The sequence below is a fragment of the Marinobacter lacisalsi genome, from assembly GCF_042651045.1.
Taxonomy (GTDB): domain Bacteria; phylum Pseudomonadota; class Gammaproteobacteria; order Pseudomonadales; family Oleiphilaceae; genus Marinobacter; species Marinobacter lacisalsi.
In genome coordinates this window covers 169,163-225,005 of record NZ_JBHSDI010000001.1, presented here as the reverse complement: position 1 = coordinate 225,005, position 55,843 = coordinate 169,163, and the positions used below count along the sequence as shown (strand labels likewise).

The 55,843-nt window shown below is 60.6% G+C and carries 56 protein-coding genes and 1 tRNA gene (2 of these 57 cut by a window edge); 30 read left to right on the top strand and 27 right to left on the bottom strand.

Going from position 1 to position 55,843, the window contains the following annotated elements; genetic code table 11:
* A protein-coding gene (locus tag ACFOZ5_RS01075) for an ABC transporter transmembrane domain-containing protein (protein ID WP_379885416.1) crosses the window boundary here: on the bottom strand, positions 1–806 show its start. Its footprint begins 934 nt before the window's first position; 806 of the gene's 1,740 nt are visible here — the first part of the coding sequence; its start codon is at positions 804–806; the stop codon falls past the left edge of the window.
* A gap of 202 nt (positions 807–1,008) precedes the next feature.
* Between ACFOZ5_RS01075 and ACFOZ5_RS01070 the strand changes: the two genes are divergently transcribed.
* Entirely contained in the window at positions 1,009–2,826 is a 1,818-nt protein-coding gene (locus ACFOZ5_RS01070) for an ABCB family ABC transporter ATP-binding protein/permease (RefSeq protein ID WP_379884848.1), read from the top strand.
* 7 nt (positions 2,827–2,833) lie between these two features.
* Here ACFOZ5_RS01070 and ACFOZ5_RS01065 read toward each other — a convergent pair whose 3' ends face one another.
* Together ACFOZ5_RS01065 and ACFOZ5_RS01060 are read right to left on the bottom strand one after the other, a co-directional pair.
* On the bottom strand, positions 2,834–4,264 hold the full coding sequence (locus ACFOZ5_RS01065; protein ID WP_379884847.1) for an NAD-dependent succinate-semialdehyde dehydrogenase: 1,431 nt from the start codon (positions 4,262–4,264) through the stop codon (positions 2,834–2,836).
* A 102-nt stretch (positions 4,265–4,366) separates the two neighbouring features.
* Positions 4,367–5,653 carry a sensor domain-containing diguanylate cyclase gene (locus ACFOZ5_RS01060; protein WP_379884846.1) on the bottom strand — a complete coding sequence of 429 codons (1,287 nt, stop codon included), beginning with the start codon at positions 5,651–5,653 and terminating at the stop codon, positions 4,367–4,369.
* A 653-nt stretch (positions 5,654–6,306) separates the two neighbouring features.
* On the opposite strand from ACFOZ5_RS01060, the gene ACFOZ5_RS01055 reads away from it, so the two are divergent.
* Together ACFOZ5_RS01055 and ACFOZ5_RS01050 are read left to right on the top strand one after the other, a co-directional pair.
* Positions 6,307–7,203 (top strand): alpha/beta hydrolase, encoded by an 897-nt coding sequence (locus ACFOZ5_RS01055; RefSeq protein ID WP_379884845.1) that lies wholly within the window; start codon positions 6,307–6,309, stop codon positions 7,201–7,203.
* Positions 7,204–7,323: 120 nt separating this feature from the next.
* Positions 7,324–9,294, top strand: coding sequence for a carboxylesterase/lipase family protein (locus ACFOZ5_RS01050; RefSeq protein ID WP_379884844.1), 1,971 nt, complete (start codon positions 7,324–7,326; stop codon positions 9,292–9,294).
* A gap of 147 nt (positions 9,295–9,441) precedes the next feature.
* On the opposite strand, the gene vapC is transcribed toward ACFOZ5_RS01050, so the two are convergent.
* Positions 9,442–9,840, bottom strand: a complete 399-nt coding sequence (vapC, locus tag ACFOZ5_RS01045) for a type II toxin-antitoxin system VapC family toxin (RefSeq protein WP_379884843.1) — start codon at positions 9,838–9,840, stop codon at positions 9,442–9,444.
* On the bottom strand, positions 9,837–10,031 hold the full coding sequence (locus ACFOZ5_RS01040) for a type II toxin-antitoxin system VapB family antitoxin (RefSeq protein WP_379884842.1): 195 nt from the start codon (positions 10,029–10,031) through the stop codon (positions 9,837–9,839). Before ACFOZ5_RS01040 ends, vapC begins: the two co-directional genes overlap by 4 nt.
* 476 nt (positions 10,032–10,507) lie before the next feature.
* Between ACFOZ5_RS01040 and ACFOZ5_RS01035 the strand changes: the two genes are divergently transcribed.
* From ACFOZ5_RS01035 to ACFOZ5_RS01020, 4 genes are all read left to right on the top strand, one after another.
* Complete coding sequence (locus ACFOZ5_RS01035) at positions 10,508–11,044, top strand: DinB family protein (protein ID WP_379884841.1); 537 nt, start codon at positions 10,508–10,510, stop codon at positions 11,042–11,044.
* A 30-nt stretch (positions 11,045–11,074) separates the two neighbouring features.
* A complete protein-coding gene (locus tag ACFOZ5_RS01030) occupies positions 11,075–11,533 on the top strand; it encodes a GNAT family N-acetyltransferase (protein WP_379884839.1) in 459 nt (152 codons plus the stop codon).
* Between the two features lie 30 nt (positions 11,534–11,563).
* A complete protein-coding gene (locus tag ACFOZ5_RS01025) occupies positions 11,564–12,055 on the top strand; it encodes a pyridoxamine 5'-phosphate oxidase family protein (protein WP_379884838.1) in 492 nt (163 codons plus the stop codon).
* Between the two features lie 64 nt (positions 12,056–12,119).
* Positions 12,120–12,719, top strand: a complete 600-nt coding sequence (locus ACFOZ5_RS01020) for a GNAT family N-acetyltransferase (RefSeq protein ID WP_379884837.1) — start codon at positions 12,120–12,122, stop codon at positions 12,717–12,719.
* Between the two features lie 38 nt (positions 12,720–12,757).
* On the opposite strand, the gene ACFOZ5_RS01015 is transcribed toward ACFOZ5_RS01020, so the two are convergent.
* Both ACFOZ5_RS01015 and ACFOZ5_RS01010 read right to left on the bottom strand, forming a co-directional pair.
* Positions 12,758–13,753 carry a hypothetical protein gene (locus ACFOZ5_RS01015; protein WP_379884836.1) on the bottom strand — a complete coding sequence of 332 codons (996 nt, stop codon included), beginning with the start codon at positions 13,751–13,753 and terminating at the stop codon, positions 12,758–12,760.
* A gap of 268 nt (positions 13,754–14,021) precedes the next feature.
* Positions 14,022–14,098: transfer RNA gene (locus ACFOZ5_RS01010), tRNA-Pro, on the bottom strand.
* A 143-nt stretch (positions 14,099–14,241) separates the two neighbouring features.
* Here ACFOZ5_RS01010 and corA point away from each other — a divergent pair.
* A complete protein-coding gene (corA, locus tag ACFOZ5_RS01005; RefSeq protein WP_379884835.1) occupies positions 14,242–15,195 on the top strand; it encodes a magnesium/cobalt transporter CorA in 954 nt (317 codons plus the stop codon).
* A 68-nt stretch (positions 15,196–15,263) separates the two neighbouring features.
* Here the strand turns inward: corA and glyS are convergent, their stop codons facing one another.
* Together glyS and glyQ are read right to left on the bottom strand one after the other, a co-directional pair.
* The gene (glyS, locus tag ACFOZ5_RS01000; protein WP_379884834.1) at positions 15,264–17,342 is read right to left on the bottom strand and encodes a glycine--tRNA ligase subunit beta; all 2,079 of its coding nucleotides are present in this window, start codon (positions 17,340–17,342) and stop codon (positions 15,264–15,266) included.
* Positions 17,342–18,334: a glycine--tRNA ligase subunit alpha gene (gene glyQ, locus ACFOZ5_RS00995; RefSeq protein WP_379885415.1), complete on the bottom strand. Its 993-nt coding sequence runs from the start codon at positions 18,332–18,334 to the stop codon at positions 17,342–17,344. Before glyQ ends, glyS begins: the two co-directional genes overlap by 1 nt.
* A gap of 228 nt (positions 18,335–18,562) precedes the next feature.
* Here glyQ and ACFOZ5_RS00990 point away from each other — a divergent pair, with 228 nt between their 5' ends.
* Positions 18,563–18,982, top strand: a complete 420-nt coding sequence (locus ACFOZ5_RS00990; RefSeq protein ID WP_379884833.1) for a hypothetical protein — start codon at positions 18,563–18,565, stop codon at positions 18,980–18,982.
* A 241-nt stretch (positions 18,983–19,223) separates the two neighbouring features.
* Here ACFOZ5_RS00990 and ACFOZ5_RS00985 read toward each other — a convergent pair whose 3' ends face one another.
* The 7 genes from ACFOZ5_RS00985 to def form a co-directional block, all read right to left on the bottom strand.
* A complete protein-coding gene (locus ACFOZ5_RS00985) occupies positions 19,224–19,886 on the bottom strand; it encodes an ankyrin repeat domain-containing protein (RefSeq protein ID WP_379884832.1) in 663 nt (220 codons plus the stop codon).
* Complete coding sequence (locus ACFOZ5_RS00980) at positions 19,883–20,293, bottom strand: hypothetical protein (protein WP_379884831.1); 411 nt, start codon at positions 20,291–20,293, stop codon at positions 19,883–19,885. The genes ACFOZ5_RS00985 and ACFOZ5_RS00980 overlap by 4 nt, the downstream gene beginning before the upstream one ends.
* 211 nt (positions 20,294–20,504) lie before the next feature.
* Entirely contained in the window at positions 20,505–21,953 is a 1,449-nt protein-coding gene (locus ACFOZ5_RS00975) for a TrkH family potassium uptake protein (protein ID WP_379884830.1), read from the bottom strand.
* Positions 21,954–21,986: 33 nt separating this feature from the next.
* Positions 21,987–23,360 carry a Trk system potassium transporter TrkA gene (trkA, locus tag ACFOZ5_RS00970; protein ID WP_379884829.1) on the bottom strand — a complete coding sequence of 458 codons (1,374 nt, stop codon included), beginning with the start codon at positions 23,358–23,360 and terminating at the stop codon, positions 21,987–21,989.
* Positions 23,357–24,670: a 16S rRNA (cytosine(967)-C(5))-methyltransferase RsmB gene (gene rsmB, locus ACFOZ5_RS00965; RefSeq protein ID WP_379884828.1), complete on the bottom strand. Its 1,314-nt coding sequence runs from the start codon at positions 24,668–24,670 to the stop codon at positions 23,357–23,359. Before rsmB ends, trkA begins: the two co-directional genes overlap by 4 nt.
* Complete coding sequence (gene fmt / locus ACFOZ5_RS00960) at positions 24,667–25,602, bottom strand: methionyl-tRNA formyltransferase (RefSeq protein WP_379884826.1); 936 nt, start codon at positions 25,600–25,602, stop codon at positions 24,667–24,669. Before fmt ends, rsmB begins: the two co-directional genes overlap by 4 nt.
* Before the next feature lie 97 nt (positions 25,603–25,699).
* Positions 25,700–26,206: a peptide deformylase gene (gene def, locus ACFOZ5_RS00955; RefSeq protein WP_379885414.1), complete on the bottom strand. Its 507-nt coding sequence runs from the start codon at positions 26,204–26,206 to the stop codon at positions 25,700–25,702.
* 301 nt (positions 26,207–26,507) lie between these two features.
* On the opposite strand from def, the gene ACFOZ5_RS00950 reads away from it, so the two are divergent.
* From ACFOZ5_RS00950 to ACFOZ5_RS00915, 8 genes are all read left to right on the top strand, one after another.
* A complete protein-coding gene (locus ACFOZ5_RS00950) occupies positions 26,508–27,524 on the top strand; it encodes a LysM peptidoglycan-binding domain-containing protein (protein WP_379884825.1) in 1,017 nt (338 codons plus the stop codon).
* A gap of 76 nt (positions 27,525–27,600) precedes the next feature.
* Complete coding sequence (gene dprA, locus ACFOZ5_RS00945) at positions 27,601–28,815, top strand: DNA-processing protein DprA (RefSeq protein WP_379884824.1); 1,215 nt, start codon at positions 27,601–27,603, stop codon at positions 28,813–28,815.
* A gap of 51 nt (positions 28,816–28,866) precedes the next feature.
* Positions 28,867–29,442, top strand: coding sequence for an L-threonylcarbamoyladenylate synthase (locus ACFOZ5_RS00940; protein WP_379884823.1), 576 nt, complete (start codon positions 28,867–28,869; stop codon positions 29,440–29,442).
* A gap of 8 nt (positions 29,443–29,450) precedes the next feature.
* A complete protein-coding gene (gene hemF, locus ACFOZ5_RS00935) occupies positions 29,451–30,386 on the top strand; it encodes an oxygen-dependent coproporphyrinogen oxidase (protein ID WP_379884822.1) in 936 nt (311 codons plus the stop codon).
* Complete coding sequence (gene aroE, locus ACFOZ5_RS00930) at positions 30,376–31,203, top strand: shikimate dehydrogenase (protein WP_379884821.1); 828 nt, start codon at positions 30,376–30,378, stop codon at positions 31,201–31,203. The genes hemF and aroE overlap by 11 nt, the downstream gene beginning before the upstream one ends.
* A 272-nt stretch (positions 31,204–31,475) precedes the next feature.
* Entirely contained in the window at positions 31,476–32,249 is a 774-nt protein-coding gene (locus ACFOZ5_RS00925) for a MotA/TolQ/ExbB proton channel family protein (protein WP_379884820.1), read from the top strand.
* Between the two features lie 3 nt (positions 32,250–32,252).
* Positions 32,253–33,092, top strand: a complete 840-nt coding sequence (locus tag ACFOZ5_RS00920) for a flagellar motor protein MotB (RefSeq protein ID WP_379884818.1) — start codon at positions 32,253–32,255, stop codon at positions 33,090–33,092.
* A gap of 103 nt (positions 33,093–33,195) precedes the next feature.
* On the top strand, positions 33,196–33,510 hold the full coding sequence (locus ACFOZ5_RS00915; protein ID WP_379884817.1) for a PA4642 family protein: 315 nt from the start codon (positions 33,196–33,198) through the stop codon (positions 33,508–33,510).
* 42 nt (positions 33,511–33,552) lie between these two features.
* Here the strand turns inward: ACFOZ5_RS00915 and ACFOZ5_RS00910 are convergent, their stop codons facing one another.
* Positions 33,553–34,008: an Hsp20/alpha crystallin family protein gene (locus ACFOZ5_RS00910; protein ID WP_379884816.1), complete on the bottom strand. Its 456-nt coding sequence runs from the start codon at positions 34,006–34,008 to the stop codon at positions 33,553–33,555.
* Positions 34,009–34,481: 473 nt separating this feature from the next.
* Positions 34,482–35,018 (bottom strand): gamma carbonic anhydrase family protein, encoded by a 537-nt coding sequence (locus tag ACFOZ5_RS00905; RefSeq protein ID WP_379884815.1) that lies wholly within the window; start codon positions 35,016–35,018, stop codon positions 34,482–34,484.
* Positions 35,019–35,116: 98 nt separating this feature from the next.
* Between ACFOZ5_RS00905 and prlC the strand changes: the two genes are divergently transcribed.
* The 10 genes from prlC (at position 35,117) to ACFOZ5_RS00855 (ending at position 43,763) form a co-directional block, all read left to right on the top strand.
* Entirely contained in the window at positions 35,117–37,168 is a 2,052-nt protein-coding gene (gene prlC, locus ACFOZ5_RS00900) for an oligopeptidase A (protein ID WP_379884814.1), read from the top strand.
* An 11-nt stretch (positions 37,169–37,179) separates the two neighbouring features.
* Complete coding sequence (locus ACFOZ5_RS00895; RefSeq protein ID WP_379884813.1) at positions 37,180–37,437, top strand: YheV family putative zinc ribbon protein; 258 nt, start codon at positions 37,180–37,182, stop codon at positions 37,435–37,437.
* Positions 37,438–37,643: 206 nt separating this feature from the next.
* The gene (locus tag ACFOZ5_RS00890) at positions 37,644–38,759 is read left to right on the top strand and encodes an ion channel (protein ID WP_379884812.1); all 1,116 of its coding nucleotides are present in this window, start codon (positions 37,644–37,646) and stop codon (positions 38,757–38,759) included.
* Between the two features lie 30 nt (positions 38,760–38,789).
* A complete protein-coding gene (locus ACFOZ5_RS00885; RefSeq protein WP_379884810.1) occupies positions 38,790–39,200 on the top strand; it encodes a YbjN domain-containing protein in 411 nt (136 codons plus the stop codon).
* Positions 39,197–39,916, top strand: coding sequence for a PspA/IM30 family protein (locus ACFOZ5_RS00880; protein WP_379884809.1), 720 nt, complete (start codon positions 39,197–39,199; stop codon positions 39,914–39,916). Before ACFOZ5_RS00885 ends, ACFOZ5_RS00880 begins: the two co-directional genes overlap by 4 nt.
* Positions 39,917–39,922: 6 nt before the next feature.
* Entirely contained in the window at positions 39,923–40,546 is a 624-nt protein-coding gene (locus ACFOZ5_RS00875; protein ID WP_379884808.1) for a DUF4178 domain-containing protein, read from the top strand.
* Positions 40,547–40,551: 5 nt separating this feature from the next.
* Entirely contained in the window at positions 40,552–41,397 is an 846-nt protein-coding gene (locus tag ACFOZ5_RS00870) for a DUF350 domain-containing protein (protein WP_379884807.1), read from the top strand.
* A 5-nt stretch (positions 41,398–41,402) separates the two neighbouring features.
* Entirely contained in the window at positions 41,403–41,984 is a 582-nt protein-coding gene (locus ACFOZ5_RS00865; protein ID WP_379884806.1) for a hypothetical protein, read from the top strand.
* A gap of 20 nt (positions 41,985–42,004) precedes the next feature.
* Positions 42,005–42,229 carry a hypothetical protein gene (locus ACFOZ5_RS00860; RefSeq protein ID WP_379884805.1) on the top strand — a complete coding sequence of 75 codons (225 nt, stop codon included), beginning with the start codon at positions 42,005–42,007 and terminating at the stop codon, positions 42,227–42,229.
* Positions 42,219–43,763 carry a polyamine aminopropyltransferase gene (locus tag ACFOZ5_RS00855; RefSeq protein WP_379884804.1) on the top strand — a complete coding sequence of 515 codons (1,545 nt, stop codon included), beginning with the start codon at positions 42,219–42,221 and terminating at the stop codon, positions 43,761–43,763. Before ACFOZ5_RS00860 ends, ACFOZ5_RS00855 begins: the two co-directional genes overlap by 11 nt.
* A 133-nt stretch (positions 43,764–43,896) precedes the next feature.
* Here ACFOZ5_RS00855 and ACFOZ5_RS00850 read toward each other — a convergent pair whose 3' ends face one another.
* The 9 genes from ACFOZ5_RS00850 to ACFOZ5_RS00810 form a co-directional block, all read right to left on the bottom strand.
* Entirely contained in the window at positions 43,897–45,231 is a 1,335-nt protein-coding gene (locus ACFOZ5_RS00850) for a Na+/H+ antiporter family protein (protein WP_379884803.1), read from the bottom strand.
* A 147-nt stretch (positions 45,232–45,378) separates the two neighbouring features.
* The gene (locus ACFOZ5_RS00845; RefSeq protein WP_379884802.1) at positions 45,379–45,597 is read right to left on the bottom strand and encodes a DUF1653 domain-containing protein; all 219 of its coding nucleotides are present in this window, start codon (positions 45,595–45,597) and stop codon (positions 45,379–45,381) included.
* A gap of 10 nt (positions 45,598–45,607) precedes the next feature.
* Complete coding sequence (locus ACFOZ5_RS00840; RefSeq protein WP_379884801.1) at positions 45,608–45,991, bottom strand: DoxX family protein; 384 nt, start codon at positions 45,989–45,991, stop codon at positions 45,608–45,610.
* 80 nt (positions 45,992–46,071) lie between these two features.
* Positions 46,072–46,509, bottom strand: coding sequence for a group I truncated hemoglobin (locus ACFOZ5_RS00835; RefSeq protein ID WP_379884800.1), 438 nt, complete (start codon positions 46,507–46,509; stop codon positions 46,072–46,074).
* Between the two features lie 11 nt (positions 46,510–46,520).
* Positions 46,521–47,393 (bottom strand): DUF3034 family protein, encoded by an 873-nt coding sequence (locus ACFOZ5_RS00830; RefSeq protein ID WP_379884799.1) that lies wholly within the window; start codon positions 47,391–47,393, stop codon positions 46,521–46,523.
* On the bottom strand, positions 47,390–49,726 hold the full coding sequence (locus tag ACFOZ5_RS00825; RefSeq protein ID WP_379884798.1) for a putative bifunctional diguanylate cyclase/phosphodiesterase: 2,337 nt from the start codon (positions 49,724–49,726) through the stop codon (positions 47,390–47,392). Before ACFOZ5_RS00825 ends, ACFOZ5_RS00830 begins: the two co-directional genes overlap by 4 nt.
* A gap of 2 nt (positions 49,727–49,728) precedes the next feature.
* Complete coding sequence (locus ACFOZ5_RS00820; protein ID WP_379884797.1) at positions 49,729–50,370, bottom strand: methylamine utilization protein; 642 nt, start codon at positions 50,368–50,370, stop codon at positions 49,729–49,731.
* A 27-nt stretch (positions 50,371–50,397) separates the two neighbouring features.
* Entirely contained in the window at positions 50,398–51,039 is a 642-nt protein-coding gene (locus tag ACFOZ5_RS00815) for a hypothetical protein (protein ID WP_379884796.1), read from the bottom strand.
* Positions 51,040–51,189: 150 nt separating this feature from the next.
* Positions 51,190–52,515, bottom strand: a complete 1,326-nt coding sequence (locus ACFOZ5_RS00810; protein ID WP_379884795.1) for an MATE family efflux transporter — start codon at positions 52,513–52,515, stop codon at positions 51,190–51,192.
* A gap of 329 nt (positions 52,516–52,844) precedes the next feature.
* Between ACFOZ5_RS00810 and coxB the strand changes: the two genes are divergently transcribed.
* The 3 genes from coxB to ACFOZ5_RS00795 all read left to right on the top strand — a co-directional run.
* Positions 52,845–53,981, top strand: coding sequence for a cytochrome c oxidase subunit II (coxB, locus tag ACFOZ5_RS00805; protein ID WP_379884794.1), 1,137 nt, complete (start codon positions 52,845–52,847; stop codon positions 53,979–53,981).
* Positions 53,982–54,077: 96 nt separating this feature from the next.
* The gene (gene ctaD / locus ACFOZ5_RS00800; RefSeq protein ID WP_379884793.1) at positions 54,078–55,664 is read left to right on the top strand and encodes a cytochrome c oxidase subunit I; all 1,587 of its coding nucleotides are present in this window, start codon (positions 54,078–54,080) and stop codon (positions 55,662–55,664) included.
* Positions 55,665–55,798: 134 nt separating this feature from the next.
* A protein-coding gene (locus tag ACFOZ5_RS00795) for a cytochrome c oxidase subunit 3 (RefSeq protein ID WP_379884791.1) crosses the window boundary here: on the top strand, positions 55,799–55,843 show its 5' end (the start). The gene runs 843 nt beyond the window's last position; only the first 45 of its 888 coding nucleotides appear in the window; its start codon is at positions 55,799–55,801; the stop codon falls past the right edge of the window.

Below are 55,843 nucleotides of genomic sequence, written 5' to 3'. Positions count from 1 at the left end.
GGGCTGATGCGCCCGGCAATCACATCCAGGCCACCGATCCAGATCACGATACCCACGGCCCCCATCACCAGGGTAATGGCGATGGTCATCAGCCAGGCCCGCTGGCGAATCCGGTCGCGGGCGATGGCGAAGGCGTTTTCCGCCACTGCCGCAAAACGCTCCCGGTCGGTGGGCTGGTGGTTGAAGGCCTGCACGGTCTTGATCTGGGCCAGGTTTTCGCCCACGTAGCTGCCCACGTCCGCCACCCGGTCCTGGCTCAGCCGGGACAGCTTGCGCACCCGCCGGCCGTAGAACAGGATGGGCACGATCACCACCGGAAAGCCGAAGATGATCACGCTGGCCAGCTTGGGGTTGGTGACGAACAGCAGCACAACCCCGCCGAACAGCATCAGCACATTGCGCAGGGCAATGGACACGGTGGAGCCGATGACGGACTGCAGCACGGTGGTGTCGGCGGTAAACCGTGACTGGATCTCCAGGCTGCGGTTCTGCTCGTAGAAGCCCGGGTGCAGGTTGATGAGGTGGTTGAACACCTGCTTGCGGATGTCCGCCACCACCCGTTCACCGATCCACGACACCAGGTAGAAACGGGCGAACGACCCCACCGCCAGCCCCAGCACCAGCACGAAGAACAGGCCGATGGCCCGGGCCAGCATGTCCGGCGACTGGGTGGCCAGGCCCTGGTCCACCAGGATGCGCAGCCCCTGGCCAAGGGATAGGGTGATGCCGGCAGTGATTACCAGCGCGGTCATGGCGCCGGCCACGGCCTTGCGGTAGGGGAGGATGAAGTCCCGGGCCAGGATCAGGGCCCGGCGGTGTCTGGTGGCGATAGCGGTGGCTCCTGTGGGCTGATCGTGTCAGGCGGTCGTATCCGGTGTGCCGTCGGCTCATGTGTTCACCCTGACTGGCCCAGTAGATTAACCAATGACCCGGACGGGACACTAGCCATTCTACGGTTTAAGCTGCCGGATTGATCCACTCACCTTTTGTGAAACAGGGAGCCGCTCCTTGCGCGCCTACGCCGACAACGACTACCCCGCCAACCACAAGCCGGACTGGAAGATCATCGCCGGGCTCTGGCCCTACCTGGCCGAATACCGGGGGCGGGTGGTGCTTTCGGTGGTGATGCTGGTGGTGGCCAAGCTGGCCACGGTGGCCACGCCGGTGGCATTGAAATACATCGTGGACTATCTCGATACCACCAGTGCCGAGCGGATTGTGCTGTGGATTCCGGTGATGCTGGTGGTGGCCTATGGCCTGCTGCGTTTTGGCAGCACCCTGTTCAGCGAGATGCGGGACGCCGTTTTCGCCCGGGTGGCGGAGCGGGCCATGCGGCGGGTGTCCCTGCGGGTGTTCCGCCACCTCCATCAACTGGCCCTGGGGTTCCATCTGGACCGCAAGACCGGCGGCCTGGCCCGGGATATCGAGCGGGGCACCAACGGCATCAGTTTCCTGTTGCGTTTTACTCTGTTCAACATCGTACCCACCATCCTCGAAATCCTGATGGTCTCCGCCATCCTGCTGTGGGCCTTCAGTCCCGGTTATGTTGTGGCGATACTGGTGGCGGTGGTGGTGTATGTGGTGTTTTCCATCCGCGTGACGGAATGGCGCACCCGGTTCGTGCGGGAGGCCAACGCCCGGGACAACCAGTCCAACTCCCGGGCCGTGGACAGCCTGCTCAATTACGAGACGGTGAAGTACTTCAACAACGAGGAATTCGAGGCCCGGCGCTACGATGAGGACCTGGAGGACTGGGAACAGGCCAGACTCAAGAACCGCCTGTCGCTGGCGGCCCTGAACACCGGGCAGGCGTTGATCATCGGCGTCGCCCTGGTGGTGATCATGGCCATGGCGGTGGGCGAAGTGGCCAGTGGCGAGATCACCCTGGGCGACTTCACCATGATCAACGCCTACCTGATCCAGCTGTTCATCCCGCTGAATGCCCTGGGGTTTGTCTACCGGGAGATCCGCCAGGCACTGGTGAATGTGGAGCGTCTGTTTGGCCTGCTGGGCAAGGCCCCGGCCGTGGTGGATGCCCCCGATGCCGGCGAGCTCAGCACCGCAGGCGGTGAGGTCCGGTTCGAAGGGGTGCGCTTTGCCTACCAGCCGGATCGCACCATCCTGCACGATATCAGTTTCGAGATTCCGGCCGGTCACAAGGTGGCGGTGGTGGGCGCCAGCGGTGCCGGCAAGTCGACCCTGGCGCGGCTGCTGTTCCGGTTTTTCGATGTGGATGCTGGCGGTATCACCATCGACGGCCAGGACATCCGCACCGTGACCCAGGACAGCCTGAGGTCTGCCATCGGTGTGGTGCCCCAGGATACGGTGCTGTTCAACGACACCCTTTACCAGAACCTGGCCTACGGCCGCCCCGGTGCGTCCGAGGAGGAGGTAAGGCGCGCGGCCCGGCTGGCCCACCTGGATCACTTCATCGAGTCACTGCCGGAGGGTTACCAGACCCGCGTGGGCGAGCGTGGCCTGAAGCTGTCCGGCGGCGAGAAGCAGCGGGTGGCCATTGCCCGGGTATTCCTCAAGAACCCGCCGATCCTGATCCTGGACGAGGCTACCTCGTCGCTGGACTCGGTATCGGAGCAGGTCATCCTGGAGGCCCTGAGGGAAGTGAGTGAGCAGCGTACCACCCTGGTCATCGCCCACCGCCTGTCCACGGTAAGGGATGCGGACAGCATCCTGGTGATGGCCGACGGCCGCATGGTGGAGCGGGGCTCGCACCGGGAGTTGCTGGCGGCCAACGGGCGCTACGCAGAGCTGTGGGCGCGGCAGCAGGAGGATGGAGACAGCGAGCCGGCCCAGACACAGGAGGACTGAGCGCCGCTTAGCCTCCGGCGACGGCAATGCCCCCCAGCTTGGTCTCCAGGTATTCCTCAATGCCTTCCTGGGCGCCTTCCCGGCCCAGACCGCTTTCCTTCATGCCGCCAAACGGGGCGGCGGCACTGGTCGGGTTGATGTCGTTGATGCCGATGATGCCGAAGTCCAGTCCCTCGAACACCCGCATGGCCCGGGACAGGTTCTCCGAATAGATGTAGGCCGCCAGCCCATAGCGGGTGTCGTTCGCCATGGCGAGGGCTTCTTCCTCGGTATCGAAAGGAACTACGGCGGCCACCGGGCCGAAGGTTTCCTCCCGGTAGATGAGCATGTCCGGGGTGACGTCCGTCAGCAGGGTCGGGGCATAGAAATGGCCGCCCGCCAGGTCGGGTGTCTGCAACCGCTCACCGCCGTTGAGTAGCCGGGCGCCGCGGGCGACGGCGTCCTTCACCTGGTTTTCCACCTTGCGCACCGCCAGATCGTTGATCAGCGGCCCGATGCGCACTCCCTCGTCCATGCCGTTACCGGCTTTCATGGCGCCAATGCGCTTGCTCAGCTCCTCAAGGAAGGGCGCCATTACCTCGCGTTGAACCAGAATGCGATTGGGACTGATGCAGGCCTGACCGGTGTTGAGGAATTTCACCAGGGACAGGCCCTTGGCGGCATGCACCGGGTCCGCATCCGCGAACACCAGTGCCGGGGCATGACCGCCAAGCTCCATGGAGACCCGCTTCATGTTACGGGCGGCGCGCTCATTGAGCAGCTTGCCCACCGCCGTGGATCCGGTGAAGGTGAGTTTGCGAACGCGTGGATCCTCACAAAAAGCTGTGCCGACCGGGACCGGATCCTGTTTGGTGATCAGGTTGACCACGCCCCCGGGAAAGCCGGCCTGCTCAAAGATACGGAACATGGCCATGGCGCACAGGGGGGTGCTCTCTGCCGGTTTCAGAACCACCGTACATCCGGCGGCCAGGGCAGGCCCCACCTTGCGGGTAATCATCGACACGGGATAGTTCCAGGGGGTTATGGCCCCCACGACGCCAACAGGCTGTTTCTGCACCCAGAAGCGCTGGTCCGGCCGTGCCGATGGAATGCTTCGGCCGTAGACGCGCTTGCCTTCCTCCGCAAACCAGAGCAGAAAATCGGCACCGTACTGTACCTCGTTGAGGGCTGCTTTCAGGGGTTTGCCCTGCTCGCGGGTCATCAGCTCCGCCAGCGCCCGTTTCTGTTCCATCATCAGCTGCCAGGCGCGGTAAAGCAGGTTGGAACGTTCGTAGGCAGTGGTCCGGCGCCAGCTGGCAAAGGCATTGTGGGCAGCGCCGATGGCCTGGTCGATATGGACAGACGTGGCGTCCGGAACCTTTTCAATGAACTCGCCATTGGCCGGGTTGGTCACGTCGAAGGTCTGATCAGTCGAAAGCCAGCTGCCGTTGATGTACATCGTTGCGGACCCTTGTTGTGGTGTGAGGGATATAGGGAAAGGGTAGTAAACATCCTATGTATCAGGATAAAGATCAACCGTCGGAGGGGAGTCGGGCCTTGCTCAGTCCTGGTCGCTGATCACGATGCGGTTACGACCCTGGTGCTTGGCCTGGTAGAGGGAACGGTCGCACCGGGACAGCAGATCGCGGATGGAAGAGAGGCCTTCCTGCCAGGTCACCACGCCGCCGCTCATGGTGACTGTGAACGACTGGCCTTGACCGGTGTCGAAGCTTTCGTTTTCAGTGGCCTGCCGCAGGTCTTCCGCGACGCAGTGAGCGGCGGGCAGGTCGGTGCTGGGCAGCAGGACCAGGAATTCCTCACCGCCAGTGCGGGCCACCACGTCGGTGCGCCGGACCCGGCTCTGAAGCACCTGGGCGAACTGGCTCAGGGCCCGGTCGCCTACCAGGTGGCCCCAGGTGTCATTGATACTCTTGAAGTGGTCGATGTCGAGGGCGATCAGGGAGAACACATCGCCGTAGCGTTCGGCCCGGGCGATCTGTTCTTCAATGATACGGAGCATGTAGCGCCGGTTATGGAGGCCGGTCAGTTCGTCGGTGACCGACAGCCGTTCCAGTTCCAGCTCGAGCTGTTTGCGTTCGGTAATGTCCATCACCATGCCATGCCAGACAATGCGGCCCACTTCGTCTTCTTCCGGTTGCGCCACCCCTTCCATCCAGCGGATATTGCCGCCCACCCTGATCCGGTACTGGCAGCGCCACTCGCTCATGGTTTTTGCGGATTCCATGGTGGAATCCTGAACCCGGGAGCGATCTTCCGGGAGGATAATATCGAAAATCGCTGCGGGATCGTGCTGCGTCTCCTCCGCCGGAATACCATAGAAATCCATGCTTTTAGGGCTGACATAGGTGAAGCGGAAGCTGGCGTCGGGGTCCATGACAAAGGTGTAGATCACCCCGGGCAGGGATTCTGCCAGCCGTTGCAGGCGGTGCTGGGTTTCCCGCTCCTCGGAGATGTCCAGGTGGGTGCCACAGATCCAGTTGGCGGTCAGCTGGTCGTCTTCCAGGCGCTGGCCCCGGGTATGTATCCAGCGCCAGTGGCTGTCCCGGTGGCGCAGACGGATCACGCAATCAAAGTAGGGGGTCTCGCCCCGCAGGTAGGCGCCCATACGGGCCTTGGCTTCCTCGGCATCGTCCGGATGGCAGAGGGACTTCCAGAGTTCAAAGCTCATGGGTTCCAGTTCTGACCGCTCGTAGCCGAGCATGTTCGCCCACCGGTCGTTGCACACCACCTCGCCACTGTCGAGATTCCATTCCCAGGTACCGGCGCGGGTGGCGTCGATGATCGCCTTGAGCCGGGCTTCCGGGGAGAGTTTGGGGCCTTTGTGCATGGACTGGTCCGGGTTGATGCTTTTGTGATCACTTACGGTGCAGATAGTAACCGGCTCATAGGAAGGATAACAGTGAACGGCCCCGCCTTTCCGGGATCTGCCAGGCTGCTGTTCGCGAAACGGGCCTGGGAGTCTGGTAAGCGGGGTTATACACGGGTGACTGACCTCACAGATTCGTCAAATGAGTCCAGGTCCCGATTTATTGTATCGTTCAACTCTCAAGATTAAATATTACTTACATTTAATTTTGGTCGCGAATTGTACACTTCGGTTAGTTCCATCTGCCGCATAATTTCCTTCCATGGCAATCAGTTAGCATCCTTTCTTTATTCTGCCGTTGAAAGATATTCTGCCTTTGGATATCGCCAATTAGGCCCGCCCTCTCGCGGAAGACTTAAATCGGTTTCTACCGTTTGGCACTCCGTTGAGCGGTGATATGTACTCGCAATAAGCCACCAGGCGCCCGCCATAAGAGGATTTCGGATGAATTTCCGGTCATTTTGAACTTCTCGCGAGCGATCGCTATAACTCCTCTGGCCGTAGCAGCGGAATCATCATTCCGGTTCCGTCGCAACACTTAACACGACCATTGGAGGGTTAGAACAATGCAACGCAACGGCTTGAGATCACTTGCACTGACATTTGGCTTGACCATGACGGGGTCCGTCTTCGCGATCGGCGGAGGTGGTGGTATCGGCGGTGGTTCCGCCTGGTCCCCTGACGATGCCCCGGCGTCCTGTCCAACTGAAACACCGACCATGCTGCCCCAGGGCGCCACCGAGTATTACCGTGACCGTCCGGGTGTGCCTAACGGGGAAGTGGAAATCATCCGGTCCCGGGGGGAAAGGTTCCACGTCTACACCCCGCCGGGCTACAGCGAATCCGACCCGGAGGGTTATCCGGTGCTTTACCTGAGCCACGGCGCCGGCCAGGACGATGCCAACTGGACCAGCCGTGAAGAGGACTGGGGCGGCAGCGCCGACCTGATCCTGGACAATGCCTTTGCTGACGGCCGTATTGAGCCGATGGTCGTGGTGATGCCGGACACCAGCGGTTGTGCGTCTGGCAGCCCGGTTACGCCCGGCACCAGTGGGGGCTGTGTGGACCTGTTCAAGGACACCCTGATGCCCTACGTGGAGTCCAACTACAACGTTCGTACCGACCGCGACAACCGCGCTATCGCGGGTCTGTCCCAGGGTGGCTTTGTGGCGTTCAATGTGGGCCTCGGCAACCTGGACCTGTTCAGCCATGTGTTCATCTATGGGTCCGGCTGGTTTTCCACCTCACGCCGGGCGTTCGAGCGCGAATTCGAATCGGTTCTGGAGGATCCGGAAACCAACAGCCTGCTGAACGCGCCGATCGTTATGGGTGCCGGGTATGACGACATCGCCTATAGCAACACCGAGGCCACCATCGACATTCTCAATGACTACGGCGTAGCCAACCTGCAGGAGGAGTATGAGGGCGAACACGACATGGACAGTTTCCGCCGGATGCTGCACCTGACCCTGCCGATGATGTTCGTCAATACCGAGGGCTGTGGCAGCTAAGTCCCTATTCACTATCCGGGAGTCTCAGCGATAGCCATTGCGATGACTCCCATCCGGGGCTGTTCAGCCGTCGGCCCCGGCATCTTTCCACCTTATCCTGACAACAAACCGGAGAGATCTATGTCTGTCCCTCAGAAGACACGGCTTTGCAAACAGATTCGGCTGGCTACCCTTGCCTCCTGTGTGGTCACAGGTCTGGCGTTCGGTGGCTACAGCTCCATGGCCACAGCCCTGCCCGATCAGGCGTCAGACCGGGCCCAGGAGCGTTCTGCCTGGAACCACAGCGACCGCCTGGAAAAGGTCCGGGATGCCATCGAAAGGATCCGGCTGGCGCGCCTGCACCGAATTCGCAACCTCTCGGCGTGGAACCATTTTCCGGACACCGAAGCGTTCACCGACAAGGAAACCAACCTGGCCGCCCTGATCCAGACCCTGGATAAGGACGGCGACCTGAACAACGGTATCGATGTGTCCCGGGAGGCGGCCCGCATTGTGGGTGAGTATGAAGAGATGCTGACGTTGGACCAGTCGCCGGCAGAATTTGCCCGGAGCCCTGTGGTTATCGACCTGATGGCGGAACTGAATGCCGCCGGCGAGGCCGTCTTTGACGATACGGATCCCCGTCCCCGCCGGCTTATGAACGCCGACAGCGCGGTGGAACTGGTGGCCCGTGCCCAGAGTAACCGCAAGGTGGTGAGAATCGACGATGGTCTGTTGCGGGGCTTCACCACCCCGGACGAGAGGGCCTGGAGCTTCTACGGCATCCCCTACGCCAAGCCTCCCCTGGGGGAGCTTCGCTGGAAACCGCCAGTGGATAACGAGCGCTGGTGGGGCGTGCGTGAGGCCATCGCCTGGGCCGACCAGTCCGGCCAGGACCCGGCCAATGAGGCCTTCGGCGAAGGTGGCATGAGCGAGGATAGCCTCTACCTTAACGTGACCGTGCCCAAGGATGCCGGCGATGAGCCGCTGCCGGTGATGGTCTGGTTCCATGGTGGCGGTTTCGCCATCCTGACCGGCAACACCAAGGGCTTCAACAATACCTCGTTGCCGGCGGAAGGCACCATTGTGGTCACCGTCAACCACCGCCTCGGGCCGTTCGGCTATATGGCCCACCCGGCCCTGACCGGGGAGTCGGAGAACAATGCGTCCGGCAACTATGGTCAGCTTGACCTGATTGCCGCCCTGGAGTGGGTGCAGGAAAACATCGACCGGTTCGGCGGCGACCCCGACAACGTCACCATCTTTGGCGAGTCCGGTGGTGGCGGCAAGACCCTGTCGCTACTGCATTCGCCGCTGGCGGAAGGCCTGTTCCACAAAGCCATCGTGCAGAGCGGTATGGCCGCACCGAGCGACCAGACCATTCCGGTGGAAAACCCGCTGGAAGCCCAGGAGCAGCAGGGTATTAACCTGGCGGAAGCCCTGGGTGTGGCGGATGAACCGGATGTGCTTGCCGCTATGCGCGATATTCCCTGGCCCGAAATCGTGGCCGCCGCCGGTGAGGCCCGCTTTGCCGCCCGCCCGAATATCGACGGCTGGTACCAGACCATGGGTATCCGCGATGCCTTTGAAGCCGGTATCCACCACGACGTGCCGATCATGGCCGGCGCCAACACCGGCGACCTGCCACCGCTGATCGAGGGCCTGAAGTGGTACATGCCCTGGATGGCCGAGTACAACGAGTCGGATGTCTACACCTACGTGTTCGACCACGTACCGGCGGGCTGGCGCAACTTTGGCACGTCTGCGTACCACGGTGTGGAGCTGGTCTATATGTTCGACTACCCGGGCAGTTTCGTGGCCCATTACCTGCTCGGCCTGACCGGGCATCCGGAGCCGACACCCCAGAAGTTCGCCACCACCGACAGCCCCGGCATCGACCCGGAGGAGTACACCATGGTTAGCGGCCTGTCCCTGGACCTGTGGGCCTCGTTCGCGAAAGACGGCGACCCCGCCATCGACCGCCAACCCTGGCCGGCCTACACGGCAGAGAACGACACCTATCTGCGTATCAACCTGATGCCGGAGGTACAAACAGGCCTGGATGACGCGTTTCCCGAAATCACCGTCCCGACTCCGCCCGCAGCTCCGTAAGCGGGTGTTGTTGCCCCTGGCTGGTTGAGGGAATAATCGCCAGGGGCTCGTCAATAACCAACATGCGCCCTGCTAATAGAGCTCTTCCGGTGGCGGGGCGCCTCCCCATCCGGTTCGTCCTTTGCCACCCGCTCCGGCTTATCAGGGTTACGATGACAATGCAGACGATAAATCCAGATGCTCAACGAACGGAACAAAATCCCGGTCGAGGAACAACAACGGTAATCTTTGCTCTATACAGAACGTGGCTATGATCACGTCAGCCGTTTTTCTGATGGTGATCCCCTTTTTTTGCAATGCACGGTAGTTGTCAGCGCATTTCTCAGCCATCTCTTTGCCGAACATTTCATACTGCTCCAGCGTCAGAAGGCTTTGTCTGGTCTTCCGGAAATCTCTGTCGTTCCGGATTCCCTGAAGAATCTCAAGAAATATCAGATCGCCGATGGCTACAGTGCCTTCTATGATTGATGAATCCAGCAGGTCCGTGTGCGGGCTTTTGACGCCGTTGAAATAGTCAATCCAGACACTGGTGTCGACGACTATCATTGACTACTCCGCATTTCGTCCAGATCGCCCTCCCACTTCACATTTCCGCGCAATTTCCGAATTTCCTGTTGTTTGCTCAGCCGCACCAGCAATTTCAGGCCTTGCTCGACCGCCTCTTTTTTGGTTTCGTAGCCAGAAGCCTTCAGGGCATCAGCCATTAGTTGGTCGTCGATAACAATGTTTGTCCTCATGCATTCTCCAATGTGTATGGATTGGTGAATTTATACACAAACTAGCATGAGCCATATGGCTTGGCAATTGTCTGCTTTGTGGACCTGTTTCGGTCGCGCTACGAAGTAAGATCGGCTTGTGCTGATCGAACTGGCGGCCCCTGTTTCGGCAATGTGTCGACTTCGATAAAATTTCCCTGATAGTTACTTCGCTTGTAAAGACGTACTATTTCCCTTGCCACAGGCGAAAGGAACGCCGTTCAATAGACCTGCCCAGGAACCCAGCATGAGCCAGACATGGAACGCCGGCCAGTACGTCAACCGCGCTTCACTTACTTCAGACACTCCTGAATTATGACGCTCAACATCACCATCGCCGAAACACCAGCCCAGTTTGAAACAGCCGGGCGCCTGTTCCGGGCCTATGGGAGGCCATGGTTCTGGCGGTATTCGGGGATACTCTTTTGGGAGAAAAAGATCGGGATGGAAAAACGGCCATGAGCAAGACCGACCTGTTTCGACAAATGGCGACCTACAATCAGTGGATCAATGGCAGATTCTATGAGGCTTCGGGCCGACTTGATGCCGATGAGCTGGCCAGGGACCGGGGGGCCTTCTTTGGCTCCATTCTGGGTACCCTGAACCACATCGTGGTGGGCGACACCCTGTGGCTCAAGCGTTTCGCTACCCACCCTTCCGGCGCAGAGACATTGCGTGCCGTGGCGGCCCTGCCGGATCCGGCCAGCCTGGACCAGATCCTGTTTGAAGACTTCGGCGCACTCCATGAACATCGGCGTTGGCTGGATGACCAGATTATCGAGTGGGCCGATGGGCTGTCAGAGACCGATGTGGATCAGGTGCTGGCCTACCGGAACAGCAAGGGCAAGCCCTTCAACAAGCGACTCTCCCATCTGATTCTGCATTTCTTCAATCACCAGACCCACCACAGGGGCCAGGTCTCTACACTGCTGTCCCAGGCGGGGGAAGATGTTGGCGTAACCGATCTGGTGGCGCTGATACCGGACGAATCATAAAACTTACCAGGAGCCCGCGAGAGATCCGCCATGGACCAATACCGAGTCAATTTCCTGACCGCCGACGATAGAGCTGAGTGGCGGCCGCTGTTTGAGGGCTACGCCGACTTCTATAAAACCCCCATCACCGATGAGATCGCCGACCGGGTATGGCAATGGCTGTTGGACCCGGACCATGTGCTTGAAGGATTGATGGTGCGGGACCAGGACAACAAAGCGCTGGGGATTGTCCACGTGCGTGCCTGCCCCCGGTCCCTGGCGGGCGGATACATTGGTTTTGTCGATGACATGTTCGTGACGCCGGATGCGCGGGGCACAGGTGCTGCCGACGCCGTCGTCGCCCACCTGAAGGCGCTGGCTGGTCAACGCGGCTGGTCCGCCCTGCGCTGGATAACCCAGCACTTCAACGAGCGTGGTCGCGGTTTCTACGACCGCTATACCGGCGGCCCCAGTGATTTCATTGTCTACCAGTTGAAGTGTGACCAATAAAGACCACCGGACAACCTGAGGGAGCAGGAAATGGATTTGCAGAAGAACTGGCCTGGCATTCTGGAGGTTCTGGGTAACGCCAGACAATCCAATCGTTTTTTCTCCATTGCCACCGTGGATGCGGACGGCAACCCCCACGTAACACCCATCGGGCATGTCTTTTTTCGGGACGACATGACGGGCTATTACTTCGACGCCTACTCGAAGGCCATGCCGAAGAACTTCGAGCACAACCGGCGGATCTGCCTGATGGGGGTTAACAGCGGCACCGGCTTCTGGCTCAAGTCGCTGTTCCGGGGACAGTTCGACTCCGCGCCGGCGGTAAGGCTGTTTGGCGAGGTAGGGGAAGCGCGCGACGCTACCGCCGAGGAAGTCGAAAAGCTTCAGAAGAGAATCGGCATTACCAGCCGGCTGAAGGGCCATCAACTGATCTGGTCTGACCTGGACCGGGTGCGGGATATGCGGTTTGACGGTTTTTCGCCGGCGACCTACCCGGCGATGTGCGACGGGCTGTGGCAGTGAGAGTCCGTTGGAGCCGGCAGACTCGTTTCCGCGGGGTATTTTCTACACAACGAAAGGACATGAAATGACATTTACCATTCAGCAACCGGTTCTGGAAGGACAGCATGTCAGGTTGGAGCCTCTCTCTGAAGCGCATGTGGATGGCCTGTTCGACATCGGCCAGCAGCAGGACGACTGGGCGTACCTGCCGACCGGCGCCTTCACCAGCCGCGCCGATGCTGAACAATGGGTACAGCAGGGCCTCGCATTTGCCCGCAAGGAACTGCACTACCCCTACGTCCTGGTTGAACCTGCGACCGGCGACCTGATGGGCAGCACCCGCTATCTCAACGTTCGCCCACGGGATCATGGCCTGGAGATCGGCTACACCTGGCTGGGCCGCGACTACCAGCGCACAGCCGTTAATACCGAAGCCAAGTTCCTGCTGCTCAGGCACGCTTTCGAGACCCTGGGAGCCTTCCGGGTGGAATTGAAGACGGATGCCCGCAACCTCCGCTCACAGAAGGCCATCGAGCGATTGGGGGCCAAACGAGAAGGTGTGCTGCGCCGGCACATGGTGGTTCAGGATGGTTACGTGAGGGACTCCGTCATGTTCAGCATCACCGATCTGGACTGGCCGGAGGTCCGGGTGGGGTTGTTGGAAAAGCTGGCAAACCGGAACTGACACCCATAGGGAGCAGAACGCCTCCCCGCGTCGGGACACTACCGCCGAAAACCAAGATGCTGTTTATGGGGCGTGTTACCGCGCCAGATGAACCCTTCAAAGTAATAGTGCAGAAAAGACACGGTCAACACCGCGATACCGATTGCCGTGTGGTGCTGGTTTGTTGTCAGGGGATAGGCGATGGCAATGGACGCCAGGGGCAGGACCAGGTAGGCCGGTAGCGGCAACAGGTGGGTCAGCCGGTAGACAAGGTTCTTCGGGCCTGCCTTGTTGCGATTGCGGTCATGGGTGATGTAGACGCTGAACGCCGTCAGGTCGTGGATGATGCGCGGAATCATGACAACGAACACGGTGTAGCCGATCTCGTTGATCAGGAACGCCGACATCAGCATGGCCACATTGCCCCACAGGTACCATTTTCCGATGGCGTAGCGGGAATGCTTTGTCAGATTAATGGCCATGACTGTCATCAGGGCGACCAGGGCGCCGGCCGTATAGGAGACCACATCGAACAGCGGCAGCGAGCCGATTTCCACATGGCCAAAGCGGCCCTGCCCGTACACGGTCACGTAGATGGCGAAGCCCGCAAAAATGGCCAGCCACTTCCAGGCGCGGAAGGTACGGGTGGGTGGCACAGCCATCATCATCAACGTCAGGCCAAGCTGCTGCGCCAGCACGTGGTAAATGGTGTAGAACGCCAGGAAAACAAACAACAGGTTGTAGCTGATGGGCTGTGGGCCCAGAAAACCCGCGGTGGTAATGGCGGTGAAGACAAGCAGTGGAATACCCAGCCGACGGCGATAGTAGCCCAGGTACTCCCGGTCAGCCATGGTCAGGGTACTGGCTATGATGTGGGGAAGGCCGAAGACAACGGTCCAGAAAGCCCATCGGTTAGGATCGGATGGCAGATATTCCTGTAACAGCCGGCCATCAAGCCAGAACAGGTCCAGGGCCACGGCGGCAATGGAAATCGGAATAATGGCATAAAGGGCAAGCAGCCACCGGCAGTCGACGGTGTGAATCTCATCGTCCATGTGAGGGCCATCTTGTTGTTGTGGATCGGTTGTTGATGGTTATGCGAACAGTTGATGGTTATGTGACCAACTGTAACAACGACGGTAGTTCCAAAACGTGATTTGTATTCCACCGTGGGGAACAGAAACCGTCATCCTCGTGGCCGTCCCGTTGTGCGCAGGAGGCTTTGCCTGGTGAGCAACAGGATGTTTCCGCACGACGTTTGTCGCGAAACGTGTTGCAGCGAAGAAGGGACGACGGAAAGTTCTGGGGAAACCGGGAAAGGAATGGTCGGCGTGGCAGGATTCGAACCTGCGACCCCTTCGTCCCGAACGAAGTGCGCTACCAAGCTGCGCCACACGCCGAATTACCGGCGGTATTATACGTATTCTCTGGTCGATTGCCAGCCCCCCGGCGGGGTTCGGAATGAATCTTTTGGCGGCTTTCCGGGTGAGTGCTTTTGGCGGGTAGAATACCCTGACACCCTGACCAGATACGGGAGAAGGCTGTGCTTCGACTGTTCCGATTTAACAATGGCCTCATTCGCGAAATCCCGGTGACCGAGGAGCCGCTGGAGGCCCAGGTTCGCGCGGCGGACTGGATTGACTGTTACGAAGCGAACGAGGAAGAAAGGGCCATCCTCGAGAAGCTGCTGATGACCGATGTGCCAGAGCAGGACGAAGTGGATGAAATCGAGGCCTCCGCCCGTTGCTTTGTCGACCAGGCCGGCATCCATGTGCATTCGTTATTCCTGACCCAGACCGAGGGCCGGCACACCACCGTGTCGGTGGCCTGCATTCTGCAGCCTGAGCGCCTGATCACCATCCGGGATGACGAGATTGCGGACTTCCGCCTGATGCGCATGCGGGCACGACGGGGCCAGCTGGAGAGCACCCATCCGTCTGAAGCCCTGGTCACCGTGTTCGAGCAGAAAATCGAGAACCACGCCGACAACCTGGAGCATATCCACGAGCAACTCGACAAGGTGTCCTACCTGGTGCTGGAGGATGAAGAAGCGGAGCTGGAAGAGGCCATCAGCCAGCTGGCGAGGCTGGAAGACAGCAACGGCCGCATTCGCCTGTGCCTGATGGACAGCCAGCGGGATATTTCCTTCCTGGTCAGGCACCTGAGGCAGCACCCGGAGTTACGGGAGACCTGCCGTGAAATCGCCCGGGATATCGAAACCCTGATGTCCCACAGCGCCTTCCTGTTCGAGAAGATCAACTTCCTGATGGGCTCCACCCAGGGTTTTATCAACATCGAGCAGAACCAGATCATCAAGACGTTTTCCATCGCCGCCGTGGTGTTCCTGCCGCCTACGCTGATTGCCAGTATCTACGGTATGAACTTCGAGTTCATGCCCGAGCTGGAGTGGCTGCTGGGTTATCCGGGTGCGCTGGTGCTGATGGTGGGGTCGGGCTTTGCGCCCTACTGGTACTTCAAGCGCAAAGGCTGGTTGTAGCCGTAAAGGCCACCCAACGAAAAAAGGCTTCCCGGTCAGGGGAAGCCTTCTTCATTCCGCAGAGGTTCTCAGCTACCTGGCAGCAGTGAGATGTCCGCCACCCGCAGGAACAGGTTGCGCAGGCGGTTGAGCAGCGACAGCCGGTTGGTGCGCACGGCTTCGTCGTCCGCCATCACCATCACCTCGTCGAAGAACGCATCCACAGGTGTCCGCAGGCTGGCCAGGGAGCTCAGGGCGGTAGCGTAGTCACCGCTATCGAACAGCGGCACCACTTTCTCGGCCTGTGCGCTTACCTGTTCGGCCAGGGCAATTTCCGCCCTGTCCTGCAACAGGGCATTGTCCACGTGCTCGCCGATGGATGCATCGCCCTGCTTGGTGAGGATGTTGGATACCCGCTTGTTGGCGGCGGCCAGGGCCTCGGCTTCCGGCAACTTGCGGAAGGCGTCCACCGCCTTCACCCGACGGTCGAAGTCCAGGGGCCGGGTAGGCCGGCGGGCGTGTACCGCCAGGTAGACCTCGGCGCTGATGCCCTGCTCTTCATAGTGGGCGCGGAAGCGCTCGAGCATGTAGTCGACCACGGTGTGAGCAGTATTCTGCTCGGTGAGCTGGCTGAAATTCTGCTCGGCCCACTCGCAGCAGGTCTGCAGGTCCAGGGGCAGCTCCCGTTCGATGATAATGCGCAGCACACCCAGGGACGCCCGGCGCAGGGCAAAGGGGTCACGGGTGCCGGACGGTGGCTGGTTGATGCCGAACAGGCCAACCAGGGAGTCGAGCCGGTCAGCAATGGCGACAGCGCAGCCGGTGAGGGTGGACGGCAGGTCGTCCCCGGCAAAACGGGGCATGTACTGCTCGTTCAGTGACCGGGCCACGTCGTCATGCTCGCCGTCGTTGGCGGCGTAGTACTGGCCCATGATGCCCTGCAGGTCGGTGAACTCCAGCACCATCTCGGTGACCAGGTCGGTCTTGCCCAGCATGGCGGCGCGCTCGGCCAGGGCCGGATCACTGCCGATGGCTTCGGCGATCTTGCCGGCCAGGGCGGCGACGCGGACCGACTTGTCGTAGATACTGCCCAGTTTCTCCTGGAACACGATGGGCTTGAGCTGCTCAATGCGGTCCTCGAGCCGGGTCTTGCGATCGGTCTCGTAGAAGAAGGCGGCGTCGGACAGTCGCGGACGGATGACCTTCTCGTTGCCTGAGATCACCTGGGCCGGGTCCTTGCTCTCCAGGTTGGCCAGGGTGATGAAGACCGGCAGCATCTTCCCGTCCCGGTCCATCACGTGGAAGTACTTCTGGTGTTCCTTCATGGAGGAAATCAGCGCCTCGGCGGGTACTTCCAGGAAGCGTTCCTCAAACCGGCCCAGCAGGGGTACCGGCCACTCGTTGAGGGCGGTGACCTCGTCCAGAAGGTCTTCGTCGATCACGGCCTTGCCGCCTGTTTCCTTCTCGGCGGTTTCCGCCACGCCCTGGCGCACGATCTCCCGACGCTCGGCGAAGTCTGCGATCACGTAGCCTTCCTGCTTGAGCACGATCTCGTAGTCATTGGGGGTCGACACAATGAGCGAGCGCGGGCAGTGGAAGCGGTGACCGCGGGTGGTGTTGCCCGGCTTCAGGCCCATGATGGGAGCGTCGATCACGGTGTTGCCGTACATGAATACCAGCCAGTGTACCGGACGCACGAATTCGGTCCGGTGGGCACCCCAGCGCATGCGCTTGGGGATGGGCAGGCCGGCCAGGGCCTGTTCCACCAGCTGGGGCAGCAGCTCCATGGTGGGCTTGCCCTGCTCCACGGTACGGTAAACCACCCAGGCGCCCTTGTCGGTTTCCAGGGTGTCGAGCTGTTCCGGGGTCACGCCCACGGAACTGGCAAAGCCGTTGAGGGCCTTGGTGGGGTTGCCGGCATCATCAAAGGCCGCCTTCACGGCCGGGCCGCGCTTTTCCACCGGCTTGTCCGGCTGAGCGTCTTCGAGCTTGCGGACCCGCACGGCCAGGCGACGGGGTGCAGCAAACGCCTCGACTCTGTCGAAGGCGATGCCGGCCTCTTCCAGGCCGTTGCGGATGCCGTGGGCAAAGGCATCGGACAGGGGTTTGAGGGCCTTGGGAGGGAGCTCCTCGGTGCCCAGTTCAACCAGAAAATCCTGAGTAGCCATTACGCGTTCCCCTTCTTGGCCTTTTTGCCTTTTTTGCCCTTGCCGGCGTTCTCTTCAGCGGCCAGGACTTCCTTGCGCAGGGCTTCCGGCGCCATCGGGAAACCCAGGGCCTTGCGGCTGTCGAAGTAGGCCTGGGCCACGGACCGCGCCAGGGTACGGACCCGCAGGATGAAGCGCTGACGTTCGGTTACGGAAATGGCGTGGCGGGCGTCCAGCAGGTTGAAAGTGTGGGAGGCCTTGAGCACCTGCTCATAGGCCGGCAGCGCCAGGCCCGCATCGATCAGGCGGGCACTTTCACGCTCGTACACATCAAAGCTGTGGAACAGGAAGTCGGTGTCCGCATGCTCGAAGTTGTAGGTGGACATCTCCACTTCCTGCTGGTGGAACACATCGCCGTAGGTGACCACGCCATCCGGGCCTTCGGTCCACACCAGGTCATACACGCTGTCGACGCCCTGCAGGTACATGGCGATGCGCTCAAGGCCGTAAGTCAGCTCGCCGGTGACCGGGTAGCACTCCAGGCCGCCCACCTGCTGGAAGTAGGTGAACTGGGTGACTTCCATGCCGTTGAGCCAGATTTCCCAGCCCAGGCCCCAGGCGCCCAGGGTCGGAGATTCCCAGTTGTCTTCCACGAAGCGGATGTCGTGCACCAGCGGGTCCAGGCCCAGGGCCCTCAGGGAATCCAGGTACAGTTCCTGGATATTGTCCGGGGATGGCTTGAGCACCACCTGGAACTGGTAGTAATGCTGAAGGCGGTTGGGGTTCTCGCCGTAACGGCCGTCGGTGGGGCGGCGGCTGGGCTGCACGTAGGCAGCGTTCCAGGTTTCCGGGCCGATGGAGCGCAGGAAGGTGGCGGGGTGAAAGGTGCCGGCCCCTACTTCCATGTCCAGTGGCTGAAGAACCACGCAGCCGTGCTGCGCCCAGAAATTCTGCAGTGCCAGGATCAGCCCCTGAAAGGTCTTCAGATCCGGTGTTGACGGTTGTGATGCCATGGTTGTCACGACGCTTGCCTGCTGTTCGGTCTGAGTGTTGCGGGGAGGCTGAAAGACAGGAAACCCGAGCCGGCCCGCATCGAAAGGCGGGTATTATACGCGTCAAGGCTGGTTATTTCTAAGTCACCTTCGAAATAGTGCGCATTCTTCGGAGGCCTATTCGCTGCCTTGCCTGGATCGCCGTCTATGCCATATCCTCTGAGTATCGTGCTAGCAAGGGACCACCTCATGGATATGAGAACCCCGTCTACTCTACTCAACCTTCTTCTGAGCGCCCAGGCTAAAGGCGATATAGCTGGAGAAGACGCTACGCTGCAAATCGTTGATGACGCCCGATTCATAACCGATACATCGAGTTGTTATGCGATAGCGAGGGATCTGGGGCTTGAAACGGCTGACGATTTTCCAAAGCTGACTGATGCCCTGATCAAATCCCTGAACGACGCTGGATGGAACTCGCAGTATCTGGCTGTTGCCCTTACGGCGAGCCAAAACGAAATGGTAGAGGTCCCTGTTCATTCGGGCGAAAGCCGCTCAGATTATCTGAACCGTTTGTACGACTCCAGATTTAACTGCAATGACATTGACGAGGCTCGTCTTGAGGAGATATCCACCTCCATTCCTCAAAAGCCAGCAACAACGAAATGAAACTGCTTATCGTGTTTTCTCTACTGGCCGCGCTTGGGTGGTGGCAAACTGAACTATTATCGGACTCGACTTGGCAAGGTGCGGTTGCTCCCTTGCTGTTCTGTACGGGGGCCAGTGGAACTCTAACAAGGCTTATTTTTATCTTTCCAACCTTCCGACGTAATAGCGATGGTGGTGCGAGCCTCTGAGGACATACTGGCTGAGAAACCCTATTTTTGCACTTGGCGAGACCGTTGTAGGCTCAGTCTTGTTCGACTAATTTGAAGACTAGCGGCTTCACCAAACCTGCCCTATCGTTAACTATCGCCCACTGGAAAATGTCCAGTCCGTCCTTGCGCGCAATTGTCGGGTCAGCGCCAAGGCTTGACAGAGTTTCGATTGCTGGCTCACTTGCAAAGTCAATCGCATAGAAGTAGGCCGTTTCGCCTTGGTTATCCTGGGCATTAACGTCCGCACCAGCATTTGCAAGAGCTGCGACGCATGCCGCGTTTTGATGTTGTGCAGCCAGATGGAGTGGGCTGGAATCCAAAATCTTCCCAGACCTGTTCACGTCCGCACCAGCATTGATCAGTATGCCAACCTTCTCTGCCCGACAGGAATCAGACACGGCGAACTGAAGCGCTGTTAACCCGGAGAACGTGGCATTGGGGTCGGCCCCTTGGTTCAGGACTAGCTGCAGATCCTCATCAGAGCCATATATGACGGCAGTTATCACTGCGGGACGTCCCTGGTCATCTTTTGTGGTCGCTTTTAAGTTACCTCCAACAACCTGCGCTAGGAAATCCTGATATTCGGACTTTCCAGGTGAAGCTCCTGTGTCGGTAACAGGCGAACTAGCACAAGCAACACTTGAGAGAAGAAGCAGAAACAGGCTGGCCTTGACGATATTTGCAATCATATTCATTGACTAAGCCCCTCATTAAGAAGCTCATCAAGGCTTTTATACTGATATCCGTGGGACAATAAGTACAAAACTATCCCGATATGATCGCCGCGACTTAACATCTGTCGCATCTTTATCTGCCCGTTCAGATCTTGGCTTTTGGCATAGTAGCGCTCAATGTTAAATCTGGTTTGCGCCACCAGCGCACCCTCGGCAGATTTCGAATCCAGAAGAGCTATCGCAGGACCCAGTAACCCAGCGGAACTTTTAGAGATCTTGGTAATTACTGTAGCACCACGTTTCAGGATGATCTCATCCGCTGAATTAATAAAAGTTATTCCATAGTTAGCAAGGTTTTTGGCGGTTGAAGGAGAAATGACTTCCTCAGTTTCCGAGTTCTTGCGTGCGGTGGATACAGCTGAGGTCATATATGTGCGCTCCTTTGCGTGCAGTAGTCGGGGGTTCGACTCGAACTAGCGAGCCAGAGTCCATCTGGCCCGAGTGATACGGTAAACAACTTCACGTAGATAAACAAGCATGGCCGACAACCAGGTTAAGAATGCGACCATACTCCACTCGACATGACAAAATAATATATGAGTACGTCCTTCACAGTACTACGCTGGCTTTGGTTTAATCCTAGCGCCGCCAGAATGCGGGCGTCAGCAGCACCAGCAGAGTAAACACCTCCAGCCGGCCCAGCAGCATTGCGAAGCAGAGCACCCATTTGGCGACGTCGTTGATGTTGCCGTAGTGGTAGGCCACGTCGCCCAGGCCGGGGCCCAGGTTGTTGATGGCGGCGGCGACGGCGGTCCAGGCGGTCACCTGGTCCAGGCCCGTGGCCAGCAGGATGATCAGCATGGCCACGAACATGAACATGTACACCGAGAAGAAACCCCATACCGCCTGCAGTACCCGGTCGGATACCGGCCGGTTGCCCAGCTTTACCGGAATCACGGCGTTGGGGTGAAGCAGTCGCTTTACTTCCCGGGAGCCCTGTCGATAGATCAATAGCACCCGCATGACCTTCATGCCGCCGCCCGTGGAACCGGCACAGCCGCCCATGAAGGCCAGCACGAACAGCATGAACGGCAGCATCAGCGGCCACTGGCTGAAGTCGGCGGCGCCGAAACCGGTGGTGGTGGCGATGGACACCACTTCGAAGATGCCCTTCGATATCGCCTTGGTGGGGCCGAGGGTAGCGGTGTAAATGAGTACCAGTACGGTGACGACGCTCACCACTGCAAGAATGCTGAAGTAGAAACGGAACTCCGAATCCTGCCAGTAGGCCCTGAGACTGCGTTGGCGAAAGGCCATGAAGTGCAGTGCGAAATTGGCTCCCGAGATGATCATGAACACCACCGCAATCATTTCGATCAGCGCACTGTCAAAATACCCGATGCTGGCGTCGTGGGTGGAGAACCCGCCGATGGCGACGGTGGAGAAGCTGTGGCCGATGGCATCGAACCAGGTCATGCCGGCGGCCCAGTAGGCAAAGGCGCACAGTGCGGTGAGCGCCACGTAGATGTACCACAGGGCCTTGGCGGTTTCCCCGATGCGGGGGGTGAGCTTGTTGTCTTTCACTGGCCCCGGCACTTCGGCCCGGTACAGCTGCATACCCCCGATACCCAGCATGGGCAGGATGGCGACCGCCAGCACAATGATCCCCATGCCGCCCAGCCATTGCAGCTGCTGGCGATACCAGAGCATGGACTCCGGCAGTGAGTCGATGCCGGTAATGACGGTGGCCCCGGTGGTGGTGAGCCCGGAGACGGCTTCGAACAACGAGTCAATATAGGTGTAGGGCGCGTTATTGCTGAGGTAAAAGGGAATAGAGCCGGCCACGCTCAGTACCACCCAGAACAGGGTGGTGATCAGGAAGCCGTCCCGCACCCGAAGGTCACCGGCCACCCGCCGGAAGGGGAGCCACACCACCAGGCCACCGAACATGACCATCATCAGGCCATTGGCAAAGCGCTGCCACTGGCCGTCGTCGTACAGCAGGGAGATGCCCAGGGGCGGCAGCATGGTGAGGCTGAACAGCATCATCAGCAGGCCGAGTACCTTGGCAATAACCGGCAGGCGCACTCTACAGTCCCTTCGGTTGCGGTGGATGTGTCATCAGAAGAAGGTCAGCCCCACCTGGAACAGCTTTTCCACCTCGCGGATGCGGGTCTTGTCCACCAGGAACAGCACCACGTGGTCGTCCGGTTGCACCCGCAGGTGATCGTGGGCGATCAGTACCTCGTTGTGGCGCACGATGGCGCCAATGGTTGTGCCCTGGGGCAGCTTGATCTCGTCCAGGCGTTTGCCGACAACCCGTGAGGAACGATGATCGCCGTGGGCGATGGCCTCGATCGCCTCCGCCGCGCCCCTTCGCAGGGCGTGCACATTGACCACGTCGCCCTTGCGCACGTGGGTCAGCAGGCTGCCAATGGTGGTTTGCTGGGGCGAGATGGCCACGTCGATTTCGCCACCCTGGATCAGGTCCACGTAATCCGGGTTGTTGATCAGGGTGAGCACCTTGCGGGCGCCAAGGCGTTTGGCCAGCAGTGAGGCCATGATGTTGGCCTCGTCATCGTTGGTGACCGCGCAGAATACATCGGTGCTTTCGATGTTCTCTTCCAGCAGGATGTCCTTGTTGGCGGCGTTGCCTTCCAGCACGATGGTCTTGCGCAGGTTCTCCGACAGCATCACGCAGCGGTCCCGGTTCTGCTCCAGCAGCTTGACCTGGTAGCGACTCTCCAGGGTATGGGCCAGGCGCTGGCCGATGTTGCCGCCACCACAGATGAAGACGCGCTTGTAGGGTTTCTCCAGGGGCTGCAGTTCGCTCATCACCGAGCGGATGTGGTCGGTGCCGGCAATGAAGAAGACCTCGTCACCATCCTCGATGACGGTGTCGCCCTGGGGAATGATGGGCCGATCCTTGCGGAAGATGGCCGCCACCCGGGTGTCGATGCGGGGCATGTGGGTGCGCAGATACGACAGCTCATGGCCCACCAGCGGACCACCCTCGGTGGCGCGGATGGCCACCAGCCGCACCAGGCCGTTGGAGAATTCCAGCACCTGCAGGGCGCCGGGATATTCGATCAGCCGGGTGATGTGCTGGGTGACCAGGTGCTCCGGGCTGATCAGGACATCCACCGGAAAGCCGTTCTCGCCAAACAGTTCCTTGCGTGCCAGGTAGGCGTTGGCCCTTACCCGGCTGATCTTGGAGGGTGTCTTGAACAGCGAGAAGGCCACCTGGCAGGCGACCATATTGGTCTCGTCGGAGTTGGTGACGGCAATCAGCATGTCGGCATCTTCGGCGCCGGCCTGCCTCAGCACGGTGGGATAGGACGCAAAGCCCTGTACCGTGCGGATGTCCAGCCGGTCCTGGAGTTCCCGCAGGCGCACCCCGTCGCTGTCGATCACGGTGATGTCGTTGGCCTCGTTGGCGAGGTTCTCGGCAAGGCTGCCCCCCACCTGACCGGCTCCGAGGATAATGATCTTCACTGGCGCTCCTCCGGCCCGCCCTTTTTCAGGCAGGCGTAGAAAAATCCATCGTGACTTTCCGGGTTCGGTAGCAGTTGCCGCCCATGACCGGTGTCCATCCCCCAGGCCACCGGCTCATCAAGCAGTCGGGCATCCGTTTGCTGCCCCAGGAATCGCCGGATTATACGGCTGTTTTCCTGGGGAAACACGGAACATGTCGCGTAAACAAGCCGGCCTCCGGGCCTCAGGGTCTGCCACAGGGCTGACAGCAGGCCAATCTGGATGGTGGCAAGCGGGGTGATATCGGTTTCCCGCCGCAACAGCTTGATGTCCGGGTGTCGGCGAATCACGCCGGTGGCGCTACACGGAACATCCAGCAAAATGGCGTCAAACGGCTGGCCGTCCCACCACTGGTCGACGTCGGCGGCGTCTGCTTCTATCAGTCTGGCAGAGAGTTGCAGCCGTTCCAGATTCTCCTGGATCCGGGGCAGGCGATCGGCGGACTCGTCGATGGCCAACACTTCCCCCTGGTTGTCGATGGCCTCAAGGATGGCGCAGGTCTTGCCACCAGGGGCGGCACAGGCGTCCAGAATACGCTGCTCGGGCCCGGGCTTCAGCCACTGGGTACACAGTTGGGCGGCTTCATCCTGCACGCTGACATGGCCGTGGGCAAAGCCAGGCAAAAGGTCCACGGGCACCGGTCGGTCCAGCTGGATACCCAGGTCGGCAAATTCGGTGGCCCGGCCCGGAATGCCTGCTTCCCGCAGCCGGTCCAGGTACTCGTCCCGGCTGCCGTGCATGCGGTTGATGCGCAGGGTCATGGGGGCCTGGGCGTTATTGGCCCCGAGTATGCCCTGCCAGTGCTCCGGCCAGTTGTGGCGGAGCTTTTCGATCATCCAGCCGGGGTGACTGTAGCGGGCCTCATCACTGGTGGGGGCCGGCGCACCTTCCCGTTCCGCTGCCCGCAGTAAACCATTTACCAGCCCGGCCAAGGGTGTCTTGCCCAGGGCCTTGCAGGCTTCCACGGTTTCGTTGAGGACGGCGTAGGAGGGGTTCTCACTGAAGCGCAGCTGGAACAGGGCCACCAGCATCAGGTGATGGACAATGCGGTCCTGCTTGCGCAGTGGCTTGCGCAGGCGGCTGGTCAGCTCGTCATCCAGCCGGTGGAACCAGCGGCAGGTGCCATAGCACAGGGCCTGGAGCTGGGGGCGGAGGTCCGGTTCGAGGGTATGGGCTTCCACGGGCAGGCACTGGTTGAGGGACTCCCCCTGCTCCACCGCCAGTATGACCCGCGCGGCGACGGCTCGCAGTGGCAGCTCCCGGGGCATCATTGCAGCACCTGGCCCGGTGTCAGCACCGGTTTGCCGCCATTGATCAGATCAGACACCGACATGGCCCGGGTGCCCGGCAACTGCACCCGGGTTACCCGCAGGATGCCGTTGCCGCAGGCAATGTCGACACCGGAGCGCTCGCGGGCCAGTACCATGCCGGGGGGCTGGCTGGTGGAATCGTCGACAGCAAAGGCTTCGTGGATGCGTACCCGCTTTCCATCCAGTTCGCCATCGGTACCCGGCCAGGGGTTGAAGGCGCGAACCTTGCGGGCAATCGCTGCCGCACTGGCCTGCCAGTCGATATGCGCCTCATCCTTGCTCAGTTTGTGGGCATAGGTGGCCAGGCTGTCATCCTGGGGCTCGGCGGTGAGGCCCCGGGTGTCCAGCGCCGCGAGTGCTTCAACGATGGCCTTGCCGCCCATGTCCGCCAGCCGGTCGTGGAGGCTGCCGCCGGTGTCGTCGTCATGGACGGGGGTACCCTGCTTGAGCAGCATGTCACCGGTATCGAGGCCGGCGGCCATCTGCATGATGGTGATGCCGGTTTCCGCGTCACCGGCTTCGATGGCACGGTGGATCGGGGCGGCGCCTCGCCAGCGGGGCAGCAGCGACGCGTGGATGTTCAGGCAGCCCAGGCGGGGGATATCAAGTACCGCCTGGGGCAGGATCAGACCGTAGGCGGCCACCACCATCACATCCGGTTGCAGGTCGCGAAGGCGCTGTTGTTCGGTATCATCCTTCAGGGAGGAGGGCTGATAAACGGGGATGTCCGCCTCCACGGCGGCCTGCTTCACCGGGCCGAACTGCTGTTTGCGGCCACGGCCGGCTGGTCGGTCGGGCTGGGTGTAGACGGCGACGATGTCATGGTCGGTGGCAAGCAGTGCCCGTAGGGCGACGGCGGCAAAATCGGGGGTTCCGGCAAAAACGATTCGCACTGCGGATTCCTGTTTCTGGCTGCGTTGACGGTGTTAGCAAACGAAAAAACCGGGCGCTTACACCCGGTTCCTGATAGTCAGTGTCAGCCTGATCGGATCAGGCGCTCTTCTTGTGAAGCTTCTCGAGCTTCTTGCGGATGCGGTTACGCTTGAGTGCGCTCAGGTAATCCACGAACAGTTTGCCGTTCAGGTGGTCCATCTCGTGCTGGATGCACACCGCCAGCAGGCCGGTGGCTTCCAGTTCATAGGGCTGGCCGTTATAGTCGATGGCCCTGATGCGAACGTGTTCGATACGATCCACATCCTCGTAGAACCCCGGCACGGACAGGCAGCCTTCCTGCATGGGCTGGTAGTCGCCGTCGAGCACTTCCACCTCAGGGTTGATGAAGACCCTTGGCTCGCTTCTGTCCTCGGACAGGTCCATCACGATGATCTGCTCGTGAACGTTTACCTGGGTCGCTGCCAGGCCGATACCCGGGGCGTCGTACATGGTCTCGAACATGTCGTCGATCAGCTTGCGGTGCTCGTCGGTGACTTCTGTCACCGGCTTGGCGATGGTCCGCAGCCGTGGGTCCGGATATTCAAGAATGTTCAGAATCATAATTGCCTGTGCTTGCCTGAGTTGCCATGATCTCGCCAGAAGGTCTGGCTGGTGTCACAAAATGCGATCGCGTACCGCGACTTTTGCTGTCTACTGGCTATCATAATCGGAACGATAGGTCCGTATTCCAAGGGGACAGCGTTGATTCCCTGTATTATCCCCGGAAGCATCATTGAATACAAACTGATCAGGCGATAGTCAGAATCTACTGCAAGACAAGAATATAAGATCACAATTTCGTTACTTTCCTCTATATTAGAGGGGAGCACGCTTTACCAAGGCACGCGCGATGAAGGATTTTACAATGAGGAAACTGCTGTACGCTCTGGCGGCCGTGATGCTGCTGTCCACATCCTGGGCACAGGCGCAGGGCCCGGAGTTCCGGACGGATCACCCCGACCGGTACGTCGTGAAGAAGGGTGATACCCTCTGGGATATCTCATCACGGTTCCTGAACAATCCCTGGTACTGGCCGGAGATCTGGCACGTGAACCCCCAGGTCAATAACCCCCACCTGATCTATCCCGGGGATGAACTGGCGCTGGTCTATATTGATGGCAAGCCCTACCTGACCAAGTCGAGCAGCGGTGTGGTCAAGCTCTCGCCCCAGGTACGGTCCGAACAGATCGACACCCCGATTCCGGCCATTCCCCTGGACGCTATCGACAGTTTCCTCACCAAGACCCGTATCGTTACGGAAGAGGAACTGAACGGCGCCCCGTATATACTGGAGGGTGAGGAAGGTCGCATCGTTACCGGTGCCGGCGACCGTGTCTATGCCCGTGGCGAGGCTCCGGCCCGCAGCGTTGGTATTTTCCGCCGCAGCCGTGCCCACACCGACCCGGACACCGGCGAGTTCCTGGGCCTGGAGGCCCGCTCTATCGGCGACGGCAACGTGGTCGACGAGGAAGGCGACATCCTGACCGTGAAGCTGACCCGCACCCGCGAGGAAGTTCGCATCGAGGACCGTCTGCTGGCCCGCGAGGACCGTCGTATCAACACCGCTTTCACGCCCAGCGCCCCCGATGAGGACATTGAGGGCAAGATGATTGCCGTGGAAAGCGGTGTTACCCAGATCGGCCAATATAACGTGGTGGTGCTGAACCGCGGCGACCGGGATGGCCTGGAAGTAGGCAACGTGCTGGCTGTACTGCAGGCCGGGCGTATGGCCAAGGACCCGGTGACCAAGGAGATGGTGCAGCTTCCCGACGAGCGCGCCGGTCTGCTGATGGTCTTCCAGACCTACGAAAAACTCAGCTATGGCCTGATTCTGAAGGCCACTCGCACCCTGTCCGTGGGTGACAAGGTGGTGAATCCGTAAGGGGCACCTGCCCCCTTACCCGATCAGGAATCCATGGGCTGCCAGGATGGCAGCCCGATTGACAGGGAGGTTGTCCTTGCCTTTATCGGTCAGTGCACCAGACACTGCGTTTCTTTCCTCACCCTCGGCGCCATGGCTATTGCTGGGCCTGCTGCCTCGTTTCAGCGGCAAGCGCTGGCTGGCGGTATGTGATGCCTTTGCCGACCCCCTGGAATTCCTGGACGCTTCCACCGCCACCCAGAAGGCCTTTGGTGCCGGCGCCGAAGCCCGTGCGGTGATGGCCGCATGGCAGCGAAAGGATCTCGATTTCCCCCCGCTGGCCGCTATTGCGACCGTGTTCGACACCTGCCGCCAGCAGGCCATCGAATTGCTGGGTTGGGGCAGCGAGCGCTATCCCGAGCCCCTGCGTCATATCCAGGATGCGCCGGCGGTGCTGTACGTGCGCGGGCGAACGGAACTGCTGAGCCAGCCGCAACTGGCGATTGTGGGGTCCCGCAATGCCACCCGTGCCGGCCTGGACCATGCCTGGCAGTTTGCCGGTGCGCTGACTGAGAAAGGCTATGCCGTTACCAGCGGTCTGGCTCAGGGCGTGGATGGTGCCGCCCATGCCGGTGCCCTGGCGGCGGGCGGTGATACCGTGGCCGTGGTGGGCACCGGGGCCGATGTGATCTATCCCCGCAGCCATAAGGCCCTGACGGGCCAGATTGTCGAGCAGGGCGTGCTGGTGTCGGAATACCCGCCGGGCACCGGTCCCAAAGCCGGCCATTTCCCCCGCCGGAACCGGATCATCAGCGGCCTGAGCCGTGGCATCCTGGTGGTGGAGGCGGGGTTGCGTTCCGGTTCCCTGATCACCGCGCGGCTGGCCCTGGAGCAGGGGCGGGAGGTATTCGCCATTCCCGGCTCCATACACAACCCGCTGGCTCGGGGGTGCCATTCCCTCATTCGCCAGGGCGCCAAGCTGGTGGAGACGGTGGACGACATCGAGGAGGAGCTGGCCGCCTGGTGGAACCGGCCGGTCGAAGCCTCCCCGGCATCCGACCCGGTGCCCGGAACCCGGCCCCGCCCCCAGCCCGAACTGTTCGCCACGGCACCGGAGCCGGCCCCGACGCCGGAGCACCTGGATCAGCGGGAAATCGCGGTGCTGAACGCTTTAGGGTATGATCCCAGCTCTACCGATCAACTATGTGCTGCCACGGGGCTGCCGGCGGATCAGCTGATGCAGTCGCTGCTATTGCTGGAAATGGAAGGGCTGGTGGAATCCGCGCCAGGGGGCTACCTCCGCGTTTTCTAGTTCGCGCCGATCCATGACTGCCGTGGCCTTCAGCCGAGCCAGTGAAACCTCATGACAATCGCCACAAACCTTGCTACCAACTGGTCTCGCCAGCGCCTCCGCCAGGTCCTTGAAGGAGATGGCGTCATCGCCTACCCGACGGAAGCGGTCTGGGGTCTGGGTTGCAATCCCTGGAGCGAATTCGCCGTCGACACCATCCTCGCCCTCAAGCAGCGCCCAGTGCATAAGGGGCTGATTCTGGTGGCCGCCTCTGTCGAGCAGATCCGTTTCTTGCTGGACCCATTGCCGGACGAGGTTCGCCAGCGGGCCGAGAGCCACTGGCCGGGCCCGGTCACCTGCGTGGTGCCGGACGTGCATTCGCAGATCCCGGACTGGGTGCGGGGCGACCATGACACCATTGCGGTAAGGGTCAGTGCCCACCCTCTGGTGCAGCAGCTTTGCCGGATTGCGGGCATGCCGCTGGTGTCCACCTCCTGCAATCCGGCTGGCCGTGAGCCGGCCAGAGCTCCCTGGCGGGTGCGGCGGTACTTCCCCGATGGCATTGACCTGATGGTGTCGGGTAGCCTGGGCAGCTCCCGCCAACCCAGTACCATTATCGATATCACCACCGGCCAGAAGCTGAGATAGGAGGCCAGATGACCGATCCCGCAATGCCGGATTCCGAAGCCGTCCGCCAATACCTGCTGAACCTGCAGGACACGATTTGTGAGCGCCTGGAGGCCCTGGACGGCAAGGAACGATTCGTTACCGACGCCTGGGACAGACCGGAAGGCGGTGGCGGCATCAGCCGGGTCATCACCGAAGGTGCCGTGTTCGAGAAGGGTGGCGTCAACTTTTCCCGCGTGATGGGGGAGCAGATGCCCCCGTCCGCCACGGCCCACCGTCCGCATCTGGCGGGGGCGCCCTGGCAGGCGATGGGCGTGTCGCTGGTGATGCACCCGAAGAACCCCTATGTGCCCACCTCCCACGCCAATGTGCGCTTCTTTGTCGCTACCCCAAAGGACAGCGAACCGGTGTGGTGGTTTGGTGGCGGTTATGACCTGACGCCCTACTACGGTTTCGACGACGATTGCCGCCACTGGCACGACACGGCCCGCAATGCCTGCCTGCCCTTCGGGGCCGATATCTACCCCCGTTACAAGCAGTGGTGCGACGAATACTTTTATCTCAAGCACCGACAGGAGCCCCGGGGCATTGGCGGCCTGTTCTTTGATGACCACAATACCGGTAACTTCGCCGATGACTTCGGCCTGATGCAGTCCGTGGGCTCGAGTTTCATCGCGGCCTACGAGCCCATTGTCCAGCGTCGTATGGACCACCCCTGGGGTGAGCGTGAGCGCGAATTCCAGCTCTACCGCCGGGGCCGGTACGTGGAGTTCAATCTGGTTTATGACCGTGGCACCCTGTTCGGGCTGCAATCCGGCGGCCGCACCGAGTCCATCCTCATGTCGCTGCCGCCGCTGGTGCGCTGGGACTACAACCGCACGCCGGAGCAGGGTTCCGAGGAGGCCCGGTTGACGGAGCATTTCCTGACCGGACGCAACTGGCTGGAGGAAGACGATGCACAATGATCTGTACGCGGTGGTGGGCAACCCCATCAGCCACAGCAAATCCCCCCGTATCCACAGCCTGTTCGCCGCCCAGACCGGAGAGCCGGTGGAATACACCGCTATCCAGGCGCCACTGGAGGAGTTCGACGAGACGGTGCGGGATTTCTTCGCCAAGGGCGGCAAGGGCCTGAACGTCACGGTGCCGTTCAAGGAACAGGCCTGGAACATGGCTGACCGTCGCAGCGAGCGGGCTGCGAAGGCCGGGGCCGGCAACACCCTTTACCAGGATGCCGATGGCCGGCTGGTGGCGGACAATACCGATGGTGTGGGTCTGGTGACCGACCTGACCAGGAGTGCCGGCGTCAGCCTGGCGGGTAAACGACTGTTGATTCTGGGCGCTGGCGGCGCAGTGCGCGGGGTGTTGGGTCCGATACTGGCGCAGCGGCCCGGGGAGCTGGTGATTGCCAATCGCACCGTTTCAAAAGCGGAGGCGCTGGTGGCACTGTTTGCAGACGAGGCCGGTGACACCCTGCTGTCTGCGATCGGGTTCACCGACGTAACGGGAGGATTCGATATCACTATCAATGGCACCAGCGCCAGCCTGCAGGGCGACCTGCCCCCGGTGACCACGGATGCCGTCACACCGGCTACGGTGGTTTACGACATGATGTACACACCGGGCGTTACCACCTTCAACCGGTGGGCGCTGGATAATGGCGCGGGTAAGGTACTCGACGGGCTTGGCATGCTGGTGGAGCAGGCGGCTGAATCCTTTTACATCTGGCGGGGCGTGCGTCCTGAAACCGGGCCGGTGATGGATGAGTTGCGCAATAACTGAGACAGGTCACCATTTGCGCGCCTGACCTTGGCCCGAAACCCGCGAACTGGGCTATGCTGTGGGCAGCATAAGTAGTCGTCAACATAGGGCCTGGTGTCCCGTCCGGGTAATTCGTCAACCTGCTGCGTGACGCCCTGCGGGAGCCACTGAGGACCTTGATAGCTGCGTTGCGCTGACTTGATTTGGAATCACCAAACCTTCGCCACCGCGCCTTGCTCTCAAGGCCCTCAGTGGCTCAGTAGGTTAACGAATTACCCGGACGGGACACTGGCATGGATATTTTGACCCTGGTCGGGCTGGTGGCAGGGGTGGCGATTGTCATAATCGCCATGCTGGCCAACGCCTCCGCACTGACCTTTTTGAACCTCCCCGGTCTGGCCATTGTGCTGGGCGGTACCTTTGCCGTTACCCTGATCCGGTTCCGTCTGGCCACGGTCAGCAGTGCCTTCAGGCTGGCCCTGAAGACCGCCTTTACCGACCGCCTGGATCGCCCCAGTGACCTGATCCGTGAGGTTGGTGAGCTGGCGCGGGTGGTCCGCAAAGACGGCATTCTGGGGCTTGAAAGCCACGAAACGGAAAACGAATTCCTGCAAAAGGCGATCAACCTGTGTGTGGACGGGCACCCGCCGGAAATGGTCGAGGAAACCCTGGCCCAGGATATCCAGCAGGTCAGCGAGCGTTACGAAGTGGCCGAGCGGGTGTTCCGGGGTATCGGCGAGTCAGCGCCGGCCATCGGCATGCTGGGGACCCTGGTGGGCCTGGTGCAGATGCTCAACACGCTGGATGACCCCTCGTCCATCGGTCCGGCCATGGCGATTGCGTTGCTGACCACGCTCTACGGCGCGTTCATTGCGCAACTGATCGCCCTTCCCCTGGCCGACAAGCTCCAGCTCAAGGCCGAAGACGAACGCCGTAACCAGCTGCTGATCGTCACCAGTATCCAGAATATTCTCCGCGGCCAGAACCCCCGGGTGATCACCGAGATCCTGTCGTCGTTTGTCAGCCCGGATCAGCGTCAGGCGCCGGAAGCCGGCCAGGAGGCCTGACCGGTGGCGTCTCCGGTGCTTACGCGTCGTACCTCCGTGCGCAAAAAGGGAGGTGCGCCTGCGTGGATAGTGACCTTTGCCGACCTCGCCACCCTGCTGCTGACCTTCTTTATTCTGCTGTTATCGTTTGCCGAGATGGATGTGGAAAAGTACCGTGCCATGGCCCAGTCCATGGCGGTAGCCTTCGGCAGTGCCAATGTGGTGGCCCCGGATGTGGGTGGGTCACCGCTGACGATGATCGAGTCGGATACCGTGTCGCTGCCGGAGCCACAGGATACCCCCCGGGATGAGGCGGAATTCATCGATGACCGGGGGGCCGCGCCGGATATCACCCAGGTGCCGGAGGGCATTGTGGAGCTCTCGACGAGGCTCATCGGTGAACTGCAGGAGCAGGTGGCCGATGAGTCACTGAGTATCAACTATGACCAGCAGCAGGTGGTCATCCGTTTCTCGGAACAGGCAACCTTCAATTCGGGCGAAGCGGAAATCAAGCCGCAGATGCTGCCTATAATCGATCAGGTGGTGGATGTACTGGCCCAGTGCAGCGGTGACATCATCGTAGCCGGTTATACGGACGATGTGCCTATCACCAGCAGCCGGTTCCGTTCCAACTGGGACCTGTCCGCGGCCCGGGCGGTGTCGGTGGTGCACGAGCTGGTGCTGAACCGACAGATCCCGGCGGAGCGGGTGATTGCTGCGGGGCGCGCGGAAACCCAGCCGCTGGCTCCCAACACCACACCGGAAAACCGCGCCCTCAATCGACGGGTGGAGATTGCCATCCGCGAACCCGAATGTCAGGATTCGGTGCCGACGCGGGAGCTGCCGGTGGAAGTGCTGCCCTGATACGGCACTATAACCTAATACAGAATTCATCTAGGTCAGGAGCTTGATGGGTCGTTATACTATTCGGCCTTACTTTCCTGGAATTTTTATAACGAGAGAGATCATGAGCGGACCTGAAAAACCAAAAGTCATCGGAGAGGAATGGAGTGACGAACGGGTGAAGAGCTTCCTGTTCCTGAGCCCCTATGACGCCCGACTCAACCCGGATCACTACGTACTGATCTCGGCGTATGAGGCCATGCGAGCCGAGGATTTCGAGCGTTTCATCGGGTTTTTTGTGGAAGCCGGCCGTGATCTGAACGCGAAGGACAGCCAGGGCGAAACTATCCTCGACCATATTGCCCGCCACAAACGCATGACCGCCTATGCCGATGCCCTCAGGGCGGCAGGCGCAAAAAAAGCGGCGGAACTGGAGTAATCTCCAGCCCGGCCGCTGAGCACCCTGATGGAGGTCGGAGGGTCAGTCGACCGCGACCTCAATGGCTTTGGGTTCTGCCGGCTCCGCCTTGGTGAGTGTCAGTGACAGAACCCCTTCCTTGAAGCGGGCCCTGATGCTGTCCTCATCCACGTTGTCCGGCAGGGTAAACCGGCGCAGGAAGCTGCCGTAGACCCGCTCGACGCGGTGGTGTTTGTCGTCACCGGTTTCCTCTTCCTTCTTGCGCTCACCCTGTATGGTGAGCACGCCGTCGTGGACGGTCACCTTCACGTCTTCCTTCTTCATGCCCGGCAGTTCGGCCTCAATAACGAAGGCTTCCTTCGTTTCCTTGATGTCGACCGCCGGGGCCCAGTCGGTACGACGGAACAGATCCTTGCCTTCACGCTCACCGTTGGTGGCCGGCAGCCCGAAGTAGCGGTTGTAACGGTTGATCAGGTCTTCAAATTCGTTGACCGGATTCCAGCGGGTAAGATTGCTCATAATGAAACTCCTCCTGTGAACCTGAATGCCAATGTTTCGATTCAGCTTCAGTCGCGGAACAGCTCCATCACGGTGGCGCCAACCGGATGGTTATCCGTGAACCTCTGCTGGTTCTGAGTTTGGGTGCGGACGGTAGTATTTCAAGAGACGAGTTGGTTGATTTTTGATCTGCATCAGGTTTGTTTGTTTTGGGGGCTGGGCATGGGTGCTATTGGTGTTTTCTCCGCCGCAATTCAGGGGCCGTCCCTGGCAACCCGCCTTGCTCCGCGCTCAGTCCGGCCAACCATCGCAGATGGTCGGCGTTCGCCTACGCACAAAGCTTCGCTTTGTAAACGCTAGGGCTCACCCATGGCGCTGCTCCGAAAACACCAATAGCACCCATGCCCGTCAGACAGCCTGGAAGACGCTCTGCAAAACCACCTGATTTGGCGGTGAACATCCCCTCTCCCTTGAGGGGAGAGAGGCTTACAGCGTCATTGCTCCGCCAGGTAGTCGTCCTTCAGCTTCACGTAGTTCGCGGCAGTATATTTGAAGAAGGTTTTCTCATCGTCGGTCAGTGCCCGGGCTTTCTTGCAGGGGGAGCCGACGTAGAGGTGGCCGGATTCCAGCGTCTTGCCGGGCGTCACCAGGCAGCCGGCGGCGATGATGACGTCGTCTTCCACCACCGCGCCGTCCATGATGATGGCACCCATACCGACCAGCACGCGGCTGCCAATCGTGGCGCCGTGGATCAGGGCCTTGTGGCCGACAGTGACGTCGTCGCCCAGGGTGGTGGGCCAGCCGCCGGGGTTGAAGTCAGAGGCATGGGTGATGTGAATCACCGTGCCGTCCTGGATGCTGCAACGGTTACCAATCCGAATCCGGTGCATATCACCCCGCACCACGGTCATGGGCCAGACCGAGCAGTCGTCTCCCATTTCCACGTCACCAATCACCACCGCTGAGTCATCCACCCAGGATCTTTCACCGAATTTTGGTGTGTAACCCTTGTGAGAACGTATGTTCGCCATTACATACACCTATTAGCCAGGACATTTGTATACCGATATCTTCACAGATAATACGGTGAATATCATTGATTCAAAATTGCCAGCTGAGGCGAAGCCAAATGAACAATCCACTGCTATCAGACGACCTGCTCCCTAAATTCGATCACGTTCGTATCGAACACATGGAGCCCGCCATTGACCAGATCCTCAGCGACAACCGCGTACAGATCCAGGAGCTGGCCAGCCAGAGAGACCCGTCGTGGCACACCCTGGTTCAGCCCATGCAGGCACTGGATGACCGACTCAACAACGCCTGGTCGGTTATTTCCCACCTCAACGGGGTAATGAACAACGAAGAGATCCGCGCCGTCCATAAGCGCTGCCTGGAAAAGCTGACTGAGTACAGCACCGAAATCAGCCAGAACGAACAGCTTTGCGCCGCCTTCAAGAAAGTCGCCGATCGGGCGGATTTCAGGGACCTCAGTGAAGCCCAGCAGAAGATGGTCAACAACACCCTGCGGGATTTCCACCTGGGTGGCGTCGACCTGCCCGCAGACAAGAAGAAAACCTTTGCCAACCTGTCCCGGGAGCTGGCGGACCTGTCCAGCCGTTTCAGCGACAACGTGCTGGATGCCACCCAGCACTGGTACAAGCACATCACCGATGAACAGGAACTGTCCGGCGTGCCGGAGTCCGCTCTTGACGGCGCCCGTCAGGCCGCAAAGCAGAAAGAGCTGGACGGCTTTGTGATTACCCTGGATTTCCCCAGCTTTTTCCCGGTGATGACCTACTGCGACAACCGGGAACTGCGCCGGGAAGTCTACGAAGCCTTTGTTACCCGGGCCTCCGACATGGGGCCGGACGCCGGCAAATGGGACAACACCCCGATCATGGCGGAAATCCTCAAACGCCGCCACGCCCAGTCCAAACTGCTGGGCTTCAACAACTTTGCCGAACGCTCCCTGGCCACCAAGATGGCTTCCAGCGTGGACGAGGTACTGGACTTCCTGCACAAGCTGGCAGCCAAGGCCAAGCCCGTTGCGGAGCAGGAAGTGTCGGAGCTGAAAGCCTTCGCGAAGGAGGAACACGGGGTTGAGGATCTGCAGGCCTGGGATATTGGCTACTACAGCGAAAAGCTGCGCCAGAAGCTTTACGATATCTCCCCGGAGACCCTGCGCCCCTGGTTCCCGGCCCAGCGGGTGATTTCCGGTATGTTCCAGGTGACCGAGAAGCTGTTCGGCGTCCAGATCGAGGAACAACCGGAGGTGGAAACCTGGCACAAGGATGCCACCGCCTACCGCATCTCCCGTGATGGTGAAGAGATTGCCTGGTTCTACCTGGACCCCTTCGCTCGCCAGGGCAAGCGCGGCGGCGCCTGGATGGCCGACTGCCGGGTGCGCTGGAAGAACCTGCGTGGCAAGTTGCAGCTGCCGGTGGCGTTCCTGACCTGCAATTTCACCCCGCCGGTGGAAGGCAAGCCGTCACTACTGACCCACGACGAGGTGACCACCCTGTTCCACGAGTTCGGCCATGGCCTGCACCACATGTTGACCCAGGTGGACGTGGCGGATGTCTCCGGCATCAATGGCGTGGCCTGGGATGCGGTAGAGCTGCCCAGCCAGTTCCTGGAGAACTGGTGCTGGAACCCGGAATCCCTGGCACTGATTGCCAGCCACCATGAAACCGGTGAGCCGCTGCCCCAGGACCTGCTGGACAAGATGCTGGCAGCGAAGAACTTCCAGGCCGGTATGCAGATGATGCGGCAGCTGGAGTTCTCGCTGTTCGACTTCCGGTTGCACGCGGAATTCACGGAACAGGCCCCCACCAACCCGCTGGACATGCACCGGGACGTCCGCAAGGAGGTGGCGGTGGTGGAGTCGCCGGAATTCAACCGATTCCCGAACGCCTTCTCCCATATCTTTGCCGGTGGTTACGCTGCAGGGTATTACAGCTACAAGTGGGCGGAGGTGCTGGCAGCAGATGCGTTCTCACTGTTCGAGGAAAACGGTATCTTCGATCCGGAGACCGGGCACGCCTTCCGGGAAAATATCCTGGAGATGGGCGGCTCCCGCGAGCCGGCAGAGCTGTTCAAAGCCTTCCGTGGCCGTGAACCGGACGTGGAAGCCCTGCTCCGCCAGTCCGGTATCACGGACCACGACCACGCAGCCTGAGGAGTCTGACAATGGCCCGTACACCGAAACGTTTTATCGCCGGGGCCGTCTGCCCCCGGTGCGCGGCCATGGACCGGCTGACCATGTACACCGACGACGACGGCGTACAGCACCGGGAATGTGTGTCCTGCGGCTTCACCGACAGTCAGGGGGGCGACGGCCCCTCCGGCAATCCGGAACTGGAAACCCGGGTCAACAAGCGCAAGAACGAAGACGACCACACCGTCAAGCAGGTGGTCTTCTTCAAGGCAGGTCATTCGGACGACTGAAAGCGTTCACTGGCAGACGGGCACAGACCACCTTTGGTGTGAATGTGATGACCGTCAGCACGCTGGCCATGCATGGATGGAACTGTGTGGCTTAACCATGTAATATCCGTAAAGTTTTCATGTCAGCCCCGATGCGGGCGGCAAATGTTTCAGTGTTGACCTGACAGGAGTCGACGTGTGGCCCAGGGATGGGTGCGTCAGCCATCATGTTTTACCGCCTTCTTCTCAAGAAACGACGTTCCAGTTCCGAAATTTCCCGCCGGCTTGATGTTGGTATGCGGGCACGGTTGCGGAAAGCTCTTTTCTGGCTGCTTGCCCTTTCCTCCCTGCATGTTGTTGCCATGCTCCTGTTCGAGGGGCTGGGTCTCAGCGATGCTATCTGGTTAACCCTGACCACGCTCACCACGGTCGGTTACGGCGACTTTTCCGCTGCCACGCCGGCTGGTCGGGCCGCCACGGTCCTGTTGCTGTATATCGCCGGTATCACGCTGCTCGCCCAGCTTGCCAGCGACTACATCGATTATCGCCTCAAGCAGAAAGAATACATGATCAAGGGCCTATGGAGATGGCATATGAAAGACCATGTACTAATCATCAACAGCCCCAAACACAGTCCGGCGGTGTATTTCCAAAGACTGGTGTCACAACTCAGGGCCAACGAACGGTTTGCGGACACACCGGTCCAGATCCTGACTGACGCCTTTCCCGATGGACTACCGGCGTCGCTGAGGGATCAGGGGGTTGTTCACTATCATGGCGAGTCCTCCGACCTGGAGGCACTGAAAGCTGCCTCGGCGCAGGACGCGCGGGCCATTATCGTGCTGGCGAGAGACGAATACAGTCGCGTCTCGGACAGCGTGACCCTGGACGTACTGATGCAGCTCGACCAGCTCTGCGGTGGCGCCAAGCCCTATACCGTCGCCGAGTGCGTGCAGGATGAGAACCGCGCTCGTACCGAGCGTGCCGGCAACTGTACCACCCTCCGCCCTGTCAGGGCCTATCCGGAGATCCTGGTCCGGGCCCTGGTGGCACCCGGTAGCGAGAAGATCCTGGAGAACCTGTTCACTCATGATGGCGATCATGCGACGCGATACCAGGTGTCTCTGAAGGATGTGGTCTGGTCTGACGTTGCCTGCGACCTGATGCGTGCGGGGCTCGGCACCCTGATGGCTTACGTCACCGATGACGGCCATGTGGAGTGCCACCCGGCACCCGATCACCGTTTCGACGCCAGCAGCATTATTCTCATGGTCCGTGAAGTGGCCATTCCCACAGAAACGGAAGTGAATGAGGCCCTGAAGCCTGCCCGGTCCACCGCCTGACCGTCACTTTATCAAGGAGCGACTCCCAAAATGTCAACGCCGTTTGAAACCGTAAAAGCTTACATCGAGACACTGGCCGTTCAGGTGGATCACGAGGATCCCGATGAACAACTGCTGGTGGTCAGTGCCGAACAGCAGGGTATTCACCGCCTGGTACTCGATTGTGAAGATGACATTCTCGTGCTGGAGCAGTACCTGCTGGATATCCCGTCGGCCACTGCGGACAACTACCGGGATCTTCTCAAGATTAACCGGGAGCTGATACACGGTGCCCTTTGCCTGGATGAAACCGGTACCCGGTTGATTTTCCGGGACACCCTGGCCCTGGCCAACCTCGATCTGAACGAACTGGAAAGCTCGGTGAACGCCCTGAGCCTGATGCTTGCCGAGCATGCCGATGACCTTATTCAACTCGCCCAGCAAGGAGGGGCTGCCGCATGAACCTGTTCAAGCGACTTTTCACGTTAGGCTCTGCCGAAGCCCATTCGGCCATGGACAAGCTCGAAGACCCCATCAAGATGAGCGAGCAGGCCATCCGTGACCTGAAGTCCGACCTGGACAAGAGTGTGCACAGTCTGGCCGAAATAAAAGCCATCGCCATCCGCAGCCGACGTGAGTTCGAAAATGCATCGTCGGAAGTGGAGGATTACCAGTTCAAGGCCATGCGGCTGGTACAGAAGGCGGCGGCGGGAGAACTGCCCCAGGAGGAAGCCGACCTGCTGGCGACTCGTGCATTGGAGCAACAGAGCCAGTCGCAGCAAGCAGCCGAACGGCATAAGGCAGAGAAGGAAAAGTACGATCGTCTCTCCGCCGATCTTGAATACAAGATCCAGGATCTCAGGGGCCAGATCTCTCAGTGGGAGAACGAGCTTAAAACACTGAAGGCCAGAGCGAAGGTCAGTACCGCCACCAAGAAAATCAACCGGCAGATGGCCCAGGTCGATTCCTCATCCACCATCGCGACCCTGGAAAAGATGCGCACCAAGGTGGAAGAAGAGGAAGCCCTGGCCGAGTCCTATGGCGATATGATCCAGTCGTCCCGGTCGCTGGATGATGACATCGATCAGGCCCTGGGCAAGAGCGGCGGCAGTGATGCCCTGGCGGAACTGAAAGCCCAGATGGCCGCCCAGTCATCAGAGAAGAAGCCGGGGGCCTAGCGCACCATGGTGATGGATCTTTTGTTATTGGCGTTGCTGGTGGTTGCCGGCGTTATCGGCTATCGGTTGTGGTCCCGGCAGTCGTCTTCCTCCGCTGACCACTCCGGCGATTCTGACCCACAGGCCGGAGGGATCGAGAGTGTCCGGTCCGGGGGCGTAATACAGCTCCCGCCCCACGGCCCGGACATGGCCGAGGCTGACGTCCAGATCACGGCTCGCCATGTCTACCAGCAGGACGGTTATCGCTGGTTCGAACTCGAGGGCGAGTCTGGCTCGGGTACCGTCTGGCTGGACGTGGAGCGTGACGATGAACTGGAAACCAGCGTTACCCTGAAACGGCTTCGAATCGATGAGCTGGGTCTGGACGAAGCGGGCGTGGAGCAGCTGAAGCGTGGCGCGACGGTGAGTTTCGACGGCGCCGTGTTCCGCATGACAGAGCAGGGCACGGCGCGGTTCCTGCCGGACGGAGACGAGTCCCGGGCCGAGACACTGGAGTACTGGGATCTGGAAGGGGACGACGACCGTCATGACCTGACCATCGAGCGATGGGGTCAGGATCACCGGGCCTACCTGTCACAGCGAATTCCGCCTTCCCGCATCAAGGTTTACCGAACGACGGATCAAGGATGATTGCCATGGATCTGAATATCGATGTGCTGCTCAGGGGCGCCAGCATGCTGGTGCTGTATATCGGGCTGTTCCTCGCGGCCAAATACCTGAAAAAGTTTCTTACCCCCTATTGTCTGGACCAGGAACTGACCGGCGCTGACAACGCTGCCCAGGCCACCAGTCTGGCTGGCTATTATGTTGGATTCACCGCGATTTTTTGCGGTGCCTATCTTGGCCCGAGTGTCGGGTGGTGGATGGACCTGTTGGTGGTTGGGGGCTACAGCCTGTTGGGGCTGGTGCTGTTGAACCTGTCCCGCATCCTGAACGACCGGGTCATCCTGAATACGTTTTCCGTCGCCAGGGCCATAAAAGAGCACCATAACCGGGCGGCCGGCGTGATCCAGGGCGCCAACTATCTCGGTTCTGCCCTGGTGGTGGCAGGTGCTATCCACGGCGAAGGCGGTGGCATTGTGTCTGCCCTGGCGTTCTATGGCATCGGGCAACTGGCGTTGCTGGTCTTCAGTCGCCTGTATGAATGGATGACCCCCTATTCCATCCACAAGGAAATAGAGGGCGACAATCTGGCCGCCGGCCTCGGGTTTGGTGGCAGCATGGTGGCCATCAGTCTGATTATCATGGGATCGGTCAACGGCGATTTCGTGAGCTGGGCCTACAACCTCACCTGGCTGGGTATTAACCTGCTGGGCGTCTTTGTTTACCTGATCGTGGTTCGGTTTTTCTTCGACAAGGTCGTTATCAGTCGTGATGACCTGAACAAGGAAATTGCCGAAGATCGCAACACCGGGGCCGGCTTGCTCGAGTTCGCCATTGCGATCAGTTTTGCCACAGTTCTGTACTTCATGATCGGGTGATCGCCATGACAAACGAAACCGAATCCAATCCCCTGCCGCTGGTCCGCATTCTCTTTGCGTTTGCGGCACTCTGTCTGGTCACCTCCTGTGGCCTTAGCCTTCCGGGCGGTACCCAGAAACTACTGGAGAAGCTGCCCGCCGAGGGTGGTGTCATCGGCCCCATGGTGGTTGAGGATGGCGGCACCATTCTCGATATTCATGTCTACCAGCCGGTGCCCCTAGGCCACTGGAGCTCCGTGACCGTGGCCCTGCTGGATGCCAACAAACAGTATCTCGTGGGTGTGGGCGAAGGCCTGTGGCATGAAGAAGGCCGCGACTACGAAGGCTACTACTGGCGGGAGTCGGAGACGTCCTACCAGGGCAAACTGACCGTGGCAGAGCCCGGCGAATACTTCTTTGACGTCAGCACCGAAAACAATTTCGAGGCGTCGGACCTGAGACGGGCCACCATCAAGGTGGACATCGACGAAGGCGGTTTCAGCCCCATACCTCACCGTGCGATCGGGCTGGTGGCGCTGATCCTTGCCATTGTCGTCGGGCTTTTCCGGTACCGGAGCACCTTTCGCGAAATGGTTCAGGAACAATAAACGGACAGGGACGTTTCACTATGCAACTAAAGACTGGTTTGGCGCTGGCGCTGCTGGCGGTCATCTACCTGGGACTGTTCAGCTGCAGCAGCAATGGCTATGGCTACGCAGGCTATAACGGTTACGACTCGGGCCCTTCATTCTGGTATTTCGGCGGGCCCCGGTACTACCCGAGCCGTAGTGTCCGCAGCAGCGCTCCCGGAGGCCCCGGCAGCCGCGGTACAGGCATTCACTATGGCAAATAGTGTGGGCGATATCGGGGTCAGCCTGTCGCGCCAGAAACAGGTGCTGATCGGCTCGATCCTGATTGCCGGGCTGTGCTCGATCATCTATGAACTTCTGATCAGCACGACCGCCTCTTATTTTCTCGGCGACAGCGTACGGCAGTTTTCACTCACCATCGGTATCTACATGGCGGCCATGGGGCTGGGTTCCTGGCTGTCCCGGTGGATCAAGGGCGACCTGCTGTCGGCGTTTATCGGCGTCGAGCTGATTCTGGGGGTGATCGGCGGGCTGTGCGTACCCTTCATGTACCTGGCCTACGCCTATACCGACCTGATCCAGCCGGTCATGGTGCTGCTGATACTGCTGGTGGGTACGCTGACCGGGCTGGAGGTGCCGCTACTGACGCGCATCCTGGAGCATGAGGATATCCTGGCCCGGAACCTCTCCAATGTGCTGTCGCTGGACTACCTGGGCGCATTGCTGGCCACTCTGGCCTTCCCCTTCCTGGTACTGCCGTTCATGGGCGTGTTCCAGTCGTCGCTGGCATTCGGGCTGCTGAACATTGCGCTGGGGCTGCTCAACCTGTGGTATTTCTCGCCGCAACTCAACCTGTCGAGAAAACGGATACTGGGCTGGGCGGGGTTCCTGGTAACGGCCTTCCTGGCGTTGATGCTGATTTTTTCCAAGGGGCTGCTCGATTACTGGTCGAGCTCGCTCTACAGCGACCGGGTGGTTCACCGGCAGCAGACGCCTTACCAGACCATTGTCATGACCCAGTACAAGGATGACCTGCGGCTCTTTCTCAATGGCAACCTGCAGTTCTCTTCAGTGGATGAGTACCGCTACCATGAATCCCTGGTCCATATTCCGCTGTCTCAGCACCCGGCGCCCTCAAGGGTGCTTCTGCTGGGGGCGGGGGATGGTCTGGCGGTACGGGAGCTACTGAAGTATCCGGAAATCGAGCAGGTTACCCTGGTGGATCTGGATCCGGCCGTGGTTGAGCTGGCGGCCAATGATGCGCGACTCGTTGAACTGAACCGGGGGAGCCTGAGTGACGACCGGGTGACCGTGGTGTCCGCTGATGCCATGGTCTATCTGGATGAAACCAGAGAGCCGTTCGACGTTATCCTGGCGGATCTCCCGGACCCCAACAATGTCTCCATCGCCCGGCTGTACAGCCGCGAATTCTACCGTCTTGTGCGCCAGCATCTGGCACCGGGCGGTATCTTTACCACCCAGGCCACCAGCCCCTATTTTGCCACTGATGCATTCTGGTCCATCGCGTCGTCACTGGAGGCGGCTGGCTTCGAATCCGTGACCCCTTACCATGTCCCGGTTCCTTCCTTTGGTGACTGGGGGTTCGTGTACGCCAGTACCGCCCCGCTCACCCCCCAACCTATTGAGGTAATGACCCGATATCTGGATCAGGCCGTGGTTGGTGAAGCGTTAACCTTTGAGAAAGACCTCTTTCCCACCAGCGAGGCCAAAGTCAGTTCCCTGGACCGCCCCGTTGTCCATGAGTACTACCTGGAAGGGTGGTCCTACTGGCACTGAGGCCCCAGCGCGCCTGTGTGAACGTTGGGCTGCGTTGCACTCGCTTGAATTGGCCCGCCAGTCCTGCGCTCGTGCGCCTTGCCCAACGTTCACACAGGCGCGCTGACAATCGAAGAACTTGTGTTAAGGCACACTAGAGCACCATCGCCGCCAGCCACCCGAACACCAGCAACGGCAGGTTGTAGTGCAGGAAGGTGGGTACCACCGTGTCCCAGATGTGGTTGTGCTGACCGTCGACATTGAGGCCGGCGGTGGGGCCGAGGGTGGAGTCCGAGGCGGGTGAGCCGGCATCGCCCAGGGCGCCGGCGGTGCCTACCAGGGCCACGATGGCCAGGGGGCTGAAGCCCAGTTCCAGGGCCAGGGGCACATACAGTGCGGCAATGATGGGAATGGTGGAGAAGGACGAGCCGATGCCCATGGTGATCAGCAGGCCCACCACCAGCATCAGGAAGGCCGCCATGGCCTGGTTGTCGCCGATGGTCTCCACCGATCCCTGCACCAGGCTGGCGATATCGCCGGTTTCCCGCATGACTTCCGCGAAGCCGTTGGCGGCAATCATAATGAAGCCGATCATGGCCAGCATCTTCATGCCTTCGGTGAACAGGTCATCGGACTCCTTCCAGCGAACGACGCCGGACAGGTTGAACAGCACGAAGCCGGTCAGCGCCCCCAGAATCATGGAACCCAGCCAGAGCTGTACCACGAAGGCGGCGGCGATGGCGACAATGGCCATGACGAGGGTCCAGCGGCTGTAGCTTGTGTCCACCCGCTCGGTGCGCTCGATTCTGGCCAGGTCGTACCGGCGCTCTCCCCGGTAACTGAAGAATACCGCAATCACCAGGCCCACTAGCATGCCCAGCGCTGGCAAAGCCATTGCTTTGATCACGCTGAGGCTGTCGGTGGCAATGCCATTGTCAGCCACGTTGGCCATCAGGATCTCGTTCAGGTAGATGCCGCCGAAGCCCACTGGCAGGAACATGTACGGTGTGATCAGGCCGAAGGTCAGCACGCAGGCCACCAGGCGCCGGTCCAGGTTCAGCTTTGCCATCACGTACAGCAGTGGTGGCACCAGCATCGGGATAAAGGCAATGTGGATCGGCAGGATATTCTGGGAGGACATGGCCACGGCCAGCAAGAGGCCGATGATCAGGAAGCGCACGCCCTTGTTGGCCGTGGCCGAGGAGTTGCCAGTGTCCTGGCTACCTACCATGGCCAGTGCCCGGTCCGCGAGGGCATGGGCCAGCCCGGATTTGCCAATGGCCACGGCAAAGGCGCCCAGGGTGGCGTAGGACAGGGCGACCGTAGCCCCGCCGCCAAGGCCGCTGTTGAAGGCTTCGATGGTGGCATCCAGGGACAGCCCGCCCAGCAGGCCACCAACCATGGCGCCAACGATCAGGGCAACGACAACGTGGATGCGGGCAAGGCTCAGGACGAGCATGACAATAACCGCGGCGACAACGGCGTTCATGGTAAGACTCCGTGAGTGGCGCGGGCCCTTGTGGGGCCTGCGCGGGTTTGGTGACAAATTGGTCAGGTTTTGAAGGGGCGCTAATGTGCAGGAAAGCGATGCCGGAGTCAAAGAGGCCCGGGGGAGCCTTGGCCCCCGGCCGGGAGATCAGTCACTTATACGGGTAAAACGGGGCACTTCCTCCCCCGCCACGGTCACCGATTCGTTGAACATGTCCAGCGGGCGCACCCACAGGCTGTGGTCACCGTACAGGCACCGGTACACCACCAGCCATTCCTCGGTCTCGCTGTGGCGGGCGGTGCCGATCACTTCGTAATCCTTGCCCTTGTAGTGTCGGTAGCGACCGGGGAGTATTTTACGGCTCATGGGTGGTACCTCAGTTCTTCAGCTTGTAACGGCCCGGCCCCAGGAAGATCAGGGCCAGGGCGGTGAACAGGAAGAAACCCTGCAATTCCAGCGCCCAGCCGCCGTTGCCGGCGAGCTTCATCAGCTCGTGGGTGTGCACCAGGGCAATGGCCACCAGCATGTTGAAGACAATCAGCAGGGCGCCAATGCGGGTCTGGTAGCCCACGATCACCATCAGCGGTGCCAACAGCTCGCCAATGAATACACCATAGGCGAAGAATGCCGGAATGCCATGGCTGACGAGCTGTCCCTCGATGAATCCAACCCCGTTGAACAGTTTGCTGATGCCATGGAAGAGCAGCAGCCCGCCGAGGGTGAGTCGGAGGATCAGTTTGCCAAGATCGGGATTGTCCATCGAATTGGGGCTCCGGTCAGTGTAAATTCAGTGGGTTAGATGCCGACAAGGTTAACGCCGGCGATGACAAACGCCAAGTGCTAACGGTGGGTTATCCGGGGGTGTAGCTCCACCAGGCGCTTGAGCAGCCGGTTCTGGGCGCTGGTGCTGATGCCGTTTTCTTCCATGGCCAGCACCAGCTGTTCCGCCAGGGCGTTGAACTGGGTCTCGGTCACGTTCATGCCGTCGTGCACGTCGGCCATCGGGCGACCAGTGTAGGTACAGGGGCCCCCGCTGATCTCGCAGATCTGGTCCGTCAGGTTGGTGTGGAACTGCACCACGTCGATGCCCTTGAACTGGAAGGCGATGCGTTCGTCCTCCACGATGCGGTACATCAGGTCTTCCACCATGTCGGCAATGCCGGTGCGCTCGCCCAGGTCCTGGTAAAGGGCGTCATCCGCTGTGTTGTGGCGGATGGCGCAACCGGTGGCCAGTATTGTCAGGGCCAGCAGGATGGCTGTGCGGACTGATCGTGTCATCAGAGATCTCCTCAGAAACTGCCCTGTAGTGAAAGGTAAAGTCCCCGTTGCTCCTCCAGCCCGGCGATGTCGCCAAGATCCGTCCAGGCGGCGGTCACCGAGAAACGGCGATCCGGTACCCATGCGACGAAGCCGTCCCACCAGTCATCCTCGGTAGCGAAGCCCAGGTTGTCGGGTTTCTGCCGGTATTCCGCGCCGACGATCCAGCTGCGGTTCAGCAGCAGGCCAACACTGGTTTCCAGCATGGCCTGGTAACCGTCATTGCGATCACCACCAAAACCCAGCAGGCCGCCCTGGTTGGCCCTGGTGCCCCGCACCGTGGCATTCACCAGCAGGTTACGATCCAGCACCGCAGCGAAGAACAGCTTGCTGGCGGACAGGTAGAGGTCGGTGCCCTGGTCGTCCTTCGCGCCGATGGCCTCCGGTATGTCGAAGTCACGCTGGCGCTTGTGCTGGAGACCGACCGACCACTGGCCGTAGTCGCTGTAGAGCACGTCGCCGAACAGCCTTGCCTTGATGCCGACAATGTCCTGGGACAGTTCGTCCTCGCCAAGTGCTGCCCCCAGGGTGTCCAGATCCAGGGTCTGGCGGGCGATGCTGATCTCCACCCGATTGTGCCAGTTCAGCGCCGCCCCGGTGACGTTCAGGGTGAAGTCGTCCACCTCCGCCCGGGACAGGGTCACCGTTCCGCCCCACTCCTGGTCACTGGCGTAGCCGGCCAGCAGGGCCCAGGGCACCAGTCCGCCGCCGGCACTGCCTTCGATGGTGGTGACGCCACCGGTGGCCCACAGCCGGCTGCCGGGATCGGCAAGGGCCGGTGTGGCCAGGGCCAGGCCGGCCAGCAGTGCCAGAGCCGGTCGTTGGTGATTGAGACGATGGTTCATGAACTATCTCCGGTCATTTGACGCAGCTTGGTTGCCTGCTCGCGGAAGTCGCTGGCCCAGCCGGGCAGGTCTGCCGGTGGCATGGGCCGCGCCATGTAGAAGCCCTGCCCCTTGTCGCAACCCCAGCCCTGCAGCAGCCGCCAGCTGTCCAGGTTCTCTATGCCCTCCGCCACCACGGTCAGGCCAAGGCCGTGGGCCATGTCCACGGTGGATCGCACAATCAGCTGATCCTGGGGCTCCTCGTTCAGGCGCAACACAAAAGACTTGTCGATCTTGAGTTCCTGTACCGGCAGCTGGCGCAACTGCGACAGGGACGAGTAGCCGGTGCCGAAATCGTCCACCGACAGGCTGACGCCCATGGCCCTGAGCTGTTCGAGGGTGGACTGGGCCGACTCGGTATCCGTCATGATCGCGCTTTCCGTGACCTCGAAGGTCAGCCTTTGGCAGTCAATGGCCTGATCGGCGAAAGCCCGCCGGATATCCTCGGGCAGCTGAGGGTTGCTGAGGTCCAGGGCGGACAGGTTGATGGCCGCGCCAATCATCAGCCCCCCGTGATGCAGCCCGGCCAGGTCCCGGGCTATTCGGGTCAGGATGAAGCGGGTCAGGTTACCGATCTGACCGGTCTGCTCGGCCAGCAGGATGAACTCCTCTGGCGAGATGAAACCCAGTTCCGGGTGATGCCAGCGCGCCAGCGCCTCCACCTGCACCATGCGGGCGGTGCCCATCTCGATCTTGGGCTGGTAGACCAGGTTGAGCCCGTCATTGGCGATCGCGTGGCGAAGATCCTGGGTCAGGGTCAGTTCCCGCAGGTGTGATTCGTCGCCACCGGGTTCATAGTGGGCCACCTGTTCAGGGCTGTGCTCCGCCCGCTTCAGCGTCAGGCGCAGTCGACGCCGCAGTTCATCCAGGGTGGTGGCGTCCCGGGGCAACTCGAGTCCGGCCACCGCAACCTGAAGGTTGATGGGCGTTTCGCCGATGCGGGCACTGGCCTGGAGGGCGTCCCGGAGCTTCGTCAGCAATGAGTCCAGCGGGCCTTCTGCCTGATCGGTCAGTAGTACAAATTCGTTGCCGCCGGACCGGGTCAGCAGCAGGGTCCGCTCCGGCAGGAAGGCCCTTAGCCGATCGGCGGCGAGTATCAGGGTCCGGTCACCGAATTCGAAGCCCAGGGTGTCGTTCAGCGCCCGGAATCGTGTGAGGGTCAGGCCGGCCAGTAACAGCGGCTGCCGGTCCGCCAGGGCCTTTGCCAGCGTCTCGTTCAGGGCCTTGCGGTTGGCCAGGCCGGTGAGGTCGTCGTGGAGAGCGCTGAAGCGGATATGCTCCTCCCGCTCCAGTACCCGTTGTTGCATGGTGGTCAGTGCGTCCTGCAGGGTTCGCAGTTCGCGGGTTCTCGGGGGCGGGGGCTCGGCGACGGTGCGGCCATCACCGATGGCAGTGGCGAAACGGGCCAGGTCCAGCACCGGGCGCCCCAGGGCCCTGGCGATAACCAGTACCACCAGGCCGGAGAGGACGACTGACAGCAGCAGGATAAGGGCCAGATCAGCGGCACGGTCATAGTAGTTGGCCAGGGCCTGTTCCCGGTCGATCAGCAATACCGCCTGTACCGGTGAAGGCTGACCGGACCCCAGGTCCAGTGCCCGGGAGAAAAAACCTTTGGTTTCGACCATTTGCCCGGTGGTCCCGAGGCGTGGAAGTTGCCCCATGGCGTCGGGGGGGCGGCTGGCGGCAAGCAGTGATGAACCGGATCGGCTGCGGAACACCACGTCGGTGCCAGTCAGCTCGGCCAGCCGTCGCGCAAAACGGTCGTCCAGGGCAAACCCGGCCACGAGCCAGGCCCGTAGCCCGGCGCCACTCACCGGTACCACGAACATCTGCAGGGCACGGTTACCGGTGCTGATGATCTGGCCCGCCTGGCCGTTGTTGGTCGCGCTGGCCAGCAATTGCGGCAGGAACTCCTGTATTCCGGTGTCTGCGGCGCCGATGCTGGCCAGGGGGGTGCCGTCGTTGTCCAATACGATGGCGACATCGGCGCCGGCACGACCGGCGTGGTTGGCGAGGGTGCTTTCCATGGTCGCCTGGTTGTCGCTGGCGATGGCTGAGCGGAAGCCGAAATCATCCACCAGAACCTGCAGGTTGCCCGTGAGCAGTTCACTACGCCCGTCCATGATTTCGGAGGTAACCCGGGCGGCCACGTCGAGGCTGTCAGCAGCACGCTGCTCCTCGTCCTCCAGCAGGTACAGCATGAAGGACAGTCCGAGCACCAGGGCGGTTGCGGCCACCAGGGACAACATTGCGGCCAGCAGGCGGCCGCGGAATCCGAGTCCGCCCGGACTCACGGCTACAGCTCCCGGAATCGTTGCTGCAGACGGTCCAGGGAAGAATCCGTTTCCGGTGCCGGGCGAACCGGCAGAGACACGGTGACAGGCTCGCCAGGGTGGCTGTCGATGGCAACGTCCATCAGCCTGCTGGTGTCTGCCAGCCGCGGATGCCAGGCGCGAACCTGGTCGGGTAATGGCTGGTCGTCCGGCCAGTCGAGGGACACTTCGCCGCTGCTATTGGTGATTCCGTGCTGCTGATCGGTAACCAGGATGAACCCCTGCATGTGATCATGGATGTTGCAGCCCAGTTCCACCACGCCGGTGGTGTCAAAGCGGATGGGTGCCTCGGGAATACCGGCGTAGAGCTCGATCTCGAAGGTCTTTACCGGCGAGAAGGAATAAACATGGTGCTGGGTGTTGTCCCGGTTGGGAAAACTGACCTCGGTACCAGGCGGGATCACCAGTACATGGGGGACGAACTGGCGGTTTTCCTGCACCATCCTGGCATCTGCTGCGACCGGTTCTGCTGGTCGCGGCATGAGGATAACCGCATCGGTCAGGGGCTTGCCGCCATCCGCATCGGTTGCGAGAAACGTCCACTGCTCGGCGGCAGCGATCATGGGGGCCACCGTAATACACAATACCAGGGCCATTCTGAACATTATTGTTACCAATCGCTCGTGGGTTGGTCAGCGCATCAGGGTAAACCGGATGTGGTTTCGCGTCAGCAGGTTTTCCCAGTATTCCCTCATCCAGACCCCGGCGGCTTTCTGTAACTCTTCTACGAATGGATCCAGGTTCAGTTCATAGTAACTGGGCGACCCTGCCAGGTTCAGCGTGGTCAGGTTGATGGATTCGTCCAGCTCATTGGCAAAGGGTTCGCCGATCAGCTGGTGGGCCAGCAGGTTGGCCTGGGTGGCTTCCATATCAACCACCTGGCTGCGGCGAATGGACAGGTTATTCTCATACATTTCCTCCATCAGGCGGTGGCAGAGATAGGCCTTGATCAATAAGCCGTCGAGGCCATCGTACTGGGTAAGGATGATGGACGGCTGGGTAAAGTAGCAGATGGCCGTCTGAATGAACGGGTCGAACAACCCGCGCTTACCGGATTTGCGGGCACAGTCGTCGATACAGTCGATCAGCCGGGGGGCCATTTCGATGTATTCGATGGCGAACTGGAACAGGCACATGGCGGGCTGGTAGCCTTCAACCGTCACGCTGGCCGGCAGCCGTGCGGCTTTCTCGCGCATCTGGCGGAGAAATTCGCCGGATCGGGCTTCCTGCCGACGGGCCTGATCGATGATGTTCAATACTGCCTCTGGAGTCATGTCAGACAATGCCGGGTTTGCTTCATCATTGCAGGGAATCTGGTGTCCCGTTTGGTGAATTCGACGAATTCACCAAACGGGACACTGGCTCAGGACGCCCCTTTTTTGGAGTGTAGTTGAGATTTTTTCTCGTGCCGGGGGGATTACCGCTTACTCATGTCGGAACCATGACCTGTTTCGGGTCCGTACCATGAACACCGTCGCCATTGAGGCGGCCCTTGCCACCATCAGCATGATCAGCGCGAACCACAGACCATGGTTGCCCCAGGATGTGGTCAGCCACCAGACCGGCAGAAAGATTCCGAGCGCAGAAAACAGCATGGTGTTCTGCATGTCGCGGGTGCGGGTGGCACCGATGAAGATGCCGTCGAACAGGTATCCCCACACAGCGGTCATTGGGAGCAGCCACAGCCAGGGCAGGAACTGGCGGGCTGTGGCACGGACTTCCTCGATGCTGGTAAGCAACCCGATCAGCCAATAGCCACCGCCCACGAATAACACCGTGAATACCAGCGAGCCAATCAGTGACCAGCGTGCCGCCGTGCGGCAGGCCACCAGGAAACGCCGGTGGGAGCGACGGCCCACCGCCTGCCCCACCAGCGCTTCGGCGGCGTTCGCGAAACCGTCCAGGCCATTGGAAATCACCAGCAGGAAGGTCAGCAAAACCGCGTTGGCCGCCAGGATGACCTCACCCTGCCTGGCGCCCTGGGCGGTAAAGAAGGCCAGCGTCAGCAGCAGCGCGATGGTCCGCACCATCAGGTAACGGTTTACCCGGATCAGTGCCAGGTAGTCCGGCAGGTGGCCAAGCAACTCCCGCAGGGTGGCGCGATGGTCCGGCAGGCGTTGCCACACCAGCCACAGACCCAGGGCAGTAGCGCCGTATTCGGCGGTCACGGTGGCCATGGCGACGCCGCGGGCATTCCATCCCAGAACGGTGACAAACAGCACATCCAGAACAATGTTCACACCGTTCGCCGCAATCAGCATTACCATCGGGCCACGGGGCAGCTGACAGCCGATCAGCCAGCCTACCAGGGTGTACTGGCACAGTACGGCCGGCGCGCTCCAAATGCGGATGGCAGCGTACTCGGCGGCAAGCGCTGCCACTTCGGGCCCCGGGTTCATCAGAGACAGGCCAGTGGCAATCAGGGGTGTCTGTAGCAGGATCAGCACCAGTGCAATGGCGCAGGCGAGTAACAGGGAGCGCACCAGCAGGGCGGTCTGGGCGGTGGCGTCCCGGCGGCCGAACGCCTGGGCGGCCATACCTGTAGTGCCCATGCGCATGAAACCGAACGTCCAGTAGAGAATGCTGAAGAGATTGGCGCCGACCGCGACCGCGCCCAGGTACTCGGGGCTGTCCAGGTGCCCCAGTACGGCAGTATCCACCAGGCCCAGCAGGGGAACGGTCAGGTTGGTGAGCATAAGCGGCCAGGCGAGGCGCCAAAGGTGTCGGTCCGAGCGGGTCAGGGTGATCATGTCAGGACCGCGCCATGCCGCAGTATATGAAATATTGATATATGCTTAGATCTATAAAATTATTCAAAATGTGTCCAAGGTTTTGAGTGTGGGCTAACTCTCTGTCTATACTGCGTTCTGGTTATCCGTGAACAGACTTCCCGGCGCTCATCTCAGGTTGCGTGTGCGAGCGTGACCGGTTTCACTATTTGCCCGGGGGGACGAACTTCCAGCATTCAGCAGGAAGTGTCACGCAGATCCGCCAGACATGACAGGCAGCCGTCGCAGGAGAGACGACCGCTCGAAGTGTGTCTGTCATGAACAAGAACAACACTCTGTGGAGACGCGGTATGCACGTGCACGTAAAACGGGCAGGTGCCCTTGTCGCGGGACTGTTATTGTCCGCTCCGGCGCTGGCCGAGTGGACCCTGAACATGTCACCGGGGGTCACCGAAACGAGTAACCAGGTCTATGGTCTGCACATGACCATCCTGTGGATATGCGTCGCCATTGGCGTCGTTGTCTTCGGGGTCATGTTCTGGTCGATCTTTGCTCATCGAAAATCAAAAGGCTATAAACCGGCCCATTTCCACGAGAATACCGTTGTGGAAATTCTCTGGACCATCATACCTTTTGCCATCCTGGTCATCATGGCCATTCCCGCCACCGCTACCCTGGTTGACATGTACGATGCCGAGGAAGCGGAAGTGGAAATCAAGGTTACCGGCTATCAATGGCGCTGGCAGTACGAATACCGTGACATAAATGGTAACGAAGCCAACCATTTCGGGTATTTCTCCAACCTCGCCACATCGCGGGATGAGATCAATAACCGGATGGACAAGAGCGAGAACTACCTGCTGGACGTGGACAACCCCATGGTGGTGCCCGTTGGCAAGAGGGTTCGCCTGCTGCTTACCGCCAATGATGTGATCCACTCCTGGTGGGTTCCCGCCTTCAGTATCAAGAAAGATGCCATTCCCGGCTTTATCAACAAGGTCTGGTTCCAGGTTGACCAGCCCGGCACCTACCGTGGCCAGTGTACCGAACTGTGCGGCAAGGACCACGGCTTCATGCCGGTAGTGGTTGAGGCGGTGCCTCAGGAGGAATACGACCAGTGGCTGGCGGACCAGCGGGAAGCCGCCGCGAAGGAACGCCAGCTGACCGAGAAAGACTGGACCCTGGAAGAGCTGGTTGAGCGTGGCGAGGGCGTCTATGACTCCTACTGTGCCGCCTGTCATGGTCAGGATGGTACCGGCGGCGGAGCATTCCCGGCGCTCAAGGGTTCTGCAATTGCCACCGAGGATATGGACGCTCATATGGACGTGGTGGTCAACGGCGTCAGCGGCACCGCGATGCAGGCCTTCGGTGGCCAGCTCAGCGAAGCCGACCTGGCGGCAGTCATCACCTACGAGCGTAACGCCTGGGGCAACAACACCGGGGAAATGGTGACGCCGAAAGAGATTTTCGACTACAAGAACCAATAAGAGACAACCGGATGGCGGGGGCACGCCTCGCCATCGGGTTCGCCAGATAACAATATATCGCCAGCGAAAAGAAACAGGCGGCAACGGGGGTTTCAAATGAGTGCGGTCGCAGATACCCACGCCCAGGACCACCACCATGGTCCCGCCAAGGGCATGACCCGGTGGCTGTTAACCACCAACCATAAAGATATCGGGTCCATGTACCTGATCTTCAGCTTCGCCATGTTCCTCCTCGGGGGCAGCATGGCGATGGTCATCCGGGCAGAGTTGTTCCAGCCCGGCCTTCAGATCGTGCAACCGGAATTCTTTAACCAGATGACCACCATGCACGGCCTGATCATGGTATTCGGTGCGGTCATGCCGGCTTTCGTGGGCCTGGCCAACTGGATGCTGCCACTGATGGTGGGCGCACCCGACATGGCGCTGCCACGGATGAACAACTGGAGCTTCTGGCTGTTGCCGGCGGCTTTCCTGATGCTGGTGTCCACTCTGTTCATGGATGGTGGCGCGCCCAACTTCGGCTGGACCTTCTACGCACCGTTGTCGACCACTTACGGGCCGCCAAGTACCACCTTCTTCATCTTTGCCGTCCACATCATGGGGATCTCCTCGATCATGGGGGCCATCAACGTGATCGCCACCATCCTGAACCTGCGGGCCCCGGGCATGACGCTGATGAAGATGCCAATGTTCGTCTGGACCTGGCTGATCACCGCCTTCCTGCTGATTGCGGTCATGCCGGTACTGGCGGGTGTGGTTACCATGATGCTGATGGACATCAACTTCGGCACCAGCTTCTTCGACGCCGCCGGCGGTGGTGATCCGGTCCTGTTCCAGCATGTGTTCTGGTTCTTCGGGCACCCCGAGGTATACATCATGATCCTGCCGGCCTTCGGCGTGGTATCCCATATCATTCCGGCCTTTGCCCGCAAGCCGCTGTTTGGCTATGCGTCGATGGTCTACGCGGTGGGCGCCATCGCGCTGCTGTCCTTCCTGGTGTGGGCGCACCATATGTTTACCGTGGGCATCCCCATCTTCGGCCAGCTGTTCTTCATGTACGCCACCATGCTGATCGCCGTACCCACCGGGGTTAAGGTGTTCAACTGGGTAGCTACCATGTTCCGTGGGTCCATGACCTTTGAAACCCCGATGCTGTTCTCGGTGGCGTTTGTCATCCTGTTCACCATCGGTGGTTTCTCCGGATTGATGCTGGCCATTGCGCCGGCGGACTTCCAGTACCACGACACCTACTTCGTGGTGGCCCACTTCCACTACGTACTGGTGCCCGGCGCCATCTTCGGGATCTTTGCGGCGGCTTATTACTGGCTGCCCAAGTGGACCGGCACCATGTATGACGAGACCCTGGGCAAGACCCATTTCTGGCTGTCGTTCGTGGGCATGAACCTGGCGTTCTTCCCCATGCACTTCCTGGGTCTGGCGGGCATGCCCCGGCGGATTCCGGACTATGCGCTGCAGTTCGCCGACTTCAACATGGTGTCCAGTATCGGCGCGTTCATGTTCGGTTCCACTCAGCTCCTGTTCCTGTTCATCGTGGTCAAGTGTGCCAGGGGCAACGGCGAGAAAGCCGCGGCCAAGCCCTGGGACGGCGCCGAAGGCCTGGAGTGGACGGTGCCGTCACCGGCGCCCTACCACACCTTTGAAACGCCGCCGGACGTCAAGTGAACCGCAGGCCGGCCAGCCACGTGGACTGGCCGGCCTGACGATGGCCGTTGAGCGGCCGGGAACGATGTAGCGAGCGATACCACAAAAATAATCAAGATTGGACAGGCCAGCGGAACAGGCCTCTGGAGAACAGCATGTCGAACAACCAGACGTACTACGTACCTGAGCAGAGTAAGTGG

Coding starts and splice junctions, on each gene's coding strand:
- ACFOZ5_RS01040 (WP_379884842.1), bottom strand. CDS start 10,031: ATGAGGACAAACATTGTTATCGACGACCAACTAATGGCTGATGCCCTG.
- ACFOZ5_RS01025 (WP_379884838.1), top strand. CDS start 11,564: ATGGATTTGCAGAAGAACTGGCCTGGCATTCTGGAGGTTCTGGGTAAC.
- ACFOZ5_RS00905 (WP_379884815.1), bottom strand. CDS start 35,018: ATGGCGAACATACGTTCTCACAAGGGTTACACACCAAAATTCGGTGAA.
- ACFOZ5_RS00855 (WP_379884804.1), top strand. CDS start 42,219: ATGGCAAATAGTGTGGGCGATATCGGGGTCAGCCTGTCGCGCCAGAAA.
- ACFOZ5_RS00870 (WP_379884807.1), top strand. CDS start 40,552: ATGGATCTGAATATCGATGTGCTGCTCAGGGGCGCCAGCATGCTGGTG.
- ACFOZ5_RS00820 (WP_379884797.1), bottom strand. CDS start 50,370: ATGTTCAGAATGGCCCTGGTATTGTGTATTACGGTGGCCCCCATGATC.
- ACFOZ5_RS00985 (WP_379884832.1), bottom strand. CDS start 19,886: ATGAATATGATTGCAAATATCGTCAAGGCCAGCCTGTTTCTGCTTCTT.
- glyS (WP_379884834.1), bottom strand. CDS start 17,342: ATGGCTACTCAGGATTTTCTGGTTGAACTGGGCACCGAGGAGCTCCCT.
- rsmB (WP_379884828.1), bottom strand. CDS start 24,670: ATGATGCCCCGGGAGCTGCCACTGCGAGCCGTCGCCGCGCGGGTCATA.
- glyQ (WP_379885415.1), bottom strand. CDS start 18,334: ATGGCATCACAACCGTCAACACCGGATCTGAAGACCTTTCAGGGGCTG.
- ACFOZ5_RS00840 (WP_379884801.1), bottom strand. CDS start 45,991: ATGGACAATCCCGATCTTGGCAAACTGATCCTCCGACTCACCCTCGGC.
- ACFOZ5_RS00880 (WP_379884809.1), top strand. CDS start 39,197: ATGAACCTGTTCAAGCGACTTTTCACGTTAGGCTCTGCCGAAGCCCAT.
- aroE (WP_379884821.1), top strand. CDS start 30,376: ATGCACAATGATCTGTACGCGGTGGTGGGCAACCCCATCAGCCACAGC.
- ACFOZ5_RS00830 (WP_379884799.1), bottom strand. CDS start 47,393: ATGAACCATCGTCTCAATCACCAACGACCGGCTCTGGCACTGCTGGCC.
- ACFOZ5_RS00890 (WP_379884812.1), top strand. CDS start 37,644: ATGTTTTACCGCCTTCTTCTCAAGAAACGACGTTCCAGTTCCGAAATT.
- ACFOZ5_RS01015 (WP_379884836.1), bottom strand. CDS start 13,753: ATGGACGATGAGATTCACACCGTCGACTGCCGGTGGCTGCTTGCCCTT.
- ACFOZ5_RS00915 (WP_379884817.1), top strand. CDS start 33,196: ATGAGCGGACCTGAAAAACCAAAAGTCATCGGAGAGGAATGGAGTGAC.
- coxB (WP_379884794.1), top strand. CDS start 52,845: ATGCACGTGCACGTAAAACGGGCAGGTGCCCTTGTCGCGGGACTGTTA.
- ACFOZ5_RS00815 (WP_379884796.1), bottom strand. CDS start 51,039: ATGACTCCAGAGGCAGTATTGAACATCATCGATCAGGCCCGTCGGCAG.
- ACFOZ5_RS01050 (WP_379884844.1), top strand. CDS start 7,324: ATGTCTGTCCCTCAGAAGACACGGCTTTGCAAACAGATTCGGCTGGCT.
- ACFOZ5_RS00885 (WP_379884810.1), top strand. CDS start 38,790: ATGTCAACGCCGTTTGAAACCGTAAAAGCTTACATCGAGACACTGGCC.
- ACFOZ5_RS00980 (WP_379884831.1), bottom strand. CDS start 20,293: ATGACCTCAGCTGTATCCACCGCACGCAAGAACTCGGAAACTGAGGAA.
- ACFOZ5_RS00850 (WP_379884803.1), bottom strand. CDS start 45,231: ATGAACGCCGTTGTCGCCGCGGTTATTGTCATGCTCGTCCTGAGCCTT.
- ACFOZ5_RS00925 (WP_379884820.1), top strand. CDS start 31,476: ATGGATATTTTGACCCTGGTCGGGCTGGTGGCAGGGGTGGCGATTGTC.
- ACFOZ5_RS00835 (WP_379884800.1), bottom strand. CDS start 46,509: ATGACACGATCAGTCCGCACAGCCATCCTGCTGGCCCTGACAATACTG.
- ACFOZ5_RS00810 (WP_379884795.1), bottom strand. CDS start 52,515: ATGATCACCCTGACCCGCTCGGACCGACACCTTTGGCGCCTCGCCTGG.
- ACFOZ5_RS00875 (WP_379884808.1), top strand. CDS start 39,923: ATGGTGATGGATCTTTTGTTATTGGCGTTGCTGGTGGTTGCCGGCGTT.
- ACFOZ5_RS00910 (WP_379884816.1), bottom strand. CDS start 34,008: ATGAGCAATCTTACCCGCTGGAATCCGGTCAACGAATTTGAAGACCTG.
- ACFOZ5_RS00845 (WP_379884802.1), bottom strand. CDS start 45,597: ATGAGCCGTAAAATACTCCCCGGTCGCTACCGACACTACAAGGGCAAG.
- ACFOZ5_RS00990 (WP_379884833.1), top strand. CDS start 18,563: ATGGATATGAGAACCCCGTCTACTCTACTCAACCTTCTTCTGAGCGCC.
- vapC (WP_379884843.1), bottom strand. CDS start 9,840: ATGATAGTCGTCGACACCAGTGTCTGGATTGACTATTTCAACGGCGTC.
- ACFOZ5_RS00860 (WP_379884805.1), top strand. CDS start 42,005: ATGCAACTAAAGACTGGTTTGGCGCTGGCGCTGCTGGCGGTCATCTAC.
- ACFOZ5_RS00950 (WP_379884825.1), top strand. CDS start 26,508: ATGAGGAAACTGCTGTACGCTCTGGCGGCCGTGATGCTGCTGTCCACA.
- ACFOZ5_RS01055 (WP_379884845.1), top strand. CDS start 6,307: ATGACGGGGTCCGTCTTCGCGATCGGCGGAGGTGGTGGTATCGGCGGT.
- ACFOZ5_RS00895 (WP_379884813.1), top strand. CDS start 37,180: ATGGCCCGTACACCGAAACGTTTTATCGCCGGGGCCGTCTGCCCCCGG.
- ACFOZ5_RS00865 (WP_379884806.1), top strand. CDS start 41,403: ATGACAAACGAAACCGAATCCAATCCCCTGCCGCTGGTCCGCATTCTC.
- ACFOZ5_RS01060 (WP_379884846.1), bottom strand. CDS start 5,653: ATGCACAAAGGCCCCAAACTCTCCCCGGAAGCCCGGCTCAAGGCGATC.
- ACFOZ5_RS00940 (WP_379884823.1), top strand. CDS start 28,867: ATGACAATCGCCACAAACCTTGCTACCAACTGGTCTCGCCAGCGCCTC.
- prlC (WP_379884814.1), top strand. CDS start 35,117: ATGAACAATCCACTGCTATCAGACGACCTGCTCCCTAAATTCGATCAC.
- ACFOZ5_RS01065 (WP_379884847.1), bottom strand. CDS start 4,264: ATGTACATCAACGGCAGCTGGCTTTCGACTGATCAGACCTTCGACGTG.
- hemF (WP_379884822.1), top strand. CDS start 29,451: ATGACCGATCCCGCAATGCCGGATTCCGAAGCCGTCCGCCAATACCTG.
- ACFOZ5_RS01030 (WP_379884839.1), top strand. CDS start 11,075: ATGGACCAATACCGAGTCAATTTCCTGACCGCCGACGATAGAGCTGAG.
- ACFOZ5_RS01020 (WP_379884837.1), top strand. CDS start 12,120: ATGACATTTACCATTCAGCAACCGGTTCTGGAAGGACAGCATGTCAGG.
- ACFOZ5_RS01035 (WP_379884841.1), top strand. CDS start 10,508: ATGAGCAAGACCGACCTGTTTCGACAAATGGCGACCTACAATCAGTGG.
- ctaD (WP_379884793.1), top strand. CDS start 54,078: ATGAGTGCGGTCGCAGATACCCACGCCCAGGACCACCACCATGGTCCC.